Raw genomic sequence first — 57,671 nt, 5'->3', positions numbered from 1 at the left:
TTAATAATTTAGATTTTGCAAGGGTTTTACTTGAACATAATGCAAATCCAAATACCTGTTTATTGGATGGAACCTCAGCTCTTCAATTTAGTATAGAAAAGAATAAAGAAAAGAAAACTATTAGTAATTTGTTGATTGAGTATGGAGCCAGATTATAGACCTATTTAAGCCATTATAGTTTTTAATAATTCTTGGATTAGTTTCTAAAGATTATTTTTCCCACTGAGGTTTCCTGGCAAGCCCCAGCCAAATCCTTCCATTATTACTAACCATTCGCTTAAAGCCTTTTTCACTCATTCGCATTGTGAGCCATTTTTGACTCATAATTCTTTCGTTGTTCACATTGCACCATTTGATATAAGTCTGGTAGAGCATCTGATTAGGAAATATCCGTAAATTGAATTTACGTTTACATATCTTCAATATCCAGCACCTTGTATCCGGCCTTAATGCAAAGCTCTGCAAAAAGTCCATGTCCATGGATTTTCTTGCCAGAGAAAGTCCCGTCATAAATTTGCTTAATCCCACATGAAGGACTTCGACTCTGGAGAATTATCAAATCAGGATTTTCTTGCTGGACAATTTCAAAAGCTTTTTGAGCACCGAGGGAAAACTCTTTTGTGATGTTCTTTCCTTCAGTATTCATAACCTGACCGTTTACAATTTCTGCGGAAGGACGCGGAGTTGGAAGACCGCCCAAAACTTCAGGGCAGACTTTTATTATCTCATGAGTCTGGAGAAAATCCATCATTTTCTGATTGAGGTTGTTTCCACCGTTGTATTTGCAGTTATCTCCGGCAAGACAGGCACTGACTATTACTTTCATCTCTTACTCGTTAATTACATTAATCTGGCAGAACTTCATAGCAGAAAGTGCTGTTTTATGACTTTCTGGAGTTACGCAGGCACAGCAGCTTGCATCAACCGTAATCTTTATTTCTGGGAGTTTTGCCTTAAGAATAAAAGCATTGCTGATAACGCAGATTCCAGTGCAAAGGCCGATAAGTTCTATTTCTTCAAGGTCGCTTAAAGTTGCAACATAATCAGCTAGCTCCATAGAACCAAACGATGGCTTATTAAAAATGCGGCTGTCCCCTACTTCCAGCTTGCTTGAAATCTTCCAGCCTTCACTTCCTTCTACACAGTGAAGAACTGGAAGATTCTTTCCTTCCTGCGTTTCCAGATAACATTTTTGATGAGTATCGCGGGTAAAGATTACGGTCTCACCTGCAGCACGGGCACTGGCGATTTTCTTTGCAACATTGGGTACGATTGCAACAGCTTCTTTTGTTCCAAGCGAACCATCTATAAAATCATTTTGCATGTCGATTACGATTAAAAGTTTCATTTTATGTGTCTCCCTTTAGCTAATAATTTTGTATAAAACATCGGAAGCTTGTTTGTATCCTTGTCTCTTTTAACTTCTTTTTCTTTTGTCGCATATTTTGTTTCCTATCTAATTCACCACTTCCAGAACAGCTTCGTTCCACTTGATGGATTTTACCTTCAGCTGTAATTCTTTCTGGATATCCGGAAAGTGGCAAACGCTGATAACGTCACCAGGGCGAACGTAGTATTCAAAGGTTTTTGGAGTCTGATTTGTTTTTGAATCAACAATGAGTGTGAGGCACCATAAATCCTTTTCAACATTTTTGATGCTGGAAACACAGGTCCAACTGCCTCGGATTCCTTTTGCAACTGGTGTAAAATAATCTGTCATAGAGGAGCCAAATACATCTCCGGTTTTTACTTTTATGTCTTCGGAAAATAAGTTTGCACTAACAAACAAAATTAAGAAAAGAATTAGTAGTTTTTTCATTTGTCACTCCGTAATTTACATTATAGCATCAATCAACTTTCCCAGCCAGTTCCTCTTGCAGCATATTTGCTACAAGATTCATATAAACAAACATCAAAATAGAAAGCTGTTCACAATAATGGAGATGCATGAAGTTTTTTAGATTCTGATTTTTCTCAATATTTTTCTGTATTTTTGAAAAAAGACTTTTTTCATAATGTTTCATATAAGGTTTGTTTTCTTTCATGTAGTACTCGTAAAGTTTCTTTTCTAGTTCACTGCCAAAATCTGTCTTTTGGGGAAGAGTAGACAAAGGTTGTGTTTCAATGGTATAGACAGACCAGGGGTTTTCCAAAAAATCCTGCTGTTCAAAATACAAAGCAGTGACCGAATCAAATTTAATTCCCAGCTCAGTCTGTCCTTCGAGCCCAAGCGCAGGATCCGCCCAAAAACTTAAATATGAATCTGCTTCATCATAAGCAGTACAACGACATGCATCATATTGGACTTGGACAGAATCAAATCCACTTTTTCTAAACAAATATATTAGGCGACTTTGTAAAATAGCAGGCGGATACTGCAAACTCTTTAACCCTTTATTCATCGTTGCCTCAACTTCAAGTTCTTTAATTGTTTCAATTAAGAACTTGATTTTCTTTACCCCAGAAGCAAGACCATCAAACAAAATTGCAGTGCCTCCTGAATACATAAAGCCGTTTACAATTTCAATCTTAGGATCTATTAAAAAAGTTTCAGGATTAGCATATTTGAGCTTGTCTTCATTATTTGGAACTGGCTTAATTTTTGATTTTGACAGTCCCAGATTTTTGAGACACCATTCGATTATTTCATCTTTGCTTTCGGGCTTCTTCTTGTTATATTTTGCAAGAATTTTTACATTCCAGCCAATGCTTCTTGCAAAGTCTGAAACTCCCTCAAAAACTTCTTTAGAACCTTGAAGCCATTCTATCTTCTGATCAACGAGAACACCTTCTAATGAAAAATATATGGTCATAATAATCTCTCTTAATTATCGGATTTGAAATTCATCAGGCACATCATATACTGCTTCATTTTCGCGCAGATCAACGGCAATAAGCGTGTCTACTGTAGTATTAAGAAAGTGAGCAAGTTTTACAAGATTATCTATACTTGGCAGATCTTTTCCTGATCGCCAGTTATAAATAGCCTGAGGCTGTTCAAAACCAAAAAGATTTTGAAGGTCTTTAATCTTAAGATTACTGGCCTTGATATAATTGGAAATATTATTTGCTGTTTCTGATGGAAGAATTACTGGATTTAAAAAATGCTTAGAATCAAAAGTCTGTTTCATACAATACCTCTGGAGTTTTGATTTAGGCATAGCAACGCCACACCTTCTGCATTCAAACTGAATGCAAAAATAAAAGAAATTAATCTTTTCAAAACTCCGTATTGCCACCACGGACTTATATCTAAACTAGATATGGCATGAAAGCAACTTGTGCTAACATCTTCAGAATAGACGATGTCATGCCATATGTCAATCATTATTTTTTAAATTAAAGCGCAACTTGAATTTTTGTAACTTGATTTGTGAAACCAGGGCCCCAGTTCTAAGAACGAGGCTCTGGCAGATTACACACTTCCCTATCGTTCTTCAATTACGATATCTGAAACTTTATAATCATTTCCAAAATCAGAATAGGAAACAGAACGGATTATACCATTAATGTTCACCGCTGTATCTTCTTTAAGGTCGATGTAAGAATCGTTGTTGCTCAAAACAGAGAAGAAGTATGACTTCAGATTTTTATCAACGAAGGCGAACTTAAGCTCGTAAGCAAAGCCCGGTGTTTTACTTTCATCAATTCCCCAGAAATAATATTTTCCGGAAATTGGCAGGCCTTCAATAGGATGCTCGTTATACCATTTCTTTGACTTCAGTTTATTAGCGGCGGTCTTGGCAACATCACAATAATATGGCAGGTTTGTAAGCATACTTGCATCTGCAGCTGCAAAGTCTTCTTCAGAAGTTTTTGTGCAAAGCTCGATGAGTGAATCTACATACCACTGTGCAAGCTTATCAAAATACTTTGCACTCATATCACGAATGTCTCCAACAGAAGAACCATCTGGATTGCAGGCATAGGTCTTGAACTTTTCGATTTTTACAAGGAAGCCATTTTCTGATTTTGAAATTGCGGCCCAAGATTCCTCGCAGGAATGCCCAATTGCAATTTTTGAAATCACCTTCATATGGATTTTGTAAACATCATTTAAAAGGTCAATGGACTGAACATCCGGTAGAATTGCCTTTACCTTTGTGTCACTTGCATCCGGCTTAATGTCGAGAAGAAGTCTTACTCCACCGCGAAGAGTCTTTCCTTCTGGGATTGTTCCCTCTACTCCCTTGATTTCTGTTTTGTCCAGACTATTAGAAAGCTTTTCGATATTTCCGAGAAGACTATTTGATTTTGCAAAAAGACTGCTTGCAAGAACAGCACACGAAATTGTAATTAAAATGATTTTTTTCATATCATCCTCCAGGGATTTTTTTATTTCCAGCAACTGCTGAGTTGGCCCTAGTGTAAGAGCTTTTCTCTGCTTTGTAATTAAAGCGTTGCTTGAAAATGACGTTTTTAAAGTCTGGCTTGATTCAAGTCTTGCTTTAATTACAAACTCCAAAACCTGCATTATTGTTGAAGCATAGATTTTGAAGAAGCGAGGTGATGAAATGGAAGTTAGTAATTCATACAGTGGTCTTATGAAAAAAGAAACAGATAATGCTTGTCTAAATTTCCAGGATAAAGCTTTATCATCCTACATTTATATTAAAAACTATCAGCAGATTAACCTTGAAAAAAACGAATTGGCAAAGGACTTTATTAGAGGAGTTCTAGATCACGACTCAATAATTGCCTTGAGCGATATTTATCTTTCAGTTCTAAAAACTTCTGAGCATGAAAAATATGAAGGCTTAAAGCATGGTGATGGTTTTGATCTGGATGAGGTAGTTACTTCTTTAAGTAAGGATCTTGAAGAGGACTATCAGAAATATGGAATTATCCTTTACCTTTTGGACAAGAAAAATGAAAAAGAATATCCGGATACAAATCCCTTAAAAGCAATTCTTGATAAAGAATATTTTAAGGATTTCTTTAATGGGCTTGAACTGTCTTACTCCGAACGAGTTCTCTTTGTTCTGGCTATTGCAAATGAAGAATGGGGCTGGCTTTTTCCCGAGTATAAAAATGATGAATATAAAGCCCATCTTTTCTGTCATATTTGCGGGATTAAAAAAAAGGATGAACTTGCCTATTCTCGAAAGACTAACAGTGAGCTTATTCAGCTAGGGCTTTTTTCTGCTCCCTGGAAAATCAGCAGCTATGTTTATTCATATTTTATGAATGAAAATCCGGCCTTCATTTGCTGGAGAGTTGTACCTCCTAAGTGTTGTGATATTTATGATTACAAAGAAACCGGCAGATTGAATCAGAAAGAACTGGAAATAATGCGTAAGCTGAAGGGCTTTATGGTTATCTGCAGCGATAGTGATTACAGAAACGAATACTTTTTAGCTGATTATTATCACGATTGCTTTGACGGAATTTATGAGTTTACACAGATGTATAAGGGTACAAGCAAAGCAGAAATGGAGTTTTATATTTATGTGCTTTCATTAGAGATTAATCATCATGCCCTTTTTATTAATAAAGACTTATGTAAACTCCTGCTGCAGGAGGAATCAGAAAATCCGCTTGCACAAATTTTTAATAAAAAACAGAGCTACTCTTCCATCTTAGAAAATGTCAAATGTCCGGTGATTCTTTCTATGGAGAGCTTTACAGAGGAAGACCGGGAGCACTTCCTTGAAAATGGAATTGATGTTCTGTATACCCTTCAGCTGAAGCTTCCGGAAAAGAAAAACTATGCAGAATGTTTTGGAGTATTTTATCTGCAGGAGGAGCTACCTGTAAATCTCCTGGTTGATGTTGCCCTGGAATGTGATTCGCTTGCAATACCGCCAGATCAATGGAGTTCTGTTTCTAAGCTTCTTAAGTCTGTTCAAAAACTCAATAAGGAAGAAGCCCTTGAGCTTCTCAGAAATAAATTCAGTAACGGCAACAAGAACGATAAGCTTCGTAAAAATTCCCACTACTGCGTTGATGCATTAAATACCACTGAGCCTATAAACGAAGTTACTAATGCGCTTAAAAATGCAGATGAGTACCAAAAAGGAGAATATGACGAAGAAAGCGGAATCAAAGTACTGCTGTATGGCATATCTGGTGGAGGAAAAACGGCTTATGCAGAAGAAGTGTCTAAAAAAATGAACAAGCCGTTGAAAATAGTACGTCCTTCAGAAGTCCTGAGCAAATGGGTTGGAGAGACAGAACAAAATATCTCAAGACTTTTTAAGGAGGCAGCAAAAGAGCATTCAATTCTTCTGGTAGATGAAGCAGATTCCTTCCTTCACAACCGAGGAGATTCTGTAAATCATTTTGAAGACTCAAAGGTAAACTCCTTTCTCATTGAGATTGAGCGATATCCTGGAATCCTTTTTTGCAGCACAAACCTACCAGACATTCTGGATAAGGCTGTGGACCGTCGTTTCAACTTTAAGGTTGGCTTTAAGGCTCTTACAAAAGAAGGTGTTAGTCTCTTATGTAAAAGTTATTTTTCTTCCTTCGAGATTGATGATGCTCAGGTTCTGAAAATATATAACTCAGGAGAAGTGACACCTGGAGACTTTGCTACCTTAAACGGAAAGCTGCGCTTCCTTGCTCCAGAAAAACGAAATTCGGTTTATATCACCGAAGAGCTTTGTAAAATTGTTCGCGATAAGAAGCGGAGTTATGAATCAAATAAAATTGGCTTTGGAAACTAAAATCCAGGCAGAGGAGAAATGATATGGAATACAAAACTGATGTACAAAGAAGACTGGCAGAAATTCTTGATGAACTCAAGATTAAAGCAACCTATTATAATAAGGATGGAATTTTCTCACTTGAAGATTCCGGTTATATAATTTACGAAGATGACTCACTGGTTCCAAACTCTAAAACTTCAGAGCAAGCGCCTATCAATATGATAAGGATTTATGAGGATGGAACTCTTAAATTTATTGATAACTCAGAAGTTACTCTAAAATACTGTAAAACTTGTCAAAAGTTTTCTTTTGGACGTAAGGTAAAGCGAGGAGAAGACTACTGTCCTGTTTGCAAGGGCAAGTCAATTAAATATCTTTTTAACAATTCAAGGATTCCCGGATGGTTTGGAAAAACTACAGAAGAATCTCTAATTGATGAGCATGAAGCCGAAATGCATCTTGAACATAATACTACCGATAAAAAGGGTGATGTACAGGATGCTATTGAACGTCTTACAGGGCAGGTATCTTATATTGTTGTAACTCCAGAAAAGAAGGCACAGGTAATCAATCTCAAAAAGAAATATCCAAATATGGGAGAGGTAATTGATTATCTTTTACAATGCTTTGAAGCTTCAGAATTAAGAAAGCACAAGGAACTTGGTTTTCGTCCTTTTGTATTGGTTGGAGGCCCTGGTTGTGGAAAGACAAGCTTTGTAACAGATTTATGTGTTATTTTGCTCGGGAAAAAAGCTGTTAAAATTGATTTAGGGAACGATGTTCCAAATTTTGCAATTTCCGGCAGCAACCCAGAATATACACATGCAAAGCACGGCCTCATAATTGAATCTATGTTTAAAAACTCAGAGCATGGACCATTAAAAAATCCTGTTATTCATTTTGATGAACTTGATAAGGTTCATGCTAAACAGAATTATTCAATTGAAACTGTTTTCTATTCTATACTTGAGAAGAATACAGCTCGACGTTTTTATGATAATTTTATCGAATTAAATGTTGATGCATCTGGAGTAAACTATATCTTTACCGCTAACACACTTGAGAATGTTCCGGCTCCAATCATAAATCGTTTAAAAGTATTTCAGATTCAAAATTATACTCATGAACAGATGAAGGAATATGTAATAGATAGCTTCTATCAGAACTGGCTCGAAAACAACAATATGGAAAAGGAGTTTTTACCTGCAGTTTTATCAGATGATATCAAGGAAGAAATCCTTTCGGAATGCAATGATGATCCTCGTAACGTTGAAGATGCAATAAACCTGGTATTTAACAGGACCATGCATACTGACGATAAGACCGGTCATAAGATTGCCCTCTTCTCTCCAAGGGAATACTTTATTGGCTGGCAGAACTTCCGAGGTAAAAGGGAAATCTCGGAAACTCCATGGAAGCTACCTAAGAACTTCATGTCGGTAACTTATCAAAATATTCAAAACATTGAGCTCTTTATAGATTAAAAGACCAAGCCTGAGTTTGATTTTACAAGTGATTTTGAATAATTATCAAAGATTTTCTTAATTTGTGTGGTATAATAGTAAATTATGGCAAACAAAAAAAGAGAACAAAGAGAAAGTCATGCAAAATCACTCAGGCTCCTGCAGCTTGAAAAAGCAATTCAGAATATGAATTATCCTAGTGTGGAACGTCTTATGAAGGAACTCGAAGTTTCAAGACGAACCATTCTGCGCAATATCGATGAGCTCAAGCTTTATTACAACGCACCGATTGAATACGATCGCATACATAAGGGGTATTACTTTACTGACGAAACCTTCTTTGTACGCAACGTCCTTGTGAGCGAAGGTGAAGTTGTGGCCATGGCTGGCATTCTTCCTCTACTCGAGCGCTATGACAACACACCCCTCAAGGAAACTATCACAAAGGTTTACGATACAATTTCTCAGATGCTTCCAAATCAGGTTCAGGTTCAAACTTCCCTGCTCAACGAAGTTCAGTTTATTTCTGACCCTATTCCAAATATCGATAATGATGTTTTCCATAAAATCTTTGAAGCAATTAAACAGCATAAAACTATCAGCTTTGGCTACCGTTCTATCAGCAGTACAGAGCATACGCCCCACTCGCTTGACCCGTATAAGATTTACTGCCAGAAAGGCGACTGGTATGCTATCGGCTTCTGCCATAAACACAATAAATACAGCACCTACAATCTTTCACGCATGAAGGATATTGTGCTTTGCGATGCTTTTACTCCAGATCCTGATTATGAAAAGAAGGTTCACATCGACCCATACTTTGGAATCTGGAACAACGAAACCGAAGCCATCAAAATCGAGCTTCTTTTTGATAAGTCTATAAACACGTATATCCTCGAGCGCACCTGGCACAAAAATCAGGTTTGCCGCCAGAACGAGGATGGAAGTGTCTATCTCAGCTTCGAGTCAAATCAGTTCCAGGAAACCCTTTACTGGATTCTCCGCTTCGGTTCAGCAGTCCAGATTTTGAATCCGCCAGAATTGAAGGATGCCTACAAAGCCGAACTCAAAAAGATGTTGAAAAACGTGCAGTAAACTATGGAACAAAAACCCGGTTGGACCTACAAGTTTGTCGAATCTCTCAACATGCAGATTGCAATCAACAATTTCACCGGCATCCTGTACACCGAAGACAAAGTCAAATACTCCCTGGAAGAGCAGCGCCTCCTGCAAAAAATAGACTTTGAACTCCCACTACCTGTTCATATTGTGAAGAAGGTGTTTGGCGGGACGATTGTGTCACTGTGAATCAATAATGTTTAATGGAGAATGTTATTAAAATAGTATAACAAAAGATTATTTGTGTTTTTGGATACTATACAATATTCTTTTAGTAGTTGATTAAAAGTCTTCATGAGGGAGAGAATAATGAAAAAAGCTATATTGTGTTTTATTCTTCTTTTTGGTGTATACTTTATTTTTGCTCAAAACAATAGTAAAGATCCAAAAGTATATGTTGGTGAACAAGTCTCTGAATTTGTGATAAATGATCATGCATATTGGTCTTTTACTCAAAGAGATGACTATCGTGTTATAACCGAAATTGTCGCAATCAACAAAGATTTATGTAAAATTGTTTTTGATGGCCGATATGTTTTTTACATCAAAAAGGATGATGTTGTTGGAATAAAAATATATTTTAATAAAGCTCATTATATTGGTGTTCTATCAGAAATAGAAAATAATTATCTTTCAATAAAACCAATTTTTTAAATTTGTTGCAAAACGTACAGTAGCGCACAGTAAACTATATGGGACGAAACTCGGCATAACTTACAAGTATGCCGAGTCTCTCAGTATGTAGATAGCAATAAACGGGACGATTGTGTCACTGTGATTCTTTTGCGTTCATCAGACTGTAGCTTACACATGAGGCAAGAATTGTTATACACATTGAACCGCAGATTGTAGACAGCAGTGCAGGAAGACTGACGATGTTCAGAGCATCCTGAATTGAATAAGCGTTTTTAAGAACTCCATATAAACAGCCGCCCACGATTGAAAGCACATAAATGAATATCAGGGCCTTCATATTACCTGCCAGAAATCTAGAACTGCCATCCAGGTTGCAGAAAAAATCAATATCCTGTCTGACCTTCTCTTTCTGCTGTTCAGCCTCTTCTTCTGTTATTTCACCAGTATTAAGTTTATTATCAATATCGAAAAGTCTTTGATTCATAGTATCTAATGCAAATCGGGCTGTAACTTCTGCTGCTTTAGTCCCCCTCTTTATGACAAAATGATAAGAAAGGCCTAAAAGTGTAACTGCTACTATGATATTGATGATGTACATAAACTTGAAACAGGTCTCCGGATTCATACGGATATGCATTTCATATGTAAGAATGATTCTTGTATAAGAGATTTCGATACCAAGTATAGCCAATGACAGAAAGAGAATCATTCGTGGCAGCGGCAGCAGTTTCTCATTACTACTACGTACAATAGCCATCAGGAACATACATAATCCCCAGAGCAGTATGTACGCAATATTCAGCGCGAGTTCAGGCAGCGGAATGAACAACAGTGCTACTGGAAAAATACTTGCTATCGTTACAATATGCTTTACGATAAATTTATACATATAAGCCTCCAGACTTTATAAACGATTTATGATAATTATACACATCGGAAATATCATCTAGTGATATTGCGGAGAGATTTTTGGTTTAGTCTTTTGCCCACTCTATACTCATGCACACTTTAAAATCTTCTTCGCGCATTCGGACTAAATCCTGGAAACTGTAAACATCACCATCAACAAAAAGTGTATGCATTAAGTAATGAAAATACACCTTTCTCTGATTCTCGGAGAGATGTTGCCAGTAAACTTCCCTATTCCAGTTTATGGTTTCATCCTTATGAATTTCATCCCCTATTTCTTGCTGAGTTTCCGATAATCCTAAGTTCCAGTCTTCAAAAGTTGCATGCTTACTCATTTCTTGCTGGAGCTCAATTGTTGCAATGTCATTTTCCTCGCTGCCATGATATTCAATCTGTCCGTCTATCGAATAATTCGCAAACTCTGGTTCAGTTTCGGAGAGAATATGGAACACTGCATTAAGTTCTGTCATATATGATTTTAGTTCATCAGTTCGTTTCCAAATCCAACTGTTTACATCCATTAACTTCTGGATATTAACATCATTCCATTCAAAGTTTTTATTCAGAGCGGCCTTTCTGTTTTCCAGAAGACATCGATTAAAGTCAAATCCATAATAGCGGGCAGGATGATATACACTGAAAACACGCAGTTCACTGACATTATGATTCACAACTACTTTTATTTCTGGATAGAAATCTTTGACCGTACATTCAATCAAGTCAGCATTACTAAAAGTTGAATTGAAATCAAGGAAATGAGCAAAGTAACTACAATATAAAAGATTATCAATTAGTGGACTTTTCAAGTTCCATATATGTCGCTTTTCATTGATTCTGGTCTTTGATAATGGCAAGAAGTCTTTTATTTCTGAATCAAAAACCAACTGCCAGGCATCTATCTCCTTCGCTGAATAATACTCAATACCTTCCCATTTTTTTACGATGGCTTTCTGTTCATCGGTCATATCTTCTGCGCAATATAATTCTTCAACAATTTCTTTCATAAAACCGATATTGCCAACAATCTTAAATCCATGAAGAAAAGACAGTCCTGAGTTTTCAAGCTTAGAAAATAAGTCGTAAGCAGCTCTCATTTGATTTACAAGCTGATTTTGTAATTTAGTGATGTCGTCATTAAGTTTATACAGATGTTTTATATTGTCGTCAGTCCAGACAAAATCTTTATCAATCTGATCTTTTCGAAAAATATATTCATATCTATCTTTGTCATGAAAAGATGTATTATGCATGCTTTCACTCCCCTTTAGTCATCCGGCATTTCAGGATTCTCCGGATGGAAATGCTTCTTGTGCTGGATATTGCAGTTGAAAGTTTCAAAATCATCAAGAGCAATATCATCATCCTTGCAATCATGTTGAAAGTAACTGCCAGTCAAATCCATCCTGATGGCGGTTAGAGATGATATGTTTGCTTCAAATGTATTCAACTTTCCAACATCTTCCAGCAGGTCCGTCGGATGGAAATACAGAAAACGGATTCTCTGCTCATCCTGACGCTTAATTTCATGGTGCTTGTTATGAAAGATAATTTCCATAACACAAGTCACGTCATGCCATGGCTTTCCGTCCTCATAGTCGTAGCAGAGGATTGTCTTGATGTCGCGTGTCATTTCGTATGGAAGAACTTCCAGCTCTTCGCCGTCGAGAGGACTTCCGTTCATTTTGATTCCGTATTCAGTTTCCTGTTCATGGGTAAAAGGTTTACGCATTAGTCGGTCACCTCTGGTTCAAGAAAAAACATAGCTGTCTGGTTTTGAGGAACTCCAAAGGATCTGTCTGGAGTGCTCCTTATACGTGGTACATTCGGATTCCTTTTTTGCGAGTTCTTTTTATTGCTGAAAGAAAAGCCTGCAATAAAACTTACAAGAGACAAAAGAATTAAAAATACTGTTCGGACAAGAGCGATATCACTCTTCTTTATCTTTGCCATTCTGAATAGTCCTCCTGATCTAGATTGATGTAAGATGCCGTGAAGATTTTTTCTTCGATTCTTGAAATCATGGCTTTGTTTACAATGAAACCGGTTAGGAAGCTGCAGAGAGAAAGTAACAGCATAAGCATAAGTGTATACACTGCCCTTTTGAAATTCTTTTTCTTACCCATATTATCTCCTATTGATTGTATTATGAATGACAACACTATCATTTCCTGATAGAGAGGAAGAAAAATTTCTTCCTCTCTATTTTTCACTTTTGAATAACATCTGAATTACAGAGCCTCTTTCCAGGAATATTATCCTTAACTGTTTTATATGCGTTTGATAAATGAGCATCTGTTTTCTTTCCTGTGTCAGTATTCATGATAAGAGCTCCTCCAAGTGCCCCAATTACTGCACCACCAATTGCTGTAAGTATTACAAAAAGTCCTGAATCTTCGTTTGACATAAAGTCCTCCTTACTAAACGAAAATGTTTTATAAACCATACTTGTTTATGTAGTTTTGAATGAAACCAGTTTGCCAGCAAGCACTGTTTCCAAACTCGGGATGATATCCGTTTACGATAATTTTATTTGACCCCTGATAATGGAAGATCTGAATACCATATTTCTTTCCAGTTGCCGAAGAATAATTGTAATCCTGCTTATCCTTCACTTTTGTATAATCCCAACGATTTTTAGGTTCGATAGGATTAAGCATAGAACAGTCCCATGTATATCCGTAGAAAATCAGATTAAAGTCTGTGGATTCTAACTGGCACTTCACTACAGGTTCCCAATCAGCAACTCTCGCAAGATAATTTATATCTTTAATATCAGACTGATTTTTCCATGGTGTTTTACTCAGATTAATCCAGCAAATACATGACAGTCCTTCTCTCACCTGTTCCAAAGATAAGTCTTCTGTATATTCAGTATTGTTCTTTATTGCATAGGCCATGGCTGCAACCTTAAGCCAGGTTCTATTCAGACCTTTTGAATATTCGGCCTCTAAATTGTTAGTTACGTCTTCGAAGCAGAAGTCTCCGCCAACAGGTGATTGTGTTATCTCATCCCATTCATCAAAAGGTTCTTTTAGAATGATCATCATCTTGAGTGGTGATTCTTTATAAGCTTCTGGATAAAGCACTCCATCACGAATGCATCCGCTCAATTTGGGATATTTCAATAACTGATACATTTCAGCCTTCTTGAACTCATCTTCAATCTTACTCATCATCTGAATCCTCCTCGATTAAGTCCTGATCATCATAAGAAATTTGTGAATCTGAGAAGTTGCCATCATCAAGTGTGCTGCCATCAAATTCAAGGCCAATTTCAAGTCCATCAAAATCTGAATTCTTGTTGTGATACTTAAAGTTAATGTTAAGTTTTCTAAACTGCTTTTTCATAAAAGCCTCCATAAATAAGTTGTATTTACATTCTTTACGAATGTATAACTAGAGTATATAATTTAGAACTGCACAGTATGTGCAGTTCTAAAAAAGAATTTTTATTTATTTATTGATTTGGAAGTGAAAAATTATGTATGGAAAAACAAGAAATTCATTAAATAAAATCCAGCGTTTATATAAAATCCATCAAATGATATCTCGAGGAACTAAACCTAAAGCGGAAGATATTGCAAAGGAAATTGGTTGTGGTTTAAGAACTGTATACAAAGATATCGAAGAGTTGTATAAGATGGATGCTCCATTATTGTATGAAGGTCGGTACGGAGGATACTATTATGAAGGTTTTAGACCGTGGCGCTTCCCTTATGAAGATACAATTCTGGGAAATAATTTAAGTATTCTTTCATCTGCGAAATTGTTACTCACGTATTTTGAAAATACTCCTTTTTATGCAGAGATTGAAGATATCTTAAACAATGTGTGCAAGATACAGGTAGACTCCCCTCTTCTTTCAAGAATTGCTTTAGCTCCAACTACCAATACAACGCAGCCAATTAATGCGGTTATTTGGAAAAAAATCTGTGAAGCACTAACGAACAATCATGTATTAAAATTCCGATACCTGAATAATAACTGGGATTCTGATTTGGAAGAAACTGTCCTTCATGTTGAACCATATCAGCTTCTGATTGATGAAGGAAAGAGTTTGTTGTTTGGTTATCTTAGAGAAAAGAAAGCCGTACGTCTTTATAACATAAATGATATGTATGATATTCTTGAGACAGATATCACTTTTAAACTTCCTGAGAATTATGAATTTAAGAATCATACTGGAAAAAGTCATTTTGGTGCTTTCACCCGCTATGCAGAACGACAATATAAAATTGCTTTTTACGAGGATGCAATTCCAGAAATCAAATTAGGAAACTGGGCTGAGGATCAGGTTTTTACAGATGATATTGACGAAGAAGGCTACGAAAGAACTGTCGTTACTTTTACCTCTGCTCAAGATATGCGTGTCCTAGACTGGGTTTTTAAGAATAAAGCTTATGCTAAACCTCTGGCTCCAGAATCACTTGTTACCCGCTGGAAATACAATGTTGCTGTGATGGCAAAAATGGCAGGCTTTGATGTTGAAGTTGATTATAGCCTTCTAGATAAGGCTGCGAAACTTGAACGTGAGGGAAAATAAAAAAAGAGGCACAGAGACCGTACCTCTTTTGAATCATGAATCTTTATTTTCCAATCATTTCATGAATTTCTTGAAGAAACTGCTTTTTATTATTTTCAAAATTCGAATCTGAAGAATCAAATTTTAAAGAAGCAATTACAAGTATTGAATTATCAGAGAAGTATACTCCGATGTTCAATAAATCCACTAAATTCTTCTTAGCAGAAACAATAGAATAATTCATACTATTATTCTCCGGCAAATATGATACTAGCAAATACTGTAATTGATAGTGCTGCATCAATACTTACCTTTTTCTCAGTTACTATAACGCATACCAATATAAAAATCAAACAATTTTCTAATGGTTATTCTTCAATAAACTTAATGGTCTGAGCGATATCACAACTACTGTCTACCATTTTGTATTCTGGAGTTCCGTAGAGGACGTCTATTTGAACTTCACCAATATCTTTTGGTTCAAAAAGGAATTTGATATTTGGCTTTAATTCTGGATTATTTTTTATAAAGAATTTATAACATGTTTCGCCCTGAGAATTTGATTCTTCAGTATAATAATCTTTTTGAATACCACCATCATATTTATATGAAATATTATCCCCTTTTGAAATTTTTAATTCTACTGGTATAAGAATTTCAGGTGATTGTTGGTATTTTGAAACTTTTTTTATTTTATTTTTCAACATTGAAGTTTTCATCTCTATTGTTAGTTGAACTTCTTGAGAAGATGAAAATCGTGGAAGAAAATGTTTATTTGCATCTTCATTTGCAGAAGTTCCATAAATAAGAGTTCGTATTTCTTCTCCATCATGTTGAGAAAAGACAAATGATGTTTCAACATTAATATACTCATTGGAAATAGAACGGAAAAACAGATTAGATATTTTAAAACCTAGAAATCCTCCAAGTGAAATGAAAACTAAAAAATGAAGACTATAAAAAAACACTGCAGGTAAAGGACTTTCTAGAGCAATATCAACTACAAAATCTCCAAAAGGAGAGGCCCATACGAAATATCCAATTATGCCACCGATTACAATTCCAATGATTACTAATATGATAGTTCCTGTTTTATTGGCATTTTTTGGAATAGAAGCCTCTTCCAATTGCTCAATATAAGTCGCCTGTTGTTTTTCATAAACAGAAGAATACTTCGTATCCTTCCCTTTACAAGAAGAAAAAAGAAGTATAATAACTAACAATAACAAACCGCAACTACAGATTTTTCTCATGAAATGAACCTCTTAATAATCTATTAGTTTGAATAAATTAAAATATACTTATTCATACAAACTGTTAATGAAATCTTCTAAAGAATCTGCAATAAATTCTTTCTCATTGGTTTCATGATTCCATAATATAATTTTTTCTTTATCTAGGCAAATAAGATTTCCTGATGGATCATCAGCAAAAGGAAATATCTTTTCTTTTTTTATAAAATCGATGTATGCATAAATAGTTTCTACATCATCTTCATTAAAAGATAATAACTGTTTGAATTGCACACCTTGATTGATTTCAGTATCAAAACAATCTTTCTCAGGCCTTCCGTTATTATTTAACAGGACAATTGTTTTTAGATTCTCAGGTAAGTGAGCATCAATCATCTTTTCAACATGAGAAATTTTTTCAACTGTCGTAGGTTTTACATAGTTCCAGTTCATTGATTATCTCCTTTTACTCTTTCCTCCACCCCAGATATAACGTCCCCCTGTATGTTTGGTGTCTGCGTGGACTTTTGTATTAACAAGTTGCATTCTTCCAGGGTCCTCAGTATGATGCCAGGTAAAGCCAGATGGTGTTTCTAGATTGTAAATCTGTTTTAATTGTTCGTTTGTGAATTGTTTTTTTAATTTAGGTTTAGACTCTAAAAGTTTACAGATTTGTCGAGTAGACTCCTCGAATTGTTTTTTATCTGTGGCATAATAAAGATTCGTTGGTATCTGGGCTTCGAAAGGTGTTTCAAATATTGGGAACATCCCTTCGTATTGAACTCCATCAATGTCTTTCACTATTTTTTTGTGATATGAAACTCCGGTTTCGCGATGTATGTTAAATTTATTAAGTTCCTTCTCAGGTTTATATGGGACTGAATGGATATCGTTTTTTAAGGCTATATAAATATCATCGTCGATATTTAAATTACCTTTTGTATCTATATATCCAATAATCTGATTTGTTTTTTTGTTTGATATTATCCCACTATTCTTTTGATACCATTTATCTGCAACAAGTTTCCCATCAAAATTATAGAGTGAATTATTCTTATCGTAGAAGAACTTATAATTTCCCGCTTTATCTTTAACATTAAATACTTGTCCTTTTAGTTCACTGCCTTTTGCTAAATAAACTTGATTTGTAGAAGAATCTATAACGTATTGAATTTTGCCTTTTGAATTAAGAACAGGGATTCCCTTTGATAATTCTTTTGCCGATTTAAAACCACCGGCAACAGCTCCAGTTATTGCGCCCCACATAAAGCCATCTGCAGATGCCTCAATAGCCTCTTTAAAGATTTGTTCTTTTGGATTTCCCTTTATGAAAGACAAGGTTCCAGAAATAAAAGCATCAACAGCTCCTCCAATTATGGAACCTGTGATAGCCCCCTTAAAGGCCCCAGCTGCAATGTATCCGGCTGTTGCCAAAGGTATTGTTCCAGAGCACAAGGAGACAACCCCTGTAATAACTATGACTGTTGTACCAACTGCATATTTTCCTAAAACTTTTTTCCAATTTACACGGTATTCAGCGGGAACTGATTCATTGAAAATGTCAGCATCTGTTTCTTTGCCAGTAATTTTAAGTGTGGTAATTTTATAGTTTGTTAAATCAATTCCTTCATAATAGACACCGTTTATTACACTTCCACTATAGCTTATTGGATAAAGGAGTTCTCCATCATATTCAAAAGGTTCTATTGGAGTTCCTGCATATGTAACTGGGGTATTTTGTTTACCAGAATATGAAGTTCCTGAATAGGTGGCAGAAAAGCACAGATTAAGTTCAAAGAGTAGTAATAAAAAAAATGCTATAATTCTATTTGATATGTTTTTCTTCATGTTATTTGTTTTTCTTTCTACTAAGTTTCAACGCCTCGTTATATAAACCTTCTTCATCAACTCGAGGAGAAGATAAATGACTCCCTAAATTAATAAAATCATATGTTTGACCATTTTCTGTTTCAACTTCATATAAGGTTGAGCTTCCTTCTTCTGCAATTTTAGTCACATTACCTAAGCAATCAATAGTCTCTTGAGAAAGGTTCATACCTATTGCAATATCAGGCTCTAAGATTTGCATTTGTTCTTCCAAATATCCTTTTTCTTTATTCCTTTCTATGAAATCGTTATATTGCGGTACATTTAGAGTTTGGCTATCATCTCTCATATTTGAGGCCTTAGATGCATTTACATATGCAAACGAGAATCCATCATTTTCACCAAGTTCATCTGCCAAATCATTTGCATTATTGATTTCTGAAAATTCAAGATTATCTTCAAGCCCTTTTGCATATTTTAAAATTCTTCGATGTGTTGAATGTTGAGATGGTGTTTTTGTTCCTCCATTTACGTGTATCTTATGTTCTTTATAAGCTTCATACATTACTTCATTATAATCTGCCCCATCCATTCCTCGGTCTTCACGACCAATAATTGCTATTTTACGTTTTTGTTTATAATAACCAGGATAGGAACCATCTGAAGTGACAATTAAATCTGGATTCTCTTCTCTAATTTTTTTATTTAGTTCATTCTCTCGTATAATATTATCTGCAAACTCAGATTCTTCTTCTAGCCTCTGTAAATCAGTATCACATAATTCTTCTTCATTATCTGAATAGTTATTGGTATAAGAATCCTCATATTCTTCATCATAATCATTCACATTTGATTCATCATCCTCTGAATTATCATAATCGTCGTCTTCGTAGTCATCCTCTGAATCATCATAATCGTCGTTTTCGTAATCATCATCAGAGTCATCATAATCGTCGTCTACGTAATCATCATCATCAGAGTCATCATAATCACCGTCTTCGTAATCATCATCATATTCTTCTGTTGGATGAAATAAATCATAGTCATATTCAAGAGAGATGGAATCCAGGTAATCATCATAAATGTCAAAATTATCAAATTCGACTAAAAGTTCTGGAGGGTCAGTTTGTTCTGCAAGATATGCAAATTTTCCATAATGGTTTTCTTCAATATAGAAATCTAGGTCATCTTCATTATAAATTGTATACTTATCTGATTTGTATAAATACCACATATGGGAAATATTTAAAACCAAGACGGGAGTATTATAACAATTACCATAGGCCAAGAAGAAGCATTTTAATTTATTATTACAAGTATCAGCAATAGTTTTGATGAATTCAAAGTAACTAGCAGCGGATTTTATTTCATAATTAAGCAATGGCTTTATTATCATTTTTCCTAATTCTGTTTTATTGAATTGTTCAAGAAACGAAAATTTAGGAATAAACTCGTATCCGATTGGTGTAATAGGCAATTTAAAATCAGAATTATTTGAGTTATTGAAATCTTCTAGATCTTGTTTAGGAGAAGAATATATAGGTGAATCAGTTGATTTAATTATGGTTGAAATGATATTTTCTGATTCTGGCTCTAAATCTTGGATTATAATTTTTCCATTCAAAACAAGGGAAATAACATTCTTTGAAAAGAATAACCCCTTTGTATTATATTGAATTTTCAATTTTGATAGGTCTTCATAAGAAATAGAACAAATTCGATTATTATGTTGAATTCCAATGGTATCAAAACAAAAAGTAATATATGCATTAGACAGAAATTTCTTGTATAGACATATACTATAACCATTCAAATAAATATTATTATTTTTAGAAAGTTCTATTAAGTACTCTTTGAATGCCATAAACTTCACCTCGTTTTTCATTATATCATGAGTAAAAGTCTTTTACATAAATAAAATCACATGGAAAGACTATCAATCCCTGATAGAGATTTCATTTTTGTTTATTCAAAATACAAATTTCCGTGATATAATTAACCAAGGAGTTCCCCATGTCCAAAAACGACACAAATACCATCACAAAATCCCCGAAACTTACTGTTCCTGAAATCATCGACTACTGCAAAAACGAACTCGGTATTACATTCACACTTATGGATGAAGAAAAAGCCAAGGCCTTCCTTGAGAAGAATAATTTCTTCTTCCGCCTCAAACAATACTGTTCGACTTGTCCGGAGCAGACTAAGAGCGGAAAATATATCGGACTTGATTTTGGCCACCTTGTAGAGCTTTCTACGATTGATATGTTCCTCAGAAAACTTCTGCTTAAAATGACGATTGATCTTGAGCACTATCTTAAGGTGAAGCTTGTAAACGACTGCCAGAATAATCCGGCTGATGATGGTTATGAGGTTGTAGAGAAGTTTCTTGAAAGTCATCTGAAAATCAAAGATGGTCTTTCGCAATTCAGCAGAATAACCGGTTATGGAGAGAACTCTTTTGACAAATACGCCGCCGCTCCGGCAGTCTGGAATTTTGTTGAAATGATTACCTTTGCAGATTTTATCAGCTTCTATTCTTTCTACTACGATTTTATGCGAATGAAGTGCGAGTATACAAAGCACTTTGAATCGGTTCGCCGCATCCGAAATGCCTGCGCTCACAATGTCTGCATGCTCTCTTCTTTCAAACCAGTGCAAGGCTTTAAATCTGATCTGGAGACTAACTTTGAACTCTTGAGCGGAAACATCGGAATCAGCAACGGAACAATTTCCAGCTGCATGAAAGTTCCGCTGCTCAATGACTTTGCCGTTATGCTTTCAGTGTATACCAAGCTGATATCTTCACCAAAAATCAAAGAGATCACCATTCAGGAAATCAAAGACTTCTTCGACGGCCGCATGGTCTACCGCAAACAGTATTTTGAAAACAACACAGACATCAAAAACGCTTACCAGTTTGCGAGAAAGGTACTGGATTATTATTCGGGAAAATAGAATATAACAAGTTACACATTTTATAAGGATGGCAATATGATTCTACCAAATGAAAATGACTTTTATTCTGAAATGGAAAAAATCATTTCAAATAATAAACAAAAAAAAGCCTATGATATAAATCTTATTGATGAACTCCATGCAAATGAAAATGCACATACAAGAATCTTGATGAAACTTTTAGAATTCTCAAGATATGGTAATTATTCTATTCTTAATAAATTTATTGAATTACTCAATAATAAATTGGATGCAGTATATCGGATTAATAGATTTTCGAATCCAGAATTCTGGCAACAATGGGAATTAATAGATGGTTATATATGTTCTAGAACTGATAAAAAAGCAATAATTATCGAAAACAAGATTCAATGGGCTGAAGATCAGCAAAACCAAATTGAACGATATATTAATTCCGCAAATAATCCGAAATTGGGTAATATTGATTTAAATAGTATTTACGTAATATATCTTACAGACAATGGAATTAAAAAAGCTTCAGATGTAAGTCTTACAGACAAAGCTAAAACTTTTCTTTCAATTACGGATGAAAGTTCTGGTAGATACATAGAAATAAATTATAAAGAAGACTTGCTTCCGATGTTTAAAGATATTTTAACTAACATGGATTTTTCAAAAGAAATATATCTGAAATCCGCTTTGATTCAATATATCGATTATCTAGACGGAAGATTTGGATTACGTGAAAGAGAAAAAGAGTATTTCGCTTCCATAAATAATGATTTACTTTCATTATTTCAAATTGACAAATCAAGAATAATAAACATTAAAAATGAAGCTGAATGCTATTTTTCAATAATGGATTTTGAAAATAAATTGAAAAAAAGTAGTACACGATATAACGAATTTATTTCATACTTTGAGAATTTGCGAGAAAGTTTATATCCTGAATGTAAACGTCCAGGTCCTCTTAAGAATAATTTTTATCATTATTTTGCGCGAAATAATGATAATATGATTTATTTGAAACCCTTTGATAGTATTAGTATAAACTGGAATTCATATCCAAATGTAATAAAATTTAGCAAAATTGATGAACCCGATAATTGGTTCCAAGTTATATTCCCAAAAGATAATTTTAGTGATTCTTTGGATATAAGAATTATTATCCCATCAAACAAATTCTCAGGTGATATGGATAAATGGGAAAAACATGCAAATGACAAGCTTATGAAAAAAATTCCTTATGAAACTGTTTATGAAAAGGTGTCTAATCCTAAAGAATTTCTTGATTATATTTTCGAAGAACTTAAACACTAACTAACTTTTTTTAATTTCTATTTACAATTCTTGTCATATCAAAATCCCTTGATGATAAAGCGGCATATACTTTGACTCTTTGTAATTCTCATATCCCCAATCGCTGTGCCAGTGCCCGAAAAGCCATTTCTTATATGAGATTAAGGAGTCTAGTTTATCATTGAAAACAACATTTGAATCTCGCAGAAGCTGTTTCAAGTTCTCTTCATTACTAAAGAAATCATCAGTAAGAGCGATGCCAGTTGACGGACCAGTATGAGACAGAACGTAATCAAAGCTACTGGCACACTGCCCTATCTTCTCAAGACAAGCAGCCTTTTCTGCTTCACTCCACTCCTCCTGTTCCCACCAGGATTCGTGTGGTTTGCGCCAGGCTTTGTCATCACTCATTGCACCGCCAAGAACAAGAAAACGTTTGTCTTCGATGGTGTAGATTTCGCCGCGTTTGAGATAGAAGACATTATCACTCACTTTCAGAACTTTGCTTCCAAACATCTCAACTTCCGGCAGCCTTTCGATAACATCATAATTATCATGATTACCCATCACTGCCAGAATATTGAATGGCTTTTGGTTGTACCATTTGAGAAGATATCGGTCAGTGTGATCGGTTGGGTGGATTCCAGCTTCATCAATCTCACAATCGGAACTCCAGGGCAATCCAAAATCGCCGAGTACAATGGCAGCTGTAATATCATGAAAAGCTACACCCTGCTCCATGCAACAGAGCTTCATGTTTTTTGATGAGAGATTCGACATGTCTTCAATGTTGTGAGTGTCACCTGTAATATAAATCATAATCTGTTCCTGTTATGAATCCTTCAGCAAATTATTAAGGATACTTTCTTTGTGATTTATGAATAATTCCATGATTCTATAAGAATCTGTTTGTTCATAAAATATCTTTTTCAGACCCTCTTCTGAAAAATTAAGTATATCAGCGTTAGGGAACGACAGAAGAATTGGAGAATGTGTAACAATGATGAATTGAGCGCCTTTATGAATCATCTTGTTTATGAACAATAGTAACTCCATTTGTCGATTTGGACTGAGGGCTGCCTCTGGTTCATCGAGAATAAATACTCCCGGAGAATCAAAGCCAGAGATATATTCCATAAAACTTTCACCATGCGACATTGCATGGTATTCAGGTGTTTTTGCCCCTCCTGGAAGAGTTCTAAGCGTTTCATATTCCGAAGCTACATTGAAAAAACTTTCAGCTCTAAAGAAATATCCGAAACGTTTCATTCCACCCTTTGCAAGAGTTATAGCATTATGTAATTCAGAAGTATCATTATACGTTTCAAACTTCATATTTAAGGTTCCGCCCTCTTCATTAAAGCCATAATTCTTTGCAATAGCTTCAAGAAGGGTTGATTTTCCAGAGCCATTTTCTCCAGAGAATATGGTTACTGGCTTTTCAAAGGAAAACTTTTCCAGTTTCTTTATAGCCTTTATTTTTCGTAAATAAGAATCCTTACTGATTTGCGACCAGTCAATTTTCACACTGTTAATATAAAAGTTCTGCATTAAAGTCCCTCCTACAAACAGAAGCCCATTCGTCTTGTACCATCTGGATTATCAATCTTTTCGCACTTACACATATCATGTATATCAGACAATGCCGGACGTTCTCCAGAGATAACTTCATTCATCGCAATCTTTCTTACAATGTTATCAATCTGGCCGCCGGAGAAGTCGTAGTCCCTTGCGAACTCGGTGGCTGCTTCTTTGTCGAGCCAGTCCAGTTTATTCATCCAGATGGAAGTCTTTGCTTCCGTAGAAGGATTCTCAAACTTGATTTTGAAGAGGAATCGGCGTTCGAAGGCTGAGTCCATGTTTGAGGCGAGGTTTGTTGTGGCGATAAAAATGCCTTTCAGATTTTCGAGTTCTTCGAGGATGATGTTCTGAATAGCGTTTTCTGTCTGGGCGCAGTTACCGGAGGTATCCTCCTTTCGCTTTGAGATGAGGGCATCGGCTTCGTTGAACAACAAAATCGGCATGAGTTCGCCCTTCTTCTCGGCAAGCTCGCAGGCATTTCTGTAGCTTGTGAAAATCTTTTTGATGCGCTTTTCGCTTTCACCGAACCAGGCTGACTTTGCCTCGCTGATATCAACGTGAACGATAGAGCGGCCGGTTTCTTTTGCAATCTGCATTACAGATTCAGTCTTGCCGGTGCCTGGTGCTCCATAAAGCAATACTGCAACACCAACCGGCAAACCTTCATCCCTAAGACGATTCTGAATGCCTTTCAGTTTTTCTTCCTGGAGGGCAGCCTTGAGGCGGTCAATTTCCCTCTGGTTTTCCTTGCTGTAGAAGAGCCGCTTTTCCTTGATAGAATCAGTTTTAATCAGATTTTTGTCGCTGATGGAATCTTCAAAAAGGAAAGCCTTTTCGCCGAGAACGAGCTTCTTGCCTTTATCTGTCAGAGTTATGGTTGCTTCAGACATGTTTCCTTTTTTAGAGAATTCCAGAAAGCCCCTTTCGAAAAGTTCATGAGTTTCTTCCATCATTTGCTGAGCAACAGTAAATCGGTCTTCATTATCATATAAGTCTGAAATAGTAGTGTTTAAGCCGGACTCATCACCCTTTATAACGTCATGAGTCACATCATAAAGAAAGAAACGATGATCAGCCTGCTTTACTTCGGCCATAACCCGTTCTACCATTTTGAGATTTTTATTATTGTCTTCAAAGTGGCGTAATTCTCTCTGAATCACACGGGCACTTTTTTCTTCTTCGCGGCGGTCTTCATACATTCTTGCAAAAGTCCTGAGAAATTCAATTTCATCAAGTTCCTTTTTTCCCTGAGGAATAAACTCTACATTGTTGCAGAGACTTTCCCTAAACTCACTTACTGGCTGAACTGCATTGTGGCTGCCCCGGTGTTCGAGAAATCCCATTTCTTCCAGCTTATCCCGCTCTTTATTCCAACTCATAATTGTCATAACCGGAACTGCAATGGTGTAAGCAATATTTTTCATAGAGGTGCTGTCATCATCTTCGAAATAGCGTTCGCAGATAATACAGAGGAGCCATACCTGAGTCTGATTAAGCTTATAAAGAGCCTTAAGGTTTTCCATTGCGCTTGTGTACTGTTTTGTCTTTTTGATTTTAAGCCTTGAATTATTCAAAGCCTGATATACACAAGCCATAGCCTTCGAAATGTTCCATCTGATTTTCTTTTCGTTCATCTGTTCCATAATCATTCACCTCTCGTTCTACACACATAAATATACATTTGGAAACTATCATTTAGTGATAGCGAGAAGAAATTCTAAAAAAAATTTATGGTAGTGATGATTTTATTGTACGAAGGATTTCGGTGAGGCGCATTAAAGTTGTCGTTTAAAAAACTTTTAGAAAATATCACTGAATGATAGTGTCGCTGTGTATTACTATATTAGAGGTAAAACGATGAATAAGATTATTTCCACACTAAAAGATGCTCTGCCATTTGCAATGCTGGTACTGGCCCTGGTTTTAATTTTTGTACCCCTGCCAGTTTTGCTGATTCAGGTGCTTATTGTGATTAATATAGGCTTTTCATTATGTCTTTTTCTATCAAAGTTTTTCAGCAGTACCGCGATTGCATATTATTTTCCGCGGCTTGTACTGTATAGTTCTGTATACAGTTGCGGAATTGCCATTGCAACAACACGAACCTTCCTCACGATTAATACACTTGATGGCCATATCCCGCTTGTGCTGATTATCGGCCAGTGGATTTGCAGAGAGAATTATGTCTGTGGCTTCTTCACTACCCTTATGCTCTGTACATCTCTCTTATTATTTTGCAAACTACATGTTGAAAGATCTCAGTCTCTTGCTGCAAACTTCTGCTTGGACAGAATGAGTCAAATGCTCCTTGATATTAACAGACAAGTTGAGCAGAAATATATCACAATTGAAGAAGGTAACGACCAGAAAAGAAAGGTTGAGGCTGAATCTGATTATCACTGTTCTATGGATGGCTCTGCAAAATTTCTGATAGGAACTATCGCTGCTTTTGCAGTTCTCTTTGTTGTTGCTGCGGCCGGCGGAACTAGTGTCGGAATCCTGGATCTGAACATGTATTGGAAGGATGCCTTGAATCAGTATATCATGCTCTCTAGCGGCTATCTTGTTTTGTTCGTAATCCCTTTGTTTATAACCTCTCTGGGATTCAAGACTGGCAAATTGGAGTAGGAAGATGAAGAAACTTTTATGGCTTGATGATTTCAGAAATCCGGCAGATTACGTCACTGGCGACTATGATATCTCTTGGGTAAAGAACTATGGTGATTTTTGCGCCTTTATAAATGAGCATGGTCTTCCGGATATTATCTGCTTTGACCATGACCTGGGCGAGGAAAAGACCGGTTATGACTGCGCAAAGTTTGTAGTCGAGTACTGCCAGTCTCACAATCTTGATATCCCTCAGTATGATATCCAGAGCTCAAACGTCGTAGGCAAAGACAACATTCGCAGCCTGATGAATAACTGGCATCGGGTTTTTACAGCCGGTAAATAGGGAGACTAAAATGCAGAACTGTACAAAGCCATCAGTTGGAATCTGGTGGTTTTATTATGATGATATTCTCTTTGCTGACCCAATAGAAGTTGAAAAAGGCCTCCCCTACGGTGACTGTATTACAGGTATTTCCGATCACGCTGATTTTTGGGATTCGCTTGAAGCCAGTGGTGAACTGGGAAAACTCCCTCACCCCCTTCGTTCCGAATACTTTTATATCCCTCGAGGTCGTGTTGTTTTCCATAAGGACACCGGAAGATTCACAGTTTTGCACGGTGGCCTTAAGAAAAGAGAATTAAACAAAATCCGCAAGTTTTTCTGCCTTCCAAAAGAACTGACAGATTATGATACGGATTTTCATTATAATTTAATAACTCTCATAAAATGATAGCGTTCTCATTGTATTCTGTAATTTACAAAGAGAACTATCATGAGATACATAAAATCTTTTTATCTGACTCCAAAAGATAAGGAAATTGAATATTTAGCCGGGGAATACGCAAAATGCGAAGATATTATAGGTGGGTATATGCCGACGATGAATTGCTATTCTTCATATTATCCTTTCGATATTTTCCCAGATAAACAGCTTGAGCAAATAAGTTTTTCAACTCCAATAACAATTTTCTATGGTGGTAATGGTTCCGGAAAAACAACCTTATTAAATATAATTGCAGAAAAAACAGGAATCGCTCGAACTGCTTTATATAATAAAACCCCTTTTTTCAAGCCCTACCTTCAATTTTGTGAATATAATTTGGACCAGGAGATTCCAAAGAATAGCATGATGATTGCGAGTGATGATGTATTCAACTATATGCTCAATCTAAGATCCATGAATCAGGAAGTTGATTTCAACCGGGAGCAGCTATTTACAGAGTATAACAAGGTAAAATATGGAACTAAACGAAGTGATTTGCTTAAGGTTGACTTTGAAGATCCAAAGAGCGTTGAAGCTTTTGATCGAAATATGACAATACTTAAAAAGTTAAAATCAAAGTTTGTACGTCACAATTTTATTGATAATCCTAGAGAGCATTCAAACGGAGAAAGTGCCTTATTGTATTTTCAGGAAAAGATAAATGACAATGCTCTTTATCTTCTTGACGAACCTGAAAACAGCCTTTCTCCCGAAAAGCAAATACAACTTGCAGAATACATTGAAGCAAGTGCAATGGGATGTAATTGTCAGTTTATTATAGCAACTCACTCTCCTTTCTTATTAGCCATGAAACGTTCAAAAATATATGATTTAGATGTCTATCCAGTTACGCAGAAAAAATGGACAGAACTACAGAATATCAAACTATATCGAGATTTCTTCAAAAAGCATGAGAAAGAATTCGGTGTAGAATCATAAGGGGGATGAGAAAAACTTAAAGCCGCATACTCTTGATATCCCTCAGTATGATATTCAGAGCTCAAATGTCGTAGGCAAAGATAATATCCGCAGTCTTATGAATAATTGGCATCGTGTGTTTATAGCCGGAAAAGGAGTTTGATGTGCAGTGTTGTACAAAGCCTTCAGTAGGAATCTGGTGGTTTTATTATGATGATATCCTCTTTGTCGATCCGATAGAAGTTGAAAAAGGCCATACCTACGGAGACTGTATTATAGGACTTTCTGACCATGCAGATTTTTGGGATAAACTTGCAGCAGAAGGAAAACTATCAGAACTTCCACAACCACTCCGTTCTGAATATTTTTACATTCCCCGTGGCCGTGTTGTTTTCCATAAAGACACAGGTCGTTTTACAATTCTGCATGGAGTGCTTAAGAAAAGAGAATTAAACAAGATCCGTAAGTATTTCTGCCTTAAGAGAGAACTGACGGATTTTGATACTGATTTTCATTATAAGCTGAAACCTTGGCTTAAATTACGTTTACTTAATACATAACTCTCACTTTTTTATTCTATTAATTTATCTATAGAAGAATGTATGTTATAATATATTTATTGATTTCAACTGTTAGAAAGAGAAGGATGATTGTAATTATGGGTAAGGTTGGAGAATTAATTTTAGGATTATGCAAGCAATCTATAAATGATGGTGATTATGTTACTCCTGAAGAAATAGCTAAGCATCTTAACGCATCTGGATATAAAACAACTAGAGGAACTCCCTATAAGGAACAAGGAAATCAAGGCATTGGTGGAATTATTTCAAAAGAAATTGGTGATATGTTTAATACTCCAGGTAGAGAACAAGACGGGCATATAATGCAAGAATCAATCAGAGGAAAGAACGGAGAAAAATTATTTTAATATAAATAAGTCTAGGATAAAAAATGGCTGTAAAACTGAATGAAGAACAATTACTTGAAAAACTAGAATCTGCCATGAACAAAATTGACACAGAGAGCAAAATGCCAAAAATTGGTATCTATGGTTTATCTATTGAATTGATGGAAGATTTTGCAAAAAAGGTTTTTAGAGAGGATTATTATAACTCTTGTTGTGTATTTATTGATGACTCGACATCAATCGAGAAGCAATTACAAGACATTGATGTATTATGGAGTTTTGCTAATATTAATTCTGCAATTCCTTGCCATACAATAGATAATATAAGTGAGAATTCAATTCTATCATTAATTGAATGGACAGAATCAGTCTTACCTCACAAAAATAAAACTGCATTTGTAAAACACCAGAAAATTCATATTAATCTAAAAGAAAAGTATGTAAATAAAGCAATTGCGCAACATTCAGCTGGAGCTTTTGCCGTTGGTTTTAATCCATTTGATATAGGCATAGGTGATTCCGTAATATTAGTTACAAGTGAAATAGCTTTAATGGGGCGAATTCTTAATATATATGATTTAGAAAATGTTCAGCAAGTGATTAAGACTATTGGCTTTTCAACAATTATTGGAAATTTACTCACAACAGCTGGTAGAGGTGTTGCTACAGGATTACTCAAACTTGCGACAAAAGCATTAGGCCCCCTTGGATGGGTTGCAGGAGGAAGTGTGTATGGAGCCTCAGCAACAGCTGTTACAGTTGCTTTTGGAAAATCAATTTCAAAAGTAGTTAAGGCAATTTGTAGAGCTGAGATTTCTAATAATCTAGAACAAATTAAATTTATCTCAGAACATTTTTCAGAAGCTGTTAATGGTACGGCTGTTGATTGCTTGGAAAAGGGATTAGTATCAATAGAAGATTACGAGAAATCAGGATTTGATAAAGCCGATTTAAGTTTTGAGGAATTAAAATCTAATATTGAAAAAGGAAATCAATTGTTTCAAGATTTTCTTGATAAAAATGTGGCAGCAGACAATTTATTCAAAGAACTTACTTCGGAAGATAAAAAAAAGAATTCAGATATGTGGAACGCTATTAATAAATTATAATAAGGAAATACTATATGACAGCCGAGGAAAATAAGAAAGAAACAAATAAACAAATTGAGGAAAAAAAAGATAAAAAAGCTGAAATATTACAACGTGCAACAGATGCTACAGAAGTATTGTCTGCACTTGGGAAAAATTTAACTACAATTAAAGATTCTGGCTTTTTCGAACGAATGAAAGAAGGTTTTGATTCAATAATTAGTACAAAAAGCCAGTTGGCTATTCGTAATGGAAAAATTACTGGTACTCAACAAGAACTTGATGATTTTAAACAATATGCGTTAAACACTCTTGAAGCATTAAATGAAAGAAATTTGCTTTCTGCTGATGCAATTCTTACTGTAAAGAATAATTTAATCTATCTTGCAGAAGATCAGTCTGAAATGAAGGAAGCAATTACCCAATTGGCAAAAAAAACAAGCCAAAACTTTAACAATTTGGAAAAGCGAATAGAGAGAATAGAATCAAATATTCATCTTGAAACTTGGATTGAAAATTTAAAAGTTGATGATGAAATTAAAAAGCTTCCAGATACAATAAAATTTTTGAAAATAATAAAAGAATTCCATGCGAATAAAGAAAAACAATATAATGAAAGTGATTTAAAGTCTCTAAAAAGAGCTTTTAAAAATGCTGAGATTTGTACTACAAATGATATTAAATTAGAAGATTTTTTTGATTTATTAATTGAGGATTCGCTTAGAATTGATGAAGTTGAACTAGAACAACTAATAAAAGTAGAAATTTCAGAAGGTAAGATTTTAACTTCTGAAAAAATTGCCAACACTTTATCTGATCCTATTTTTGTTGCAATAACAACACTTTACGATAGTATAAAACGCTTAAAAGCTCCTATATGTGCATTGGAAAATGAATTAAAATGTTCAGTAAACAAAGCTATGCAAATTGCAATAAAAGAAGATATTGCTTATGGAATTAATTTAAAATCAAAAGTATCATTATTTGAGTTAGGAGTAGAATTATTATCATGTTATTCTGCACTTCCGGAACTTATTGAATGTAATTCTCAAAAGGCTATTGAGAGTCATATTGAAACTTCAAAGTTCTGTGTTTTTTGCGGCAAACAAATAGATGGTGCTCAATGGTGTGGTTTTTGCGGAAAGAAACAGGTTTTTTAAGAAACGCAAAGATTATAGATATTAAAACTCAGGGGAACAGAATATGTATAAATGTAAACAATGTGGAAAAGAAATTGATAATGATGAAATGAAATTTTGTCCTGATTGCGGAATGCCATTACAACCAGAAGAAACAATTGTTAATTATACTCCTGAACAACTTGAAAAAATGTCTCTTGAGGATTTATTAAAAATAGAAAAAACAACGAATGATTCACTTGTTTCTGATGCCATTGCAAATATTTATTATCACAATAATGATTTTAAAAATTCCTGGAAGTATTATAATAAAGCTTCATATTCATCAGAACCTTCAATTCACTCAATTTATATGCTTGGTCTATTATCTAAAGAAGGTCTTGGTTGCAATCAAGACTATAAAGAAGCTTTAAAATGCTTTAACTTTTTAAATGATGAAGGAAGCATAGATGTAACAACGGAATTGGCAGAGTGTTATTTGTTTGGAAATGGAAGTGAAAAGGACGAGAAAAAAGCTTATAAATTACTAGAAACAGCTTATACCTCTAATACAGATGATGGAGAAGTATTTCGTTTGTTAGGCTTTTGTAAATATAATGGTTTAGGAACATTAAAAAATACACAAGAAGCATATAAACTATTTGAGGAATCTGGAAGAAAGGGGTCCGATGATGGCATATTTTTTTCTGCTTTGTGTGATCTTAATGGTCAAGGTACGATAAAAAATAAAAATAAAGCTTTTAATAAACTTCACGCTTTGTTTGAAAAATACAAGGACGATGCAGGAGCGGAAGTATTTAAATTTTTAGGAAATTGTTATGAATTTGGATGGGGATGTTCAAAAGACATAAAGAAAGCATTTGAAGTATATGAAAAAGGTTATAACATTGACGATCCATACTGTACATATCGTCTAGGATGTTTTTATTATACAGGGAAAGCATGTGAAAAAGACAAAGAGTATGCGGAAAAACTTATTCAGAAAGCAGCAGATAATGGAGATGAATATGCAATTGAATGGATTAAGCGCCCTGAAATAAGACGTTTTAGTACAAACTTTCTATACACATATATAAATGTTCTTACATTAGGAATTCCTCATTTTATTCGTAAAAAAGTATTTTTATAACATCGTACTTACATAGAATTATCATGGAGGCTTTTAGGAATGAAGGAAACAATAGAACAACTATGTGAGAAACTTAAGATTCATCTAAATGAAAATGATATAAATAATGCTTTAATTTATGCACCACATTGCCCTGATGTATATTGGAGTCGAGACAATCTTCGAATTGCATTCTGTAATGAAGAACCATATTCTACTGATGGAAACTTTGAAAAGGGAATAAATATTATTACTTCAGAAATGTTGGAAGATTGGACGGATGGAAACCGAACAATAAAAAGAATTTTTGATTTAAACTATTTTATACGCTATGCTTTACAGTCTGGACAAGAAATTACGGGCAATGAATTAAATCAACTAAAAAATGATGTAAGTAAAAACGGAAAAGACTATTACACTAAATATGAAGAGATGGATAAATCTCTCTATTTCAATTTCAGATATTCAATTCCTACAGATTCATCAAGCGAGCATAAAATATTTATACAGGACTGTTATAATAATGACAGTTTTTATTCAGAATATTACAAATCATTTTTAGATGCAGTAAATCCTCATATTCTAATACTTGGAAGTGAAGTTTCAACAAATCTCTTTACTCAAATTTACCCAGAATTAAATGGAAAACTAATATACTGTGGTGAACCTATTTTTCATAATGGAAGAATGATTGTATCAATGCCTCACCCAGGCTGGAGATATTATTCTGATAATGATACTTTGACATTGGTGAATAAGATTGTAAAGAACAGGAACTTGGTAAAATAATTTCTTGATTCTATCACGATTTGATAGCCAACCTGTTGTATATTAGAGATAACATAAATTACAGGAGGCTCCAAATGTCAAATCCAATCGAAAGAAAACAAATGTGGAAAAATGCATTAAAGAATACACTTGAACAACCAAAACTAGATATTGAAGAAACCCTTAAATATCTCGATGAGTATGAAATAGAAAAAGCCCTCAGAGAAGCTCTTGAATCAAAGAAACTCAAAACAAAGCTTGAGAAACGTCAGCGAAAACTAAACAAGAACTTTGTATGGACACCGGAAAAGGTTGAAAAACTGCGGGATTTTAATGACAAAATGTGGTTTCGTTATAAAGAGGCATATGATGAAGTTTGCCGACTAAAAAAAGAATTTGATGAACGAATAGCCAATGGCGATAAGAACTACGCAAGTTACGATATTCGAACAGAGTTCTGGTATAACTACGAAGATGGACTGCCTGAGAAAGAAGAAAAACTCTGGGAAGATTTATGTGAGGAATCTGTTTTCTGGGGACCTGAATTTGCAGAAATGACAGGGCGCCCTCCTCTCAAATCTTTTGAAGAAGCAATGATTGAAGATGGCCATTCCTGGAATGAATATCCGTTCAACACGCCAGAGTTAGATGGCATCAGCATTCACTATTTTATGCATGACATTTTCAATCATAATCATACCTACTCTCTCGAGGATTTAATGAAGATGAAGCCAGAAAACTTTTCGTGGCAGGTAAATATATGCCTAGAACATTGGGGACAATCTGTAAGATGAAGAAGAAGTTCCATAATAGAGAGATGGATATCTTCTTGTTGCTCTAATCTATCTTCACAATCACCCCAATCACCGGATAATAAAGCACTTTCGCGATAACCTTCTTTTCAGCGGCGTTCAGAGCCTGTTCATAGCACTCAAGCTGGCCTTTGTATTTGCCAACATAGATATCGGTGGCTTTATTGAGGAGGGCTTCCTTGTTTGCGTTGGTGGTCTTATAGTCTACAACTTCGCAGCCTGAAGCTGTCTCCCAAACAAAGTCCATGCTTCCGGTTACTATCTGACCAGTTTTAAGCTGATGTTTGAACGGTAGTTCATGGTATTGCTTTTGAGCAGGCCCATAATTTGATGTCAGCCAGGAAGTAAGCGCTTCCCATGCCTTTTTGATTTCATCTGGTTTTGGAAGATTAGACTCAAAGCCGTATGCTTTTACCATGTCTGCAATGTCTTTGTCGCTTTTGCTGTCTGCAACACAAAAGATATCGTGAATGCAGGTTCCCAAAGTGGCAGAGTCTGCTTTTCCTGTTACTGTGATAGGGGTTCCTGTTTCAAGCATTTCTGCTTTTACTTCTCCGCCTTGCATACTGCTTGGGGTAAGGTCGCGCTTTACGGCAATATTTGAAGGTTTACCAGCGAGCTTCAATATTGTGTTCTTTTCTTTTTCATGAACATATTCAATATCAAGTTTAGCATTTGGAAGGAGTTCTGCAAGTGCTCCTACATTGAATAAATCGCATACTTTACCTGAATAGTCACCTGAAAGTTTGAAACCCATTTCCTGGAATGCAACTAGTGGCTTTGGGGATTTGCCTTTACCGTTCAGGGCGAGAATCAATTTGTCTCTTGGGCGGGTCATGGCAACGTACATCAGGCGTTTCATTTCTTCGATTTCTTTTCTGGTGATGAAATTATATCGTTCTGTCTGTCTTATGAGAGGAAGCCATTCTTCTGCAATTCTTGAGTTACCGCTGAACAAATTTGGAAATACGCTGATTTTAATTTCTGGGAACAAGTTTTCTTTTGTTGATGGAGCTGTCCTGATAAACTGAGTTCCAAAGTAATTACGCTTAATCAAGAGCTTTTCCTCTAAGAAGTCATAATCACAACCAAGTACAATTACAGTCTTCCATTCTAATCCCTTTGATTTGTAATATGTAAAAAACTGTACGCCATCAGTTGAACCCGGAACAGAAATATTATTCTTATCAAGGTAAGCAATAAATCCTAGAATAGAAGATGGAAGATGCATTATTGCACAGTGTTCTTCGTAAGCTCCTGCCGCATCAATAATTGCATGAAGAATTTTTGTAGAATCTGCAGCGTCATTCAGCTTTTTTGCAACATTATACAAATCAAGCTCAACAATCAAACTTTCAACAAGAGCCGAAACAGACTGTAGTTTATATCTGTTACGTTCTTCCAGAATCTTTTTCACGAGGGGAATATCATCATAGAAAGCAGCCTCTTTGTCGCCCACTTCATTGAAAGAAAGTTTATCATCCAAAAGACGTTCGAGTTTATAATCAGGTTCTGTAAGGAAAGCAATCTGGGCTTTTGGAAGTTCCGGCTTATCGTCAGCAATCAACTGAAGAATAGAAGTCACAAGACTTACAGTATAAGCTCCAGAGAGCCCATCTTCATCAATAAAAACAGAAACATCATATTCACGTAAGGCATTTGCAACTGCTTCCAAATCTGAATTTGTGCGGGCAAGAACAGCAATATCAGAAGGTTTTTCTCCATTGTTGATTAAATCAATAATATTAGCGGCTATCGCATGAGATTTTGCCGGGATATTTGGTTCAGTAAACCACCAGAAGCCCACTTTTCCTTCATCCTTTCTTACAGGCTCAAGACAAACTTCTTTTCTCTCTTCTTCGGTTTTCTTGCCAAAAGCATAGGCATAAACTTCATTTGTGAAATTTACAATTTGTGGACAAGAACGCCAGCTATGATCCAGAATATCTGTAGTACAACCATCTAGCCCTTTTGTCTCATTTTCTTTAATGATGTCCATAACAGAAGTGGTAAGCTCAGTTGCAGAACCACGGAACGCATAAATGGCCTGCTTCTTATCACCAACCCAGATGCTGTGATCAACAATTTCAGAAAGTTTGTCAAAGATCTTAACCTGAATTGGTGAACAATCCTGGAATTCATCTACAAAAACATATTTATAAGTTGCTTTGATTTCTGCTGCAACTTCTTTATTGTCTAGAAGCATGTCAAAGAACTTTTCCATATCAGAAAAATCTATAAGGTGATGTTCTTTCTTGTAATTTTCATAATCTACTGTCCATCGTTCTGCAAGTTCAAACAACAAATCAATATAATGATTCAGTTTTTCACGAACTTCTTCTGTGGAATAGAGATTGTTTAAGCCTTCTGTGACAGTATCTTTGTTTGACTGAATTTCCTCCCATGGCAACCTGTCTAAAAAAGCCAGAACTGATTTTGCATATGTAAAGGAATTAGATTCCTTCTGCTCAAGGTATCTTCTCTGAGCCTTAATTGCATATCTCAAAGATTCCTGCTCTTCAGATTCATTTGCTTCATTAAGCTGTTCTGCCTTATCAAGTAAATCGCTTAAGGCATCCTTATTTACTTTGATATGATGGCCACCATGTACGAGCCCCTTTGTAAGGTTTTTAGAGTATTCAATACTTGGCTGGAAATCAATAATGCTGTAGTTCGTCGCAAACTCAAGAATCTGAGACAAATCATTCTTCCAGAACTGATAATCAATTTTAGAAGATCTAGTGATTTTAATAGAGAATTCTTCAGCAAATCCATTAAGAAATGCAAGCTCTTCTTCTTTTAATAGATTTATAAGAGACTGCTCTTTGAAGAATGCTTTGTCTTCTTCCGCAATAGGATTGATTTTTGGACTGAGTCCAAGTACATACCAGTATTTCTGAATAAGAGCTTCGGCAACAGCGTGAATTGTTCCAATCAAAGCCTGGTCCAGACGGTCAGCTTCGGTAACAAGACCATTTTCGTAAAGCATTGCCTTAGCTTTTTCTTTGAACTCTGTTGCTGCCGCCCTTGTATAGGTTGTAAGAATTACATTTTCTGGTTCAACTTTGCCTTGCTGGATTGCTTCAGTTAGTACTTTTGTAAGAGAATATGTTTTTCCGCTTCCTGCGCTTGCACTTATATATTTTATGTTTTTCATCTTTTAACTCTCCTACAGTCTTTCTTTTATTAAACCAATGTCATCATAAGGTCCATTCTTCTTATCATCATAATAATCCATTGGCATAAGTCCCAGATTTTCACGCTGCTGTTCATAAGTAATATCAGCCTCTGTCCAACCGCTTGTTTCTTCTAGCTTGCCTGCAAACACTTCTTTCATTCGATATTCATAAGATTTCTGAATTTCTTTAAGCAAATCTTTTGTCTTTCTGTCCGGATTAATTCTAATCTGCTGGAAGTTGATTGAACCCTTTAGTTCCTGACAGGAAACAAAACGAGCTGCCGGCATCAGGAAGTAAGCAACTGCTTTTACATCTGCCCCCATCTCTTTCGAAACCAATTCCTTGTAAAGAGTAAGCTGGAGTGATTTATTTTCTTCCAGCATTGAGATATGCCTTTTCGAAGAAGTCCACTTAAAGTCAAAAATAAAAAGATTACCTTTGGAATCAGCAAGCAACATATCAACATTACCTTTGATATCCAGATTACCGATTATACCGTGACTGAGTACCATATCTTTTTCGTAATCTTTTGAATATCCAATTTCCTTTTCGCAGGCAACGACATGAAGATCGTTTGCTTCAATTCCCCTTAATAACTCTTCAAGATTTGTCTTTACCTGCCTTTTGAATTTCTGAAGTTCAAGCTTGTTTTCCTTTGCAAGAAGAATTGCCCCTTTCGACTGAACAGTCTGTGCAAACACTTCATCAAAGCGCTGATCTATCTGCTTTCTGATATAGGCAGGAGTTCCGCTGTCTTTTACCCCTTCCTTCGGGCTGAAAAGATTCTCTATTATTTTATGAGCTACTAAACCGGTTGTTGTTGAAACATCTTTGATTGCATCTACATCAGATGTAGTAAAGGCTGCAAAATTTGAAATTACATAATCAAGTGGATGAGGAATAAGGTCTTCAAGACTGGAATAGCTTTGATGGTCTGGCCAGTTATTCTTTATATAATCTGTATTCTTGATTTCAATAAATTCCTGTTCGCTGTCCATGCGGTTGTCAATTTTCTTTTGTGATTTTTTGAGGGACTCGTCGAGTCTCATCTCTTTTACAAATGGCTTGAGGAGATTCTTTTCAAAATCGTTCGGCTTTTCCTTATCTGCAAAATATTTCTCTAACTGGATATACAGAGGGCTTTTGGGTGCCGGTGCAGATCCAATCTTATCGAGAGTTACGAGTACAAGCTTTTTCTTTGTTTTTGCGAAAGGGGTGAGAATAAGTTTTCTGATGAATTCCTGCTCTTTTGCAGAATCCCAGAGAGGAAGTACTTCGCGTAGTCTTTTTGATTCAACCGGAGAAAGGAAAGAGTATGTGAGTTTTCCCGCATTACCATTCTGATAGAAATCACACCAGATTGCTTTGTCAGCAGCATCACAGAAATCAGCATAGGATTTGATGATATTCTTACACCCAGCCTGGGCAGAATACTGATTCATTGTTATATCTGTAGCAATTACAGAAGATATTAGTTCAATATCAGAATAAGGAATTGCGTTAGTTCCAAGTTCATCTAGAAGCAGCAAAAGAGTATCAGCCTGATTAATCACATAACACAGTTGGTCGATTTCGGCATCACCTTCCTTGTTGAGTGTAATTTTCTGTTTGCACCAGTTACGGAGATTTTGAACAAAAGCTTTTATAGCAGTAATTTCGATATCAGTTTCTTCAAAATGTGGCTGGTTTATATCCGGAAGGAACTTTTCAATACTTTCTTTTGAATCAGGATATTTTTCAAGATACTTCTTTATTACATTTTTGCAGGCATCATTATAATAACCTCCCGACTCACATATTGTCCTTGCAAGCCTTTTCCTCAGTCTATCAGAAAGAGGATTCAGTGAAGTATTCAGCCATTCAACAATATTATGAATATTAAGTGGGCGTTCAAAAATCGTAAGTCCGATTGAAAGAAGTTCTGCATTCTGAGGAATACCTGATATTTCAGACCCACTAAGCCGTTTTCCTTCCAGCTTCTGCCAGTTGTCGAACTCCTTGTTATCAGCATTGATCCAAACATCAAAATCTTCTGCATCGAGCAGACTCAGATATTTAATGGCTTCGTCCCTCTCTGCAAAGTTCCAGATTTCAAAAGAGTCATCCTTCGGGTCGAGAGTAACGCCTTCTTCTCCTTTCAAAACAGAAAGTATCTTTGAGATATTGTTATTTGCAGGTTCTTCTTCTTTTGCAGAAAAAGCAACTCCGCGTTCAATCAAAGCCTTAAGCAGGCGGACTTCGGCTGGGGTAAAATCTTCATAATAAGAAGATGTAATAATCTCAAGTTCTGGAAGCGGGCATCCACCTTCAATCTGTGCAATAAGATCCAGCAGTTCTTCGCCGGTAGATTTATCATGAAAGAATTCTTCTACACCGGCAAGCACCTTCATACGTTCAGTTGGAGCAGGAGATGTACCAGTCCATCCGGCAGCAGCCAGAGTATCCCTCCATTCAAGGCATTTCTTTGCAGTATTCAGTTTATCAACTGCAAAAGACGCCTCCATTACATTATCCGGATTCTTTGCCATGAACTTCTTCATAGCAGCGTAATAATCTACAAAGCGAGTTCCATAATCCTTAACCTCAGAACAAATACCTGCATGCAGCCTGATAATTCCACAAAGCCCTGCAGTATTCACGATTTTTGTATCAAACAGAACCGGTGACTTTGAAAAATCAACATAAGCATTACCGGTAAAAGAAGGATTATAAAACACTTTCATAGATTCAAACTCCTTTATTAATTATAGCACATAAAACTCTCATTTTGTGAGAGAAAGACGAATTACTTTAGAAATCCGTACAGGTAAATTTGCCTGTTGAGGAATAAAATCGTACAGAAATATCACCCGTAGGTCCACTGGTGTTTTTTGCAACAATCAGTTTCGCATCCTGTTTTACAAACCCTGTTTTATTTCGTTCCCTGTGCAGAAATACAACCTTATCCGCTTCTTCTGTAATTACCATATACTTCTTGAAATCCAGAAGATTCGGTTCTAAATCACTTTTTAAATTTGGGATATTCATGGTTATGATTATTGGAATGTGTAGTTCGTTTGCAAGATATCTGAACTCTCGCAAAAGATTCGTTAGTATTGTACGATATTCATTTTCTCTTGCATCTACAAGCTCCTGCAGATATTCAAAATTATCAACAATAAACAGTTGAATATGTTTTTCCATCGCAAATTCTATTGCTTTCTTTTTTATATTTTTAAAAGAACAATTAGGTTCATTATATATATAAAAAGGAGCTTCAAATAACCTGCCTGCAATCTTTTGCATTTTTTCAACTTCTTCTTTTCCTAGCATTCCGCAGCGAATTTTAGCGAGATGAATATCTGAATTAATAGAAACAAGACGCATACCTATCTCACATTCCGAAATAAGCGGACTAATAAGAGCAACTGGAATCTGCTTATCCAAAATCAGCTGGCTTATAAGACTTAATACAAAATTTGTTTTTCCTATACCAGGTTTTGATGCTAAAACAACCAGGTCTTCCTTTTGAAAGCTAAGATATGGAAATCTAGTTTCCAGAAGGACTTCGTTCTCCGGCCCCTTAAAGCGTCTTTCTATATATTCAACAACTTCAAGCATAACTTCCTTAGCTGATGAATATGGATAGTCTATTTCCTTATAAAGATTCACATTCGATTCTTTATCCTCTGTTTTTTCCATAAAATACCTCGGACTTTGAATTGTAGAGGGAAAGACTATCATTTTGTGATATTAGAAAAGAGAAATTTAAGAATCCTAAATTTTGCCAATTACTCTATCATCAAATGATAGAATATCCAGATATAATTCGTACATAAACTCAAATCCACAAGGAGGCTTTTTATGTCTGAATCTAAAGAAGAACTCTGTAAGTATCGCTTGCAGTTATTAAATGCAATTAAAATATTTCTGGATAATCCTCATGAAATAATTGATATTGGATTGCAAAGCCAGAACTCTGAAGATTTCAAAGTGAAGCTCCAGTCTAAATATGGGTTGACTGATGAACAGGCACAGTGTATTGCAGATGTTCAAATTAAGCGAATAACACAACTTCTTAAGAAAGACTTTCAGAACGAACTTAAAGAACTGCAAGCTTTGCAAACTTCTGTATAAAAATTAAGATTTTTCCAGTTTAATATCACAAAATGATAGCGTGTTCTATTATACTAGGCACTTAAGGAGTAAAACCCGGTGGAATCTTCTTTTAAACAGATTTCAGATATTCATTTTTCTCTTCATTCGGTTATTACCCGACAGTCAGAATGTACTGAGATAGACCTTAAGGAACTTTTTTATTTCTGGGTTTCAGGCCGGTCGGTGAAAGAAGGTGAAGATTATCGCGATATAGACTGGCTCACCTCTCCCATATCCAGAACAGATTTCCCTGACGACATAACCTGGCCAGATATTATTGATTATGCTGAAGGTTTGCCCTGCAAAAAACTGTCTCTCAGCCAGACTGAAAATGATGAAAGAAAGATTCTCCGTATGGATACAGCAGAAGCCCTTTTTGACCGCTTCCTTCACGAAGGCCTCTCGTCTGAACAGCGCAACTCGGTAGAACAAACCTGGAACCATACCTTCAACGCCTTCACTCCAGTAGATTATGACAATTTTGATTACACACTCCAGGGGCTTTCACCCACCTATAACGGCAAAAAGTTTAGCCTTCACGAACAGCAGAAGAAAGGCTTTGCATACCTCTGCAGCAAAGGAAACGGTCTCCTTGCCTACGATGTAGGAGTCGGCAAAACCGCAACAGGAATCGCAGCTATTATGTATCAACTTCAGCACGGCAAATGCTCCCGACCTCTCATCATTGTGCCAAAAGCAGTGTATTCAAAATGGATCCATGATATCCGCGAACTCTTCCCTAACGTTACACTCAATCAGCTCGAAAACTTGAACAAAGATATAATTGACGACCTTCGAATGAATTCAGTTTTCGCAGAAGAAAACGACAGCCAGCTCCTTCCTGCCGCCTCCGTTTCAATCTGTACAGCTGAAGCTATAGAGAAAATCTATTTTTCCGAAGAAAGCTGCCCGTTTCTGGAAGAAAGTTTCAACCATATCATCACAAAGAAAAAGCAAAAGGAATACTTTACTCCATCAGCCGGTCTTTCTCTCGAACAGTATGTATTTTTTGAAGAACTCGGCATAGACCTCCTGCTCGTAGACGAAGCTCACCGCTACAAAAACCTCATCAAAAAAGTGAGCGGCTCAGGTTATTCAGAGTTTTCTAGGCTTGGCTTTGGAGAACCTTCCAGCCGTGCCGTAAAAATGTTTGCAATAACAGAATACATCCACCGTCACAACAACGAAAAAAATGTCTTTCTGCTCTCGGCAACGCCTTTCACAAACTCCCCAATGGAAATCTATACCACATTGCTTTTTACCAGTGGCAACGAAATCCGCTCGCTTGGTTACAAAGATATAAACGACTTTCTCAACGAATTTGCCGAAATCAAAATAGAATGGACCGTAAACAATAAGAATGAAGTTGTCCGCAAAACTGTAATGAAAAACTTCCGCTCCCTCGATGCACTCCAGAGAATCATCCAGAATTACATAGATAAAGTAGATGCCGAAGATGCCCACATCAACCGGCCCCAGAAAGAAACCCACGTTATCAAAATCGAGATGACAAGTCTTCAAAAGAAAATCTACGACGCCCAGATCCAGCGTCTAACTGAAGCACCCGGCCTCGACGCCATCTTCTCTGCAATGAACACCATGAGAATGTGCCTCATCTCGCCGACGCTTGTAAAAGACAAAAACATCAAAGTTCCGGATCTATCCCAGTTCGTCACAGCCTCACCAAAGATGCTCCTGGTCTGCGACACCGTCATCAGCATTTATAAAGTGAAGCCCGACTGCGGCCAGATAATCTATCTTCCCCGCGGAGTAAAAGAGTTCACTGCCGTTAAACAGTATCTCATCAAAAATCAGATACCAGAAGAAGTTATTGGCATGATGAACTCCGCAACCACAGAATCCCGCAAAGGCAAAATCACAAAAGCCTTCAACGACCCGACCAGCCCGCTCAAAATCCTCATAGGCTCCGAAACAATCAGCGAAGGCGTAGACCTCAACGGCAATTCCCTCGTTCTGTACAACTGCATGCTCGGCTGGAATCCTACTGAACCCGTGCAGGTAGAAGGCCGTCTCTGGCGCCAGGGTAACCGGCAGAAGAAAGTTCACATCGTCTACCCGCTCATGTACAACTCGCTCGATTCCCTCATCTATCAGAAGCACGACGAAAAAGCCAGCCGCATCGACGCCATCTGGGAATACCGCGGCGATAAAATCAACGTCGAAGAAATCAACCCGGCCGAGCTCAAGTTCGACCTCATCAAATCACCCGAAATGAAAGCCGACATCATCCTCGAACAGCGCGCCATCCCGCTCAAACGCGAACTCAAAATCATAGACGAAAGCCGCTCCCTCATCGCCCTTGCAGATGAAAGAAGCGCTGCCATATATCAGGAAATGGCCAGTCTCCAGAATCAGATAGACCAGCTGAATGCCGAAATCCAGGCCGCAGAAAAGAAAAACGAAGGCATGCCCGAAGCCTTCCGCCACCTTACCGAGCTCGTCACCGCCGAAGCCATAGCCGAAAGAAAACCACTGGAACAGGCCCTCGCCGCAAAGAAAAAATCCATCGCCCTCATCCAGGCAAATCTCCAGAAAAAAATCGGCACCCAGTACAAAAACAAAACCGAATGCCTCGCCGCCCTCAGCCGCCGCCAGAGTGAACTCGAACAGCAGATAGAACTCCTCCAACAGGATCGCCCAAAACTAATCCAGGAGTTCTCCGCCCAGTACACCCAGCAGAAAGCCCAGCTCCAGAGCATCCCCAAACTCGTAAAAACACTGAGCAAAAACATTATAGAAAATTCCGCCACATGATATAATAAACAGGATTGAGGTTATTGATGTAAAAGACGCGGTCATTGAGCCTGTCGAAATGACTGCAAGAGGACATAAAATGTTTGGAAAGAAGAAAAAGATTAAGGATACAAAGGGGGGAATGTCACCCCGCTCTAATCGGGAATCCGTTAAAACACGAGCTGCAGCAGCGGGTCGTGTTAGGATTCACCACCAAAATGCGCAGAGGCAGGCTATGCCGGACTCTACCCCTTCGCCTTCAGAATTTCTCTACATCTCAAATGGAGCCCACTATGATCAAGTCATAGAACGAATTAAAACCGTCAAGAAAACACTTTGGATAGGCACTGCCGACATCAAAGATCTTTACGTAAAAGACGGCCGCGGAACTAAACCCTTACTCGAAGTTCTTTCCGACCTCGCCAAACGCGGAGTAGAAATCCGCCTGATACACGCCAAAGAACCCGGCCCCGCCTTCCGCCAGGATTTCGACAAATACCCCGCCCTCATCGAAGGCATGGAACGCGTCCTCTGCCCAAGAGTCCATTTCAAAATCATCGTCTTCGACCTAAAAGCCGCCTACGTAGGCTCCGCCAACCTCACCGGCGCCGGCCTCGGCATGAAAGGCGAAAACACCCGCAACTTCGAAGCCGGCATCCTCAGCACCAACCGCGACTTCGTAAAAAACGCTGCCGAACAATTCGACAACGTCTGGATGGGCGCCCACTGCAAAGGCTGCAAAAGAAAAGAGTTCTGCGGGGATCCGATTGGGTGATTCAATCAGACGGTATCATTTAAAAGAAAATCCTTTGAATATTCACAAAGTTCTCTTAAAAGTTCTATACATTTCTGTTTTGTAATTGAATCTTTATCATAGATTCCACATAAGTACCACCAATCAGCCATTGGAGAACCATCTTTAAGAATATTAACTTTCATAAATTTTTCTTTAAGAAGATCATTTAAGTGGGTTTGAGTATAATTCTTGCGATAACCGATTTCATAGCTCGTCTTATTATATTGTCCAATATTCCAGGTCAAACCTACCATAACATCATTACTAACTGGAAAAGCTAAACTTAGGCACTTTTGATTCCAGTCATTCTCTGAGGTAATAATGCATTCTTTATTTCCAAATACATAGAAAAATTGAAAACCCGGTAATTCGGCTTGAATGCTTTGGAAGAAGCTTTTTCGCTGTTCAGCTTCTGAAGAAAGTATCGGCAACCATGTGCTTATGTAGTTATAACAGGATTCGTAGATTCTTATCGTTCGATTATATGTTAATTTAACAAAAGTTCTTGCTTCATCTTCATTTGCAATGAGTTTGCTTGTTACTGTTGTTATTTCTTTATCAAAAAACAATTTTTCTGCATTGTTTTCCTTTAAATAAAATCCATAGTCATCTCTATTATTTTTTGAACGGTTTTCTTCAAATGGAATTGCTGCGAAATTTCCTATTCTCCAAAGCCAATAATCTACAATTGCTTTATATGGATTTGATTTCAATTGGTATTCTGACCAGCTCTTAGGAATTATATGGTCATAATCCCAAGGACAGTTTGTTTTATCCCAACCTTTTATGTGGGCAGGATTATATTCGGGAAAATGAGAATTAATAAAATCTTTTTCAGCTAGAATTAAAAAAGAATTATGTTTAAAGTCTGATACTATATTCCAAAACGAGTCGATAGCATTCTCTGTTCTTGGTCTTTTTAATGAACTAGTATCTATTTTGAGCTCATTAGGCTTATATACATTAATAATTCTCCCTTCGAGAACTAATTGGGAAAGCAGTTGCTTTGCCTCATTTATTTTTTGTTCTTTTATATCTTTTTCAGATTCCTTAAAGCATTCAAATAATTTGTTTACTGTATATGTTGGATCAGTTGAAAACCAATACAAATACATGGCAAGATTTGCTACATGCCACTTATTAAGATCAAACTTTTTATATGCAAAATACATTAAGAGTAAGAATATCTCTCTTTTTCGAGTAATTATTTTCATTACAAGATATTTTGGAATATCTGAAAGTGCATCATATACAGTATCAATTATTCTTAGTGCATCATTTTGTATAAAGTTTTCAACATAACTTTTTGTTTGTTCATCCCTAGCATATTGTCTTATTTGTTTTATTGAAAGATTACCAACAAATTTTGTTGATTTTTCATCTCTAACTGTAAGTGCAAGTCGAAAGAAAAGCATGGCTAGATATTGTGGTGGCATCTTATCTTCTGAAAGAGTATCAATTATGTCTTTTATATTTTCCCAATAAGCTTTTATTGCAGAATAATATAAATCTTCTTGAGATATTGCAGTTCCGCCTTTATTTAACCTTGTAAAGAGAATTTCTAAATTTGTTTTATCCATTTCATTGGTTCTCTCTGTCTCTGTAGAGATTGCTTCTTGTGAAAGGATACTGCATGGAATTACATATGGATGAGATTTTGAAATTTCTTCTATGAGGGGGTAGAAAGTTGTTTTTAGGATATTAGAGACATCATAAACTGTTTCTCTCTCATTCCATTTAAAGTGTTTTTTCCAAGCTGCGGAAAGATTGTTTATTTTCTGGATAATATTATCTGCAAAATCTTCAGCGGAATCTAAGGTTGCGTTCAGTAAGAAATTGAATGGAATAGGAAATGTAGATTTGATAGGGAATGTTTCCAAGAGATTAATTTTTGTTTTAAAGATGTTTTCCCCTTCATGTCCGAAAGCTTTTAATGCTTCTCGTCTCTCAGATGCGTTCAATACACTGCATTCATCATCATTCTTAAAACCCCAAGGATGGTTTCGCGTTGTAGCTTTTATAAAAAACAATCTTGTAGATTTCTTTTCAATTGTTGGTTTCAAATCAATCCATAGAATGATGTTATTATCTTCATTTAGTTCTGAAAATCCTGTTCGAATAGCATTATATCTTTGCTGACCATCCATGAGATAAAAAGAACCGTCAGCGTTCTGCGATAAAACAAAACCTCCAATAGGAAATGTCCTTAAAATTGAATCCCATAAAAATTCTGTTTGCTGAGGTGACCATACAAGACCTCGTTGCAAAGCTGGAATTGAAACTCCAGAGTCTTTTGTTGTCCATCCTGCAATTTCCTTTAAAGAAAAAACTTTTGCATTCTCATTTTGTAAAAAAATCATTAAATTTTTCCTTTTTTAATATAACTCTTATAATTATATAATTGTTCCAGAAGAGAATATATTTCAAAGAATATAGCATCAAAACTTGAAATATTGATTTTAAAATGTCTACTTATCCATTTATTTCTGTAAGTATTTGTTTGTGATATTGAGTAGAATATTAATTTGTTAAACATAAGGTTATCTAACGCATAATTGAGTTTCTTAATGTGTATATTTGCCGAATTCAAAAAGCCATCTTGTCTTACAAAACCTATTTCGAATTTTCTTTCATTTTCATAAATAAAGAAATAGATATATTCATCTTTTGCAATCTTTTTAGTTATGAGCTTATATGCGCCTATCCATTTTTCCTCAAAACCTTTTTTTAATAATTCTAAGGATATTAGTTTTCCAAGTGCTTCGTAAGAATAACAATCTTTCTCGAGTATAGAAAGCATTTCTTTTTCATGTTTCTCGCATTCAGAATTCTTCCAATCATCATTTGAACAGTTCGTTATGATGGATGCCATTTTACGAAGTTTTAGGCTTCCCTTTTTTATTTCATTGGTATTATCGTCTTTCTTTGCTTTTGGAGATTGATTTGAAAATCGCGAATTTATATTACGTTGTATGATACATAAATTACCAAATCGATCGACATCATCCCATATGAGTATACCTTCCTTCTCATTAGGATGTTGTGGATACCAATGTTCAACTGATGTTCTAAATTCAAATGTAAAAGAATCTGGATTATTTTTTCTATATTCATATTTTTGTGGATTCTTTTTCCATATTAAATAATCCAAATAATTAAATACAATATGAGGAGTTGCCACACCTAAAGTTTTATACTTTTCTACTGCAAAGAAATCATTCATTAAATTCTTTCTTACATAATTTTCTGCAACTAAACAATAGTCTTTGAAGTTTTTTGGATTATCTTGTTTATAGGACCAAGTTAATAATTCAGTAATCCAATGCATTATTTTTGGGGACGTATACGATACTCTCATTGCAGCTTGAATCATTAATGTTTGATTACAATAATCATTTAGGTCTGAACTGTAAAAATTTGTTTTTGTAAAATATGGACTCTTTTTAGTTCCTCTTTGGCTTACATGGAATTCTTGTAAGCTCCATATACCATCTTTATTTTCATTTATATATTCTCTTTTTAGAATATAATTATCAAATAAAAATCTACATTTCAATAAAAGCGCTATAAATTGTTTTGAAAAATCTTTTTTTTTCTGCTTAATAAGATTATCATTTTCTCTTCCAAAATCGAGAACAGAATCAAAACTTTTCAACAATTTTTTATCATCTAATAAACTTGGAATAAGAGGTGTTTCTGGATTATCTTTATGTACCAAATTTTGATCTTCTATATAGACTTTTAAGCAATGTAATAAGAAATGTGAAAAATTGATAATACTTTCAAATCTTATTCGATTATTTTCTGTATCTTCGATGACCTCATCTTCAACGGAAAACGTTGCTTTTATAATATCTGTAATTTTTTTTGATTCTGTCCTATTTGATAAATAATTGACTTTTAAATCAGATTTAAACAGATAATCTGCAAAAATCTCTGTTTGATAACCTATTAAAGATGTTCTCCAATTCTTTCCAAATATAATCTCTCTTGATTTTACATCAAAATTCATTTGGACATAACCGTTCATATTACTACAGGCATTCCATATTTTTGAGAAAACTTCTCCTTCTTCATTATCTAGGAATGACATTAAATTAGCTTTTAGAATATCTTGTTGTTCAAGTTGTTCTCCTCTTGTATTCATTATTTCGAAATACCTATTTAAATCTGTTCCATCTGGAACTTCAACTTGAAACAGAATTACTTTTTCTAACTGTTTCTGAAATTTTTCGATATTAATTGAATCATGTGTGAATTTATCATGTATTGTTCCAATTCCTTGTTTTATCGTATCTTGAATTGATTCTGAATCGACAATACTTAAATCTATTTTTGAATTACAGCGCTTGTAGTTGTCTATAATTTGATTGATATTATCTATTGCATTATTAGATGGAGTTCTATGTTCAAACCTTAAAGATGGCCGTACTTCATAATTCAAATAATTCAATAAAAGGAATAAGGCCGTTAAACGCTGCTGTCCATCAATAACTTCATAAACACATTGATTATGTACATAATTTTTATATACAACAAGAGTTCCGATGTAATAATTGTCATCAGTTACTCTATCATCATTATCATAAAATTTATTAAAATCATTGATATCATCAATTAATTTATTGATTTCTTCATCGCCCCATGCAAAGGCTCTTTGGTATAGAGGAATCATGAAATCATACTGAGTCGTATTAAAAAATGGGCTGTTGTTTTTAACAATGTTAATCTCTTTTGTCAATTTTCAATATCTCCATTTATTTTCTTCAAACTTAAATATAAATCTTCCCACTTCATTTTTTCATGGTTTTTAATTATTTTTAAATTTTCCTCGATAGATTTATTTGTTACAAGAATTTCGATGTTTGTAAGATCTGTATGTCGTCTTGAGTAATAAATAATATTAAACATTGGAAGTTTATTTGTATAACCTTTTGTTTGATCTCCTAGAGAATACTTATTTATGGTATCAAAACCTAAATGTTCCATATCAATTCTAATCATAAAAGCCCAAACAAATAATTTGCGAACGACCGTTTCATCTAAATTTCCAAAGCGATCATAATATGCTAATAGAACACAATTGAATAAGTTTTTGGCATAAGTTAAACCTGTCTGGTTTTCTTCAATATTGGAGATTATATTATTCATTTCGTGAATGATTGGGAGAGGAGAATTGTTAAGTTTATGTTCTAATTCTTCCTGTAAGTCAAAATAATGTTTCACAAATAAGAAGAAATCTTCTCCTGGAATAAATGACTCTGAAATTTGAAATTCAGGCATAGCTTTATTTATTCTTTTGGAATATGGGTATAATTTGTCCTGATTGTCAGTATCTATCAAATCATTATCTGGAATCCCTTTATAAGTATCAATTTCATCTACAGAAAATGAGATAGCAGATTGGTTTCGGGTCCATCTTAATATAGGAAAAAGATAGATATTAAACAAATTTGCTATTTCTTCTGGTTTTCTTGCTTCCCAAAAATCAACCATATTTTCCATTTGATCTTGATTATTACGCATTTCTCGTAAATGAAATGCCTTTAATAAATCATGTGGATCAAGAGGTTTACCTCTATTATTCTGAGAATCAAATAATTGAAAGGCTTCCGATTGCTTATCTTCATCAACAGTAATAACTACAACTTCAAGAAGATTATCTAGTGCATTTATAAAATCGCGTTTTAAATTAGTTCTTGAATTGGAAATAAACCAGTTCTTAATCTTGGAATAATTTTCATGAATATTCTTTTGGGTTATTTTATTACTAAACTTTTTTGTTATAAACTTTCCACTTTTCGTTTCTTCTAGGATTTCATTATATGGATAAGGTGAGTCATTAAAAAGATACAATGCTAATAAGTTAAATGATATGATTCTTTGTTGTCCATCTACAATATCATATGTTGGTCTATCGTTATATTTATATGGATTTTTATGAAGTAATACAGTTCCCACTCTATATTTATAATTATGTGGAGTATTTTTGTCCTTTTTATTATCTATCGCTAATAAGACATCATTTAATAATTCGTCAATGTTTTTTGCTGTCCATTTATATGGTCTTTGATAAAGCGGTATAGTAAGATTCTGGGATAGTAAATCTGCTATAGTTATTATTTGTATTTTTCTAGTATTATCCATTTTTTCTTTCCATGAAAATAATAAAAACTGATTTCGAGTGTATTCACTGTATAAAGCAACACATAAACATCTCTAATCCCTTAAACATCCAACCGGCACAACGTACACCCCGTCCTCGCGGCGGTATGCGTACTTTCCGGTTCCGGTCAGAACCATCATGAAGGCTGGCTCTTTCATCTTTTTGGTATCGATTTTTGAGCTGAAGGTTTTGAGGTTGGCGGCGCCTTCTTCAATCAGGTGGTCGCCGCCGAGTTTTATTTCAATCAGGCCGAATGAACCATTTCTTAAATGGATAACTGCATCACATTCAAGACCAGACTTATCACGGTAATGATACACTTCTCCATCAAGGCTTTCTGCATATACACGTAAATCGCGCACACACAAAGTTTCAAAGAATAAGCCCATCGTTTCCAGGTCTTTCACAAGGTCAGCAGGGCCCAGGCCCAGGCTTGCAGTTGCAATAGAAGAATCACTAAAGTAGCGCGTATCCGAAGTTCTGATAGCAGTTTTAGAACGCAGATTCGGATTCCAGGCATGCATATCTTCAATCACAAAAATCTTTCGGAGTGCGTTTGTATATGAATAAACAGTATCTTCAGTAAGACTTTCAGCATCATTTGCAAGAATATCATCACGAAGAACAGTGTAAGCAGTCTGAGTACCCTGATTTCTTGCATACGATTTCATCAGCCTCCTGGCACGTTCAGAATCGCGTTTTACATTATCAACACGGGAAATATCAGTATTTACAATAGCATCAAAATAATCAAAAGCCTGGTCCAGAGCAATCTCCGGCTCCATATCAACAGTACCGGGCCAGCCGCCTCGACAAATTAAAAAAGCCAGTTTATCAATATCATCAATTTTGTTTTCTGCCAGAATCTGTTCCGGCTGGTCGAATAAAGCCTTAAGACTGATTTCGCCTGTAGATTCCCCTGACTCAAACAGCGACATAGGCCGCATTTTTATCCATGCAAAACGGCCGGTTCCGCTATGAAAGATTTCTTCATCATCAGGAGGAACCGCAGAACCAGTCAGAATAAACTGCCCCATTCCTTTTCTGTGATCAACCTCAAAACGAACAGCATCCCAAAGCTTTGGAGCAATCTGCCATTCATCAATCAAACGTGGAGTTTCACCCTCAAGCAGCTTAGAAGGATTAATATCAGCCGCTATAAGATTTGCTTTTACATCTTCCGGCTTAGACATATACAAAATGCTTTTCGCCATCTGCTCTGCAGTCGTCGTCTTACCACACCATTTTGGTCCCTGAATAAGAACGGCTCCCTTCCCTTTTAATTTCCTTTCAAGAGTCTTATCTGCAATTCGAGGTCTGTAATTTTCCATGCTTTTATTGTATATCTCATTTGGCGTTTTGGCAAGTTTTCATTTGGTGATTTGGCATTATTCTAATTGGCGAATCGGCAGAATTATATTCGGAGATTTGGCATTAAATATACCCTTATAAAACTTGCATCAAATATTTATTTATGTTTTCTTTGTTATAATACTAATACATTGTAAATTCCATGCACTCAGCACCACTTGCACGGAAAAATAGCGCCAGTCTGACGGAAATTTAGCACCACACATTCCGAAGAATTTGCACCATTTTGTATCATCAGACTGGCGGGTAAATAACGATTTCTATACGCTATTCACCGATAAACGGATCAATGCCATTGTAGTAAGTATCCACAAATTCCCTCCAGATTTTGAAATCCTTATAGACACAGGATATGTCACATTCAAGTTCAGAGTCTGGAAATAATCCAACCTTAGAGAGTTGCGTTCTCAGCGATGCTATTTCTTTGCATCTTGCCAGTAAGTCATTGGACATTGCTTCCAACAATGGAAATACATCAGAATACAACATCTGTACCTCCAAAAGCAGAATCAGTTTTTTCTGAAAAATTGATTCCATGTCTTTCGCGCATGGAAATCTTTCCTTCAATACTGACTGTAAAAGCGTTATGAACAATGCGGTCCATAATTGCATCAGAAACAGTCGCCTCAGATTCCTCTGAAGCATTGATTCTTGCATACCATCCTTCATTTTCATACTGAGTGCAGAATATTATAGACTTCTTTGCTCTGGCATCTACCAGCTCAAGGACTTCAAGAGATTCCGCCGGTGTAAGTTTTCGAATAAGCCATTCATCAATAATTAGAAGATCTATCTTCTTGTAGGCTTTGAGAACTTTTCTTGTTTCATTAGCACTGCGCGCAACTGCAAGTTCATCAAGGAGCTCCGGCATTCGTACGTAACGCACAGAATGAAATTTTCTGCACGCAGCATTTCCAAGTGCACATGCGAGAAATGTTTTGCCATTTCCGGATGCACCTTTCAGAATGATATGGTGTCCTCTGACAATATAATCGCAGGTTGCAAAACGAATCATTTCGGCCTTGTCCAGCTTACGGTCTTCATAATATTCAATGGCTTCAATTGAAGCATTAGGATCAGAAAAACGGGCTGAGCGTATTAAGTGATTGAGTTTATTCTGCTGACGCTTGCTCCATTCACAGTCAACAAGAAGTCCAAGCCGATCTTCAAATCCAAGCTTTGAATATGTGACAGAATCCTGTAGCTGTTTCTCGAGCTCATTAGCCATTGCAGGAAGTTTCATGGCACGCAGAAGTTCAATTGTCGACTGATTAATCATTTTGCACCACCTTTGCTGTAATAAGCAGAACCTCTGGTAATTCCGTAAGAGATTTTCGGCTCTTTCTGAAGCACAGCAGGCTTTGTCATTTTGGTAATGTTCTCTGACTTCAAAATGATGCTGATTGTCCTGATAGAAGGAGTTCCCATTGAAAGACAGGTTTCACAGGCTTTATCAACCTTGTCGCTGCCGTTCTTTTCTGCAAGTTTGATGAGGGATACACAGAATTTAAATCCCTGCTCAGGCTCTCTTCCTGATGTGAGAAAGTGCGTCATTACTTTTTCTGCATTTTTGCCGATTTTCTTTGCATGTGCCATAAAGCTTTCTGGATTATATTCCAGATACTTTCTGTGTTCCTGCGGCATATGGTCAGGATTCACAACAGGAGAACGCTGTATTTCATGAAGACGCTCATGAGAAGCGACTCTTGAGCCTTCAAAGAATACCTCAATTATGTTTCTGGTGATTCTTATGCTTACTTCTTCTCCAATCAGGTCGAATGGAACTGAATATTTATTTTTCCCGTCACTTATGAGATAATCATAAGGAACTCTGGCGGTCGTCCAGAGGCTTATTTCATAGGGTGCAGGAGGGAGCTTCTTAAGGAAGTCTTTTTCCTCGGTTTCAAAAGCTGTCCTTCTGCATCCTTCCTTTTGTCTGAACGGTCTGTCATTGAGTTCTTCAAGTTTTTCACTGACTGCTTCTGACAGCTCCTCGAAACTGAAAAACTTCCGGTTACGTAATGCTGCAATAATCCATGTAGAGGCATATTTCACGGAGTTCTCAGCATGACTCTTGTCTTTGGGATGACGGACACGTCCTGGTACTATGGCTGTCTGATAATATTCTGCCATCTCATAATAGCTTCTATTGAAGACTGTTTCATATCGTGTGTTTTTGGTAATACCAGTTTTAAGATTGTCCGGGATTAAAAGTCTTGTAACTCCGCCGAAATATTTATACGCATTTACGTGACACAAAATCCATGTATCAGATTTCATGTCACTGCAGGCCTGTGCATAAACAAAACAGCTGCATGGAAGAACAGCGACAAAAAGATATGCCGGAACAGATTCTCCAGTCATTGAGTCCCAGACAGGAATTGTGTTTCCAGCCCAGTCTACTTCCATTGCATCTCCCGGCTTGTGCGAGATTCGCATTGTTGCCTTTTTAATCCGGGCCCAGAATCTGTACTTGTCGCAGAACTGACTGTAGAGGTATGGGATTTTTCCCTCAGTTCTGCATTTTGCATTGTACTCACTCCAGAGCAGAGTAAGCGTTACGCCTTCTTTTGCAAGTTCCTTGTGAATGTACTCGTAGTCAGGTTCTTTTCTGTTGGCTTTCTCTGCAAACTTTTCCGGATGGAATATTGCAAACAAAGCATCATCTGACATTGCTTCACAACCCGGCCATTTTAGATTCTGCTGCTCTGCTATAAGCAGAACCTCATTAATTGTATGCCGGGAACTGCCCACACTCGCTTCGATCTTTCTCTGCGAGTACCCTAGACTTTGAAGTCTAAGGATTTCACGATAATGAACCATAAATTATCGCCTCCATATAAAAAAATAAGCCGCTCATACGAACGACTCATTTATTATATGTCCTTTTATACTGGTGCAGAATTCTCAGAATAGGTGGTGCAGTTTTTCCGTTTTGATGGTGCTAAATTCTCGTGCAAGTGGTGCTCATGCAATGGAATTTACACCCCCCACTCATACTCTCTGTTAAACGCTTTTGATAACATCGGAGCAATCAATCCAAGAGCTTCCAAATTCCACTGATAATGAACATCCGGGCCAGGCTTAACCTCACAATCTGGATCTTCCATGTCATAATCGTGTTCAAACTTCGAAATTTCTGAAACCAATTCATTCTTTACTTTCAAGATTTCTTGATACGACGCATTTTCAAACTGTTCTACATACTGTTCTGGTGCCATCATCATAATTTTATTCCTCCTATTCTTCTTTATTTTCCCCATTGAAAAGTGGATATTCAAAATACTCATGGAACTTGTCTTGGAACATCTTAAAAAGTCTCTGGAATTGTAAAAGTTCTTCTTCCCAGCCCTGAGTTAGCGCATTATATCTTTTTAGTTTTTCTTGGTAGCCTTCCATTGATTCGGTAAGAATATTTGTGCCAGCAAACTTCATCCTTCCAAATACAAAGGTTTCGCTGGCACCATCCATGATATTATAATTTGATATTTTTCTTGGAAGCTTCTTTAATTCTTCCTTATTTTCCTTAATAAGTTTCTTTATTTCTTTTACAAGTTCTGGACTATTTAAGAGAATAAATTCTTTATCCTCTGAGATACGTTCTTGAGGTCCCAGCTTGGAGTAACCATATGCATGACGAACTAATCTTCCATCCTCCAAAAGCTTGAGGTTGTAACTGTTTCCAAACCAGCACATACAGTCATATTCAAAAACAACCTTTGGTAGCTTAGTACAAGCATCTAGTATTTTAAAAGGTTCGTCTAAACTATGAAACTTTGCAGTTTTTCCATCTGTTAGTATTACTTGTGGAAGTCCTACCACGCATGGAGTCTTATAGCCTCCTGTATATACTTCTATATCAGCACCCGGTCCATCAATTTGTCCAAGCATTCCATAAAAATGAACGGTATCAAAGCCGTTTTTCTTTGCAAAATCTAAAGCAACCTTTCTAAACTCTGGTTTTGTTTTCATATCACCACTCCCCTTCTCCAAACTCCCCGTACATTTCATCCATAGCATCGCGATCTCCCATCATTGCATCATCTGCAACCTGGGCATAATACGAATTATAATCATCTGAAGGATCATCAGAAAAATAATCCCTCTCCCCTCGAGCAGCTCTAGTTTCAGAATCGTAATAATCATCATAGTCTTCGCAATCATATTCCCGAGAATATCCTCCATCCTCACCGCCAGTACCAACAGCGCGGAGCAGACCGTTCGACCATTTACATTGCTCAGAAAGAACTCCATGTTCTACGGCAGTGGCGAAGGTGCCAGAAGCAGCTGCTGGATTCTTACCATGATTGAAACTGCAAAAATTCATAACATCAGCCCGGAAGATTACCTTCGTTGTGTTTTCGAACGTGCACCTTACTGCAAATCCGACGAAGATTGGGAAAAGCTCTTACCATGGAATATTAAAATAACACCTTATGAACCTCGTGGCGAATGGGTTAATATTTAAATCAATTTTTATTGATGGGGAAAGCCTTCTCAACCATGTACTACATCTTCTGCCGTAAAACATTCACCGAACGAGGCAAAATTGAAATTGTATTGTCTTTTCCGATCATGAGTTTTTGGTTAACAGATTTTACATTCTCTGGTTTTTCAAAAGTATTTTTTTCAGAATAACTGCTACCTGACAAAACTGTAAGTTGAGCCTCTTGTTCTATTAGTACATCAGTTTCCAAGTTCAAATCAATTTTGTTTTCAGAAAAATTTACAATCTTTGTTATAAGCTCATTAGTTTTTGTATCAACTGTTGAAACTGCACTGATGTGTGGAATAGAACCCAATGTGTGATTATAAATTTCTTTTTCATTAATGCAGATTTTAAACCAGTCTTCTTTTGCCTGAATTTCAACCTTGATTTTTCCAGAAGGCAGATTGTATGATTTTTCTTTACAGATTACTTCCTGAGACCAGCCGTTAAAATGAACAATTTTAGAATTACCATTTTCGATAATTAAATCATAATGATTCTGATCTTC

General features: G+C 36.0%; 60 protein-coding genes (2 of these 60 cut by a window edge). 24 read left to right on the top strand and 36 right to left on the bottom strand.

Annotation, left to right across the window (positions count from 1 at the left end; genetic code table 11):
- On the top strand, nt 1-158 hold the 3' portion of the coding sequence (locus BM161_RS09990) for an ankyrin repeat domain-containing protein (protein WP_074932346.1). 364 nt of this gene lie to the left of the window's left edge; only the last 158 of its 522 coding nucleotides appear in the window; the start codon falls outside the window, past its left edge; the stop codon is at nt 156-158.
- Between the two features lie 251 nt (nt 159-409).
- Here the strand turns inward: BM161_RS09990 and BM161_RS09985 are convergent, their stop codons facing one another.
- From BM161_RS09985 to BM161_RS09960, 6 genes are all read right to left on the bottom strand, one after another.
- Nucleotides 410-826, bottom strand: coding sequence for a 2-thiouracil desulfurase family protein (locus tag BM161_RS09985; protein ID WP_074932344.1), 417 nt, complete (start codon nt 824-826; stop codon nt 410-412).
- A 3-nt stretch (nt 827-829) separates the two neighbouring features.
- Nucleotides 830-1,348 (bottom strand): cysteine hydrolase family protein, encoded by a 519-nt coding sequence (locus BM161_RS09980; protein WP_074932343.1) that lies wholly within the window; start codon nt 1,346-1,348, stop codon nt 830-832.
- A gap of 108 nt (nt 1,349-1,456) precedes the next feature.
- Nucleotides 1,457-1,819, bottom strand: a complete 363-nt coding sequence (locus tag BM161_RS09975; RefSeq protein ID WP_074932341.1) for a hypothetical protein — start codon at nt 1,817-1,819, stop codon at nt 1,457-1,459.
- Nucleotides 1,820-1,847: 28 nt separating this feature from the next.
- Nucleotides 1,848-2,813 (bottom strand): hypothetical protein, encoded by a 966-nt coding sequence (locus BM161_RS09970; RefSeq protein ID WP_074932339.1) that lies wholly within the window; start codon nt 2,811-2,813, stop codon nt 1,848-1,850.
- Nucleotides 2,814-2,828: 15 nt separating this feature from the next.
- Nucleotides 2,829-3,131 carry a helix-turn-helix domain-containing protein gene (locus tag BM161_RS09965; RefSeq protein WP_083425763.1) on the bottom strand — a complete coding sequence of 101 codons (303 nt, stop codon included), beginning with the start codon at nt 3,129-3,131 and terminating at the stop codon, nt 2,829-2,831.
- A gap of 296 nt (nt 3,132-3,427) precedes the next feature.
- Entirely contained in the window at nt 3,428-4,315 is an 888-nt protein-coding gene (locus BM161_RS09960; RefSeq protein ID WP_143090539.1) for a hypothetical protein, read from the bottom strand.
- A gap of 199 nt (nt 4,316-4,514) precedes the next feature.
- Between BM161_RS09960 and BM161_RS09955 the strand changes: the two genes are divergently transcribed.
- From BM161_RS09955 to BM161_RS09935, 5 genes are all read left to right on the top strand, one after another.
- Nucleotides 4,515-6,668 carry an ATP-binding protein gene (locus BM161_RS09955; protein ID WP_074932336.1) on the top strand — a complete coding sequence of 718 codons (2,154 nt, stop codon included), beginning with the start codon at nt 4,515-4,517 and terminating at the stop codon, nt 6,666-6,668.
- Between the two features lie 23 nt (nt 6,669-6,691).
- Nucleotides 6,692-8,134: an AAA family ATPase gene (locus BM161_RS09950; RefSeq protein WP_074932334.1), complete on the top strand. Its 1,443-nt coding sequence runs from the start codon at nt 6,692-6,694 to the stop codon at nt 8,132-8,134.
- Between the two features lie 84 nt (nt 8,135-8,218).
- Nucleotides 8,219-9,208, top strand: a complete 990-nt coding sequence (locus BM161_RS09945; RefSeq protein WP_074932333.1) for a helix-turn-helix transcriptional regulator — start codon at nt 8,219-8,221, stop codon at nt 9,206-9,208.
- A 3-nt stretch (nt 9,209-9,211) separates the two neighbouring features.
- Nucleotides 9,212-9,421, top strand: a complete 210-nt coding sequence (locus BM161_RS09940; protein ID WP_074932331.1) for a hypothetical protein — start codon at nt 9,212-9,214, stop codon at nt 9,419-9,421.
- 120 nt (nt 9,422-9,541) lie between these two features.
- Nucleotides 9,542-9,886, top strand: a complete 345-nt coding sequence (locus tag BM161_RS09935; protein WP_074932329.1) for a hypothetical protein — start codon at nt 9,542-9,544, stop codon at nt 9,884-9,886.
- Nucleotides 9,887-10,001: 115 nt separating this feature from the next.
- Here BM161_RS09935 and BM161_RS09930 read toward each other — a convergent pair whose 3' ends face one another.
- The 8 genes from BM161_RS09930 to BM161_RS09895 form a co-directional block, all read right to left on the bottom strand.
- Complete coding sequence (locus BM161_RS09930; protein WP_074932327.1) at nt 10,002-10,757, bottom strand: FHIPEP family type III secretion protein; 756 nt, start codon at nt 10,755-10,757, stop codon at nt 10,002-10,004.
- An 85-nt stretch (nt 10,758-10,842) separates the two neighbouring features.
- Complete coding sequence (locus BM161_RS09925; RefSeq protein WP_074932325.1) at nt 10,843-12,027, bottom strand: hypothetical protein; 1,185 nt, start codon at nt 12,025-12,027, stop codon at nt 10,843-10,845.
- A 14-nt stretch (nt 12,028-12,041) separates the two neighbouring features.
- Nucleotides 12,042-12,506: a hypothetical protein gene (locus tag BM161_RS09920; protein ID WP_074932324.1), complete on the bottom strand. Its 465-nt coding sequence runs from the start codon at nt 12,504-12,506 to the stop codon at nt 12,042-12,044.
- Complete coding sequence (locus tag BM161_RS09915; RefSeq protein WP_074932322.1) at nt 12,506-12,727, bottom strand: hypothetical protein; 222 nt, start codon at nt 12,725-12,727, stop codon at nt 12,506-12,508. The genes BM161_RS09920 and BM161_RS09915 overlap by 1 nt, the downstream gene beginning before the upstream one ends.
- Nucleotides 12,715-12,852: a hypothetical protein gene (locus BM161_RS14390; RefSeq protein ID WP_177206232.1), complete on the bottom strand. Its 138-nt coding sequence runs from the start codon at nt 12,850-12,852 to the stop codon at nt 12,715-12,717. Before BM161_RS14390 ends, BM161_RS09915 begins: the two co-directional genes overlap by 13 nt.
- A gap of 131 nt (nt 12,853-12,983) precedes the next feature.
- Nucleotides 12,984-13,181, bottom strand: coding sequence for a hypothetical protein (locus BM161_RS09905; protein ID WP_074932318.1), 198 nt, complete (start codon nt 13,179-13,181; stop codon nt 12,984-12,986).
- Between the two features lie 28 nt (nt 13,182-13,209).
- Nucleotides 13,210-13,953, bottom strand: coding sequence for a hypothetical protein (locus BM161_RS09900; protein ID WP_074932316.1), 744 nt, complete (start codon nt 13,951-13,953; stop codon nt 13,210-13,212).
- Nucleotides 13,943-14,125 carry a hypothetical protein gene (locus BM161_RS09895; RefSeq protein ID WP_074932315.1) on the bottom strand — a complete coding sequence of 61 codons (183 nt, stop codon included), beginning with the start codon at nt 14,123-14,125 and terminating at the stop codon, nt 13,943-13,945. The genes BM161_RS09900 and BM161_RS09895 overlap by 11 nt, the downstream gene beginning before the upstream one ends.
- 193 nt (nt 14,126-14,318) lie before the next feature.
- Here BM161_RS09895 and BM161_RS09890 point away from each other — a divergent pair, with 193 nt between their 5' ends.
- On the top strand, nt 14,319-15,320 hold the full coding sequence (locus tag BM161_RS09890) for a helix-turn-helix transcriptional regulator (protein ID WP_177206231.1): 1,002 nt from the start codon (nt 14,319-14,321) through the stop codon (nt 15,318-15,320).
- Nucleotides 15,321-15,363: 43 nt separating this feature from the next.
- Here the strand turns inward: BM161_RS09890 and BM161_RS09885 are convergent, their stop codons facing one another.
- The 5 genes from BM161_RS09885 to BM161_RS09865 all read right to left on the bottom strand — a co-directional run bounded on the left by BM161_RS09885 (nt 15,364) and on the right by BM161_RS09865 (nt 20,222).
- Complete coding sequence (locus tag BM161_RS09885; protein ID WP_074932311.1) at nt 15,364-15,543, bottom strand: hypothetical protein; 180 nt, start codon at nt 15,541-15,543, stop codon at nt 15,364-15,366.
- Nucleotides 15,544-15,667: 124 nt separating this feature from the next.
- Nucleotides 15,668-16,552: a hypothetical protein gene (locus tag BM161_RS09880; RefSeq protein WP_074932309.1), complete on the bottom strand. Its 885-nt coding sequence runs from the start codon at nt 16,550-16,552 to the stop codon at nt 15,668-15,670.
- Between the two features lie 48 nt (nt 16,553-16,600).
- Nucleotides 16,601-16,984 (bottom strand): SMI1/KNR4 family protein, encoded by a 384-nt coding sequence (locus BM161_RS09875; RefSeq protein WP_074932307.1) that lies wholly within the window; start codon nt 16,982-16,984, stop codon nt 16,601-16,603.
- Nucleotides 16,985-16,987: 3 nt separating this feature from the next.
- On the bottom strand, nt 16,988-18,379 hold the full coding sequence (locus BM161_RS09870) for an HNH endonuclease (RefSeq protein WP_074932305.1): 1,392 nt from the start codon (nt 18,377-18,379) through the stop codon (nt 16,988-16,990).
- A 1-nt stretch (nt 18,380) separates the two neighbouring features.
- Entirely contained in the window at nt 18,381-20,222 is a 1,842-nt protein-coding gene (locus BM161_RS09865) for a hypothetical protein (RefSeq protein ID WP_074932304.1), read from the bottom strand.
- A gap of 149 nt (nt 20,223-20,371) precedes the next feature.
- Here BM161_RS09865 and BM161_RS09860 point away from each other — a divergent pair, with 149 nt between their 5' ends.
- Together BM161_RS09860 and BM161_RS09855 are read left to right on the top strand one after the other, a co-directional pair.
- Complete coding sequence (locus BM161_RS09860; protein WP_074932303.1) at nt 20,372-21,316, top strand: Abi family protein; 945 nt, start codon at nt 20,372-20,374, stop codon at nt 21,314-21,316.
- A 36-nt stretch (nt 21,317-21,352) separates the two neighbouring features.
- Complete coding sequence (locus tag BM161_RS09855) at nt 21,353-22,597, top strand: PD-(D/E)XK nuclease family protein (RefSeq protein ID WP_074932301.1); 1,245 nt, start codon at nt 21,353-21,355, stop codon at nt 22,595-22,597.
- 33 nt (nt 22,598-22,630) lie between these two features.
- Here BM161_RS09855 and BM161_RS09850 read toward each other — a convergent pair whose 3' ends face one another.
- The 3 genes from BM161_RS09850 to BM161_RS09840 are packed head-to-tail and all read right to left on the bottom strand — an operon-like array spanning nt 22,631 to nt 25,800.
- Nucleotides 22,631-23,395, bottom strand: a complete 765-nt coding sequence (locus BM161_RS09850; protein WP_074932300.1) for a metallophosphoesterase family protein — start codon at nt 23,393-23,395, stop codon at nt 22,631-22,633.
- 12 nt (nt 23,396-23,407) lie between these two features.
- A complete protein-coding gene (locus tag BM161_RS09845) occupies nt 23,408-24,127 on the bottom strand; it encodes an AAA family ATPase (protein ID WP_074932299.1) in 720 nt (239 codons plus the stop codon).
- A gap of 11 nt (nt 24,128-24,138) precedes the next feature.
- A complete protein-coding gene (locus BM161_RS09840) occupies nt 24,139-25,800 on the bottom strand; it encodes an ATP-binding protein (RefSeq protein WP_177206230.1) in 1,662 nt (553 codons plus the stop codon).
- A 214-nt stretch (nt 25,801-26,014) separates the two neighbouring features.
- On the opposite strand from BM161_RS09840, the gene BM161_RS09835 reads away from it, so the two are divergent.
- From BM161_RS09835 to BM161_RS09785, 11 genes are all read left to right on the top strand, one after another.
- Complete coding sequence (locus BM161_RS09835; RefSeq protein ID WP_074932295.1) at nt 26,015-26,785, top strand: FHIPEP family type III secretion protein; 771 nt, start codon at nt 26,015-26,017, stop codon at nt 26,783-26,785.
- A 4-nt stretch (nt 26,786-26,789) separates the two neighbouring features.
- Nucleotides 26,790-27,110 (top strand): cyclic-phosphate processing receiver domain-containing protein, encoded by a 321-nt coding sequence (locus BM161_RS09830; protein ID WP_083425762.1) that lies wholly within the window; start codon nt 26,790-26,792, stop codon nt 27,108-27,110.
- 10 nt (nt 27,111-27,120) lie between these two features.
- Complete coding sequence (locus BM161_RS09825) at nt 27,121-27,498, top strand: hypothetical protein (RefSeq protein WP_074932294.1); 378 nt, start codon at nt 27,121-27,123, stop codon at nt 27,496-27,498.
- Nucleotides 27,499-27,540: 42 nt separating this feature from the next.
- The gene (locus BM161_RS09820) at nt 27,541-28,470 is read left to right on the top strand and encodes an AAA family ATPase (RefSeq protein ID WP_083425761.1); all 930 of its coding nucleotides are present in this window, start codon (nt 27,541-27,543) and stop codon (nt 28,468-28,470) included.
- Nucleotides 28,471-28,613: 143 nt separating this feature from the next.
- The gene (locus tag BM161_RS09815) at nt 28,614-29,009 is read left to right on the top strand and encodes a hypothetical protein (protein WP_074932292.1); all 396 of its coding nucleotides are present in this window, start codon (nt 28,614-28,616) and stop codon (nt 29,007-29,009) included.
- Nucleotides 29,010-29,068: 59 nt separating this feature from the next.
- The gene (locus BM161_RS09810; RefSeq protein ID WP_143090538.1) at nt 29,069-29,377 is read left to right on the top strand and encodes a hypothetical protein; all 309 of its coding nucleotides are present in this window, start codon (nt 29,069-29,071) and stop codon (nt 29,375-29,377) included.
- A gap of 23 nt (nt 29,378-29,400) precedes the next feature.
- Entirely contained in the window at nt 29,401-30,465 is a 1,065-nt protein-coding gene (locus tag BM161_RS09805) for a hypothetical protein (RefSeq protein ID WP_074932289.1), read from the top strand.
- Nucleotides 30,466-30,479: 14 nt separating this feature from the next.
- Nucleotides 30,480-31,604, top strand: coding sequence for a hypothetical protein (locus BM161_RS09800; RefSeq protein ID WP_074932288.1), 1,125 nt, complete (start codon nt 30,480-30,482; stop codon nt 31,602-31,604).
- 43 nt (nt 31,605-31,647) lie between these two features.
- The gene (locus tag BM161_RS09795; RefSeq protein WP_074932286.1) at nt 31,648-32,712 is read left to right on the top strand and encodes a tetratricopeptide repeat protein; all 1,065 of its coding nucleotides are present in this window, start codon (nt 31,648-31,650) and stop codon (nt 32,710-32,712) included.
- 39 nt (nt 32,713-32,751) lie between these two features.
- Entirely contained in the window at nt 32,752-33,480 is a 729-nt protein-coding gene (locus BM161_RS09790; RefSeq protein ID WP_074932285.1) for a hypothetical protein, read from the top strand.
- Between the two features lie 74 nt (nt 33,481-33,554).
- The gene (locus BM161_RS09785; protein ID WP_074932283.1) at nt 33,555-34,253 is read left to right on the top strand and encodes a hypothetical protein; all 699 of its coding nucleotides are present in this window, start codon (nt 33,555-33,557) and stop codon (nt 34,251-34,253) included.
- Nucleotides 34,254-34,296: 43 nt separating this feature from the next.
- On the opposite strand, the gene BM161_RS09780 is transcribed toward BM161_RS09785, so the two are convergent.
- The 3 genes from BM161_RS09780 to BM161_RS09770 form a co-directional block, all read right to left on the bottom strand.
- Nucleotides 34,297-37,428 (bottom strand): UvrD-helicase domain-containing protein, encoded by a 3,132-nt coding sequence (locus BM161_RS09780; protein WP_074932281.1) that lies wholly within the window; start codon nt 37,426-37,428, stop codon nt 34,297-34,299.
- 12 nt (nt 37,429-37,440) lie between these two features.
- A complete protein-coding gene (locus BM161_RS09775) occupies nt 37,441-40,173 on the bottom strand; it encodes a PD-(D/E)XK nuclease family protein (RefSeq protein ID WP_074932279.1) in 2,733 nt (910 codons plus the stop codon).
- Between the two features lie 67 nt (nt 40,174-40,240).
- Nucleotides 40,241-41,131, bottom strand: coding sequence for a DnaB-like helicase C-terminal domain-containing protein (locus BM161_RS09770; RefSeq protein WP_074932277.1), 891 nt, complete (start codon nt 41,129-41,131; stop codon nt 40,241-40,243).
- Nucleotides 41,132-41,293: 162 nt separating this feature from the next.
- On the opposite strand from BM161_RS09770, the gene BM161_RS09765 reads away from it, so the two are divergent.
- The 3 genes from BM161_RS09765 (at nt 41,294) to BM161_RS09755 (ending at nt 45,116) form a co-directional block, all read left to right on the top strand.
- A complete protein-coding gene (locus tag BM161_RS09765) occupies nt 41,294-41,566 on the top strand; it encodes a DNA gyrase subunit A (protein ID WP_074932275.1) in 273 nt (90 codons plus the stop codon).
- Between the two features lie 78 nt (nt 41,567-41,644).
- A complete protein-coding gene (locus BM161_RS09760) occupies nt 41,645-44,362 on the top strand; it encodes an SNF2-related protein (RefSeq protein WP_074932273.1) in 2,718 nt (905 codons plus the stop codon).
- A gap of 79 nt (nt 44,363-44,441) precedes the next feature.
- A complete protein-coding gene (locus BM161_RS09755) occupies nt 44,442-45,116 on the top strand; it encodes a phospholipase D-like domain-containing protein (protein WP_244882779.1) in 675 nt (224 codons plus the stop codon).
- Nucleotides 45,117-45,121: 5 nt separating this feature from the next.
- Here the strand turns inward: BM161_RS09755 and BM161_RS09750 are convergent, their stop codons facing one another.
- The 10 genes from BM161_RS09750 to BM161_RS14385 all read right to left on the bottom strand — a co-directional run bounded on the left by BM161_RS09750 (nt 45,122) and on the right by BM161_RS14385 (nt 57,001).
- Nucleotides 45,122-47,497 (bottom strand): DUF262 domain-containing protein, encoded by a 2,376-nt coding sequence (locus BM161_RS09750; RefSeq protein ID WP_074932271.1) that lies wholly within the window; start codon nt 47,495-47,497, stop codon nt 45,122-45,124.
- A complete protein-coding gene (locus BM161_RS09745) occupies nt 47,497-49,878 on the bottom strand; it encodes a DUF262 domain-containing protein (RefSeq protein ID WP_074932269.1) in 2,382 nt (793 codons plus the stop codon). The genes BM161_RS09750 and BM161_RS09745 overlap by 1 nt, the downstream gene beginning before the upstream one ends.
- On the bottom strand, nt 49,875-51,284 hold the full coding sequence (locus tag BM161_RS09740; protein ID WP_074932266.1) for a DUF262 domain-containing protein: 1,410 nt from the start codon (nt 51,282-51,284) through the stop codon (nt 49,875-49,877). Before BM161_RS09740 ends, BM161_RS09745 begins: the two co-directional genes overlap by 4 nt.
- 72 nt (nt 51,285-51,356) lie before the next feature.
- Nucleotides 51,357-52,634 (bottom strand): ATP-binding protein, encoded by a 1,278-nt coding sequence (locus tag BM161_RS09735; RefSeq protein ID WP_074932264.1) that lies wholly within the window; start codon nt 52,632-52,634, stop codon nt 51,357-51,359.
- Between the two features lie 307 nt (nt 52,635-52,941).
- Nucleotides 52,942-53,163: a hypothetical protein gene (locus BM161_RS09730; protein WP_074932263.1), complete on the bottom strand. Its 222-nt coding sequence runs from the start codon at nt 53,161-53,163 to the stop codon at nt 52,942-52,944.
- Entirely contained in the window at nt 53,150-53,953 is an 804-nt protein-coding gene (locus tag BM161_RS09725; RefSeq protein ID WP_074932261.1) for an ATP-binding protein, read from the bottom strand. Before BM161_RS09725 ends, BM161_RS09730 begins: the two co-directional genes overlap by 14 nt.
- Nucleotides 53,950-55,497 (bottom strand): IS21 family transposase, encoded by a 1,548-nt coding sequence (gene istA, locus BM161_RS09720; protein ID WP_074932259.1) that lies wholly within the window; start codon nt 55,495-55,497, stop codon nt 53,950-53,952. The genes BM161_RS09725 and istA overlap by 4 nt, the downstream gene beginning before the upstream one ends.
- Nucleotides 55,498-55,655: 158 nt before the next feature.
- A complete protein-coding gene (locus BM161_RS09715) occupies nt 55,656-55,901 on the bottom strand; it encodes a hypothetical protein (RefSeq protein ID WP_074932257.1) in 246 nt (81 codons plus the stop codon).
- A gap of 13 nt (nt 55,902-55,914) precedes the next feature.
- On the bottom strand, nt 55,915-56,646 hold the full coding sequence (locus BM161_RS09710; RefSeq protein WP_143090537.1) for a hypothetical protein: 732 nt from the start codon (nt 56,644-56,646) through the stop codon (nt 55,915-55,917).
- Between the two features lies 1 nt (nt 56,647).
- Complete coding sequence (locus BM161_RS14385; RefSeq protein ID WP_177206229.1) at nt 56,648-57,001, bottom strand: hypothetical protein; 354 nt, start codon at nt 56,999-57,001, stop codon at nt 56,648-56,650.
- Between BM161_RS14385 and BM161_RS09705 the strand changes: the two genes are divergently transcribed.
- Nucleotides 56,978-57,142, top strand: a complete 165-nt coding sequence (locus BM161_RS09705; RefSeq protein ID WP_177206228.1) for a transposase domain-containing protein — start codon at nt 56,978-56,980, stop codon at nt 57,140-57,142. The genes BM161_RS14385 and BM161_RS09705 overlap by 24 nt on opposite strands.
- Nucleotides 57,143-57,182: 40 nt before the next feature.
- Here the strand turns inward: BM161_RS09705 and BM161_RS09700 are convergent, their stop codons facing one another.
- Nucleotides 57,183-57,671 carry the 3' end of an alpha-L-arabinofuranosidase C-terminal domain-containing protein gene (locus BM161_RS09700; protein ID WP_074932251.1) on the bottom strand. It continues 1,713 nt past the right edge of the window, so the window shows 489 of its 2,202 coding nt (coding positions 1,714-2,202); its start codon lies beyond the right edge, outside the window — the gene reads right to left on this strand; its stop codon occupies nt 57,183-57,185.

Source organism: Treponema bryantii, from assembly GCF_900113965.1.
Lineage (GTDB): Bacteria > Spirochaetota > Spirochaetia > Treponematales > Treponemataceae > Treponema_D > Treponema_D bryantii_A.
Note: the sequence above shows the minus strand (reverse complement) of the source record. Positions and strands in the feature narration are given on the sequence as shown.

Coding starts and splice junctions, on each gene's coding strand:
- BM161_RS09845 (WP_074932299.1), bottom strand. CDS start 24,127: ATGCAGAACTTTTATATTAACAGTGTGAAAATTGACTGGTCGCAAATC.
- BM161_RS09930 (WP_074932327.1), bottom strand. CDS start 10,757: ATGTATAAATTTATCGTAAAGCATATTGTAACGATAGCAAGTATTTTT.
- BM161_RS09740 (WP_074932266.1), bottom strand. CDS start 51,284: ATGGATAATACTAGAAAAATACAAATAATAACTATAGCAGATTTACTA.
- BM161_RS09900 (WP_074932316.1), bottom strand. CDS start 13,953: ATGATGAGTAAGATTGAAGATGAGTTCAAGAAGGCTGAAATGTATCAG.
- BM161_RS09730 (WP_074932263.1), bottom strand. CDS start 53,163: ATGTTGTATTCTGATGTATTTCCATTGTTGGAAGCAATGTCCAATGAC.
- BM161_RS09985 (WP_074932344.1), bottom strand. CDS start 826: ATGAAAGTAATAGTCAGTGCCTGTCTTGCCGGAGATAACTGCAAATAC.
- BM161_RS09915 (WP_074932322.1), bottom strand. CDS start 12,727: ATGGCAAAGATAAAGAAGAGTGATATCGCTCTTGTCCGAACAGTATTT.
- BM161_RS09835 (WP_074932295.1), top strand. CDS start 26,015: ATGAATAAGATTATTTCCACACTAAAAGATGCTCTGCCATTTGCAATG.
- BM161_RS09895 (WP_074932315.1), bottom strand. CDS start 14,125: ATGAAAAAGCAGTTTAGAAAACTTAACATTAACTTTAAGTATCACAAC.
- BM161_RS09870 (WP_074932305.1), bottom strand. CDS start 18,379: ATGAAGAAAAACATATCAAATAGAATTATAGCATTTTTTTTATTACTA.
- BM161_RS09860 (WP_074932303.1), top strand. CDS start 20,372: ATGTCCAAAAACGACACAAATACCATCACAAAATCCCCGAAACTTACT.
- BM161_RS09875 (WP_074932307.1), bottom strand. CDS start 16,984: ATGAACTGGAACTATGTAAAACCTACGACAGTTGAAAAAATTTCTCAT.
- BM161_RS09980 (WP_074932343.1), bottom strand. CDS start 1,348: ATGAAACTTTTAATCGTAATCGACATGCAAAATGATTTTATAGATGGT.
- BM161_RS09725 (WP_074932261.1), bottom strand. CDS start 53,953: ATGATTAATCAGTCGACAATTGAACTTCTGCGTGCCATGAAACTTCCT.
- BM161_RS09715 (WP_074932257.1), bottom strand. CDS start 55,901: ATGATGATGGCACCAGAACAGTATGTAGAACAGTTTGAAAATGCGTCG.
- BM161_RS14385 (WP_177206229.1), bottom strand. CDS start 57,001: ATGAATTTTTGCAGTTTCAATCATGGTAAGAATCCAGCAGCTGCTTCT.
- BM161_RS09960 (WP_143090539.1), bottom strand. CDS start 4,315: ATGAAAAAAATCATTTTAATTACAATTTCGTGTGCTGTTCTTGCAAGC.
- BM161_RS09965 (WP_083425763.1), bottom strand. CDS start 3,131: ATGAAACAGACTTTTGATTCTAAGCATTTTTTAAATCCAGTAATTCTT.
- BM161_RS09920 (WP_074932324.1), bottom strand. CDS start 12,506: ATGCGTAAACCTTTTACCCATGAACAGGAAACTGAATACGGAATCAAA.
- BM161_RS09755 (WP_244882779.1), top strand. CDS start 44,442: ATGTTTGGAAAGAAGAAAAAGATTAAGGATACAAAGGGGGGAATGTCA.
- BM161_RS09790 (WP_074932285.1), top strand. CDS start 32,752: ATGAAGGAAACAATAGAACAACTATGTGAGAAACTTAAGATTCATCTA.
- BM161_RS09880 (WP_074932309.1), bottom strand. CDS start 16,552: ATGAGAAAAATCTGTAGTTGCGGTTTGTTATTGTTAGTTATTATACTT.
- BM161_RS09945 (WP_074932333.1), top strand. CDS start 8,219: ATGGCAAACAAAAAAAGAGAACAAAGAGAAAGTCATGCAAAATCACTC.
- BM161_RS09905 (WP_074932318.1), bottom strand. CDS start 13,181: ATGTCAAACGAAGATTCAGGACTTTTTGTAATACTTACAGCAATTGGT.
- BM161_RS09950 (WP_074932334.1), top strand. CDS start 6,692: ATGGAATACAAAACTGATGTACAAAGAAGACTGGCAGAAATTCTTGAT.
- BM161_RS09975 (WP_074932341.1), bottom strand. CDS start 1,819: ATGAAAAAACTACTAATTCTTTTCTTAATTTTGTTTGTTAGTGCAAAC.
- BM161_RS09780 (WP_074932281.1), bottom strand. CDS start 37,428: ATGAAAAACATAAAATATATAAGTGCAAGCGCAGGAAGCGGAAAAACA.
- BM161_RS09890 (WP_177206231.1), top strand. CDS start 14,319: ATGATATCTCGAGGAACTAAACCTAAAGCGGAAGATATTGCAAAGGAA.
- BM161_RS09805 (WP_074932289.1), top strand. CDS start 29,401: ATGGCTGTAAAACTGAATGAAGAACAATTACTTGAAAAACTAGAATCT.
- BM161_RS09935 (WP_074932329.1), top strand. CDS start 9,542: ATGAAAAAAGCTATATTGTGTTTTATTCTTCTTTTTGGTGTATACTTT.
- BM161_RS09940 (WP_074932331.1), top strand. CDS start 9,212: ATGGAACAAAAACCCGGTTGGACCTACAAGTTTGTCGAATCTCTCAAC.
- istA (WP_074932259.1), bottom strand. CDS start 55,497: ATGGTTCATTATCGTGAAATCCTTAGACTTCAAAGTCTAGGGTACTCG.
- BM161_RS09830 (WP_083425762.1), top strand. CDS start 26,790: ATGAAGAAACTTTTATGGCTTGATGATTTCAGAAATCCGGCAGATTAC.
- BM161_RS09840 (WP_177206230.1), bottom strand. CDS start 25,800: ATGGAACAGATGAACGAAAAGAAAATCAGATGGAACATTTCGAAGGCT.
- BM161_RS09795 (WP_074932286.1), top strand. CDS start 31,648: ATGTATAAATGTAAACAATGTGGAAAAGAAATTGATAATGATGAAATG.
- BM161_RS09705 (WP_177206228.1), top strand. CDS start 56,978: ATGATTGAAACTGCAAAAATTCATAACATCAGCCCGGAAGATTACCTT.
- BM161_RS09925 (WP_074932325.1), bottom strand. CDS start 12,027: ATGCATAATACATCTTTTCATGACAAAGATAGATATGAATATATTTTT.
- BM161_RS14390 (WP_177206232.1), bottom strand. CDS start 12,852: ATGCTGTTACTTTCTCTCTGCAGCTTCCTAACCGGTTTCATTGTAAAC.
- BM161_RS09735 (WP_074932264.1), bottom strand. CDS start 52,634: ATGGAAAATTACAGACCTCGAATTGCAGATAAGACTCTTGAAAGGAAA.
- BM161_RS09775 (WP_074932279.1), bottom strand. CDS start 40,173: ATGAAAGTGTTTTATAATCCTTCTTTTACCGGTAATGCTTATGTTGAT.
- BM161_RS09855 (WP_074932301.1), top strand. CDS start 21,353: ATGATTCTACCAAATGAAAATGACTTTTATTCTGAAATGGAAAAAATC.
- BM161_RS09765 (WP_074932275.1), top strand. CDS start 41,294: ATGTCTGAATCTAAAGAAGAACTCTGTAAGTATCGCTTGCAGTTATTA.
- BM161_RS09885 (WP_074932311.1), bottom strand. CDS start 15,543: ATGAATTATTCTATTGTTTCTGCTAAGAAGAATTTAGTGGATTTATTG.
- BM161_RS09750 (WP_074932271.1), bottom strand. CDS start 47,497: ATGATTTTTTTACAAAATGAGAATGCAAAAGTTTTTTCTTTAAAGGAA.
- BM161_RS09785 (WP_074932283.1), top strand. CDS start 33,555: ATGTCAAATCCAATCGAAAGAAAACAAATGTGGAAAAATGCATTAAAG.
- BM161_RS09865 (WP_074932304.1), bottom strand. CDS start 20,222: ATGGCATTCAAAGAGTACTTAATAGAACTTTCTAAAAATAATAATATT.
- BM161_RS09825 (WP_074932294.1), top strand. CDS start 27,121: ATGCAGAACTGTACAAAGCCATCAGTTGGAATCTGGTGGTTTTATTAT.
- BM161_RS09955 (WP_074932336.1), top strand. CDS start 4,515: ATGGAAGTTAGTAATTCATACAGTGGTCTTATGAAAAAAGAAACAGAT.
- BM161_RS09770 (WP_074932277.1), bottom strand. CDS start 41,131: ATGGAAAAAACAGAGGATAAAGAATCGAATGTGAATCTTTATAAGGAA.
- BM161_RS09820 (WP_083425761.1), top strand. CDS start 27,541: ATGAGATACATAAAATCTTTTTATCTGACTCCAAAAGATAAGGAAATT.
- BM161_RS09800 (WP_074932288.1), top strand. CDS start 30,480: ATGACAGCCGAGGAAAATAAGAAAGAAACAAATAAACAAATTGAGGAA.
- BM161_RS09850 (WP_074932300.1), bottom strand. CDS start 23,395: ATGATTTATATTACAGGTGACACTCACAACATTGAAGACATGTCGAAT.
- BM161_RS09710 (WP_143090537.1), bottom strand. CDS start 56,646: ATGAAAACAAAACCAGAGTTTAGAAAGGTTGCTTTAGATTTTGCAAAG.
- BM161_RS09970 (WP_074932339.1), bottom strand. CDS start 2,813: ATGACCATATATTTTTCATTAGAAGGTGTTCTCGTTGATCAGAAGATA.